Here is a 48,018-nt window from a genome sequence, read left to right on the forward strand (position 1 = left end):
CTGACCGCGGCCAGGCTGCACGTGCTGCCGGCCCTGTACCGGTCGGCCTGGTTGGGGATGCCGGTGCTGGCCGACAAGGGGTACCAGGGGGCGGGGATCGGCGTGCTGACCCCCACGAAGAACCCCTGCCCGACACCGGACGAGGAGACCCGCAACAACCTGCTGTCCGCCATGCGGGCCCCGGCCGAGAGGGCCAATGCCATGTTCAAGCACTTCAGGGCCCTGCAACGAGTCTCCCTCGACCCCGCCACCATCACCACGATCATGGCCGCCGCCCTCGTCATCATCACCCTCTGGCGCGATTCCTGACACGAACCCTGGTGAGAAAGGCTCATTATAAGGATGCGACAGGGAGGCCAGGTCGGCCGCGGACTCTTCGTCGAGTTTTTCGGACGAGGAGTCCTGCGCGGTCAGGCGCCCCAGGATGCGGCGCATGAGAGTTGTGCTGGTATCTCCTTCTCCATCCTCGTTCTCCTTGTCATCGTCCTCCGCCAATTGCGACTGCGCCAGCATCTGCGCCATGAGCAGAGCGTAGTCATTGATATGTGCTGGTCTCTCTGTGAGGCCCGCGAGGCGACGTCCCCAGATTCCCTCGAAGGCGGTGATGAACAGGTGCGGGTTATTGATGTCGCATGCGACCTGGAGTGATCGTCGGTAGATCTGCGCAAAACGGTTGCGATACTCGTACTGAGATCGTGGGCTGGATTGCTCGCAGCGAAGAGACTCCAGGGCGCCGATGGACTCTACGACGTCTGAAGTCGCCTCCTTCTCCCTTTTGAGATCGATGAGGATCTCGGCGCGCTCGATCAGCGAATATGAGAGCTGCGTCTTCAGCATATTGGTTGATTGGAAGAAGTCGATGTTGAGATTGCGCTGATGCAGGGCCTCTTCGAGATCACCATTTTTTCTATGGATCTGCGACAGTGTTGTGCGTGCGTAGATGACACCGAACTGGTAGTCCATGCTCTTAGCGATTTCGACCGCTTCCGTAGCGGCGCCGGCGGCCTCTTCTAATTCGCCGCGCATGATGTGCCAGGCTGCTTTAAGATCAAGTGCATCTGATCTTTCACGAGTCAGCGGCGCCTCCCGTAAGACTCCGAAGAGTCGATCCAGGATCTTGTGGAGAAGCTCCTCATCCTCTCGCATCCGGAACTGATCCGCTAACCGGATGTAGAGGCCCGCGAGGCCGACGATGTTGCCGTCGAACTGCTCCTCCGCGGCGTTCGCCGCCTCCATGGCGCGCTCGAACTCACGTATTCTCGTGAACGCTTCGGCACGAATCATCTCGATGTTGGCGACGTAGGTCTTGTCTCCGAGGCGCTTGGCCTCTGCAAGGATCTCGTTCGTCGAACTCAGAATGTCTAGGGATGCAACGTTTCCTTGCTGAAGGTGGAACAGGGGGACCATGGCCCGAATTCGACCGAAAGGCATATTATATCGGTCGGAAACCCGAACCGCCTCTCTGTAGTGGCTCTCGGCCACGTCCAGTTTCTCTTCGGTGCGAGATACGTCCCCGAGCCCGATCAGTGCGTCGACTAGACGCGCGGGATGGGCGTCCTCCTGCTGGGCGCGCTCGAACAACTCGGCGAATCTCGCTCGTGCGTCGACGAGTTGACCGGCCATAATCGCGGCCTCTCCTTCTTCCACCAGTTCCACCTCTCGGGTCCAGGTGTCGAAGGAGGTCTTGAACCAGCGAGGATCTTGATTGTCGGCCGGATGGCGCAGTATGTGATGGCGTGCACGCAGAACGACAGGAGCCCTGGAGGAGAATGCGGGCTCTTCTGGGGGGACTGGGTGGTTGACATCGAATGATACCCAGGCCTTCCACAACTGACAGGATAATTCATACGATTTTGGTTTCACACGATCAACTATAGTCGCCCGTGACACGCCCGGGCAAGAGGATGTCCGCGGGAGATGGCCCGAGCGCGCGTTCCGGGCGATTCGGACTGCCCGCCGCCCGCCCTCAGTCGGTCTCGGCGGCCAGGCGCTCCAGGACGACGTCGTGCAGGAGCCCGTTCGTGGCCACGGCGTCCCCGCCCCAGGGGCCGGCCTCCCCGGCCAGGGAGGTGAAGCGCCCGCCCGCCTGCGTGACGATCGGCACGAGCGCCGCCATGTCGTAGAGCTCCAGCTCGGGCTCGGCGGCCAGGTCGACGGCGCCCTCGGCCACGAGCATGTAGGACCAGAAGTCCCCGTAGGCGCGGGTGCGCCAGCAGTCCCGCATGAGCGAGAGCATCGCCCCCAGCCGCCTGCGCCGCGCCCAGCCCGACAGCGAGGCGTAGGACAGCGAGGCGTCCTCCAGGCCGCTCACGCCGGACACGCGCAGGCGGCGCGATGCGCTCAGGGAGCGCCCCGTCCAGGCGCCGCCGCCCGCGACCGCCCACCAGCGCCGTTCCAGCGCTGGGGCGGAGACGAGGCCGACGACGACCTCGCCGTCCTCGACCAGGCCGATGAGCGTGGCCCACACGGGCACGCCCCGCACGAAGTTCTTCGTGCCGTCGATCGGGTCGATGACCCACTGGCGGGGGGAGCGGCCGGTCTGCCCGAACTCCTCGCCCAGGACGCAGTCGCGCGCTCGCGCCCGCGAGAGGCTCTCGCGGATCATGCGCTCGGCCTGCCGGTCGGCGTCGGTGACGGGGGTGAGGTCCGGCTTGGTCTGGACCTCGAAGTCCTGGCGCTCGAAGTGCGCCCGGGTGACCGGATCGACCTGGTCGGCGATCGCGTGCGCCAGGTCCAGGTCCTCGCGCCAGCGGCGCTCCGTCGTCGGGGAGGCGGGGGTGGCCGGAGTGCTCATGCCCCGAGGGTAGCGGCGCACCCGCGCCGATGGCGCTACGAGTCCCCTCCGGACTTCGGCCGGCCGGCCCGCGCCCGACGCCGGGAGACCAGGTGCTCCCGGGCGCCGCGGATCTGCTCGGCGCCGTCGGCGCCGATGAGGGCCTCCAGGCCGAGGATCCGGTCCACCTCGTTCCGGACGCGCTCCCGCTGCCCGGCGGTCAGGAGCCGGCGCGCCGCGGGGAGGAAGTCTCTCAGGGCGCGGGCGCGGCGGGCGACGAGGTCGGCGGAGGGCACGGGCAGGCGCGCCGCCTCGCGCGGCTCGAGCTTGAGCAGGCCCCCGCCGTAGGACCGGCCGACGAGCTCGGCGCCCAGGGCGGTGACGGAGTTCGCGGCGGCCAGGGCCAGGACGGGGGCGCCCAGGCGGCGGGCGCCGTCGGCCAGTCGCAGGCCGTGGACGGAGTTGAGGTGGCGCACGCACGCGAGATTGGCGCACAGGCAGACGGACTCGTCGTTCATGTAGGTCACCAGGACGTCCGCCTTCGCGGGCAGCGGCACCCGCCACCAGGGGGTGCGCACCCGGCACTTGTAGGCCCGGTCGACGCCGTCGGCCTCGCCCGCGCGGATGTAGGCGCGCGCCGCCGCCGAGGGCCTGCCGGGCGGGGAGAAGAGCAGGGTCGCGCGGCCCTGGCCGCCCAGGCGCCTCACCGCGGCGTCGTCGAGCACGAGGGAGCGCAGGTGGGCCGAGCCCGGCGGGCTGAGCGGCAGCAGGTCGCCGGGCCCCAGCCCGAGCTCGCGGGCGCGGGCCGGGTGGAGGGCGAAGAATCCGTTGGCGCCCGTCACCCCGCCCAGCGACAGGCGCCCCCAGGAGCCGAGGACGGCGAAGGCGCCGTCGTCGGCCCCCGTCACCGACTCGTAGGCGCGGCAGGCGCGCAGGGCGCCGGTCCACTTGTCCCCGGGGGAGGCGGGCCTCCATCGGTCGAAGCGCGCCGGGGCGGCCGGACCGGCGGCGCCGCGGAACTCATCGAGGTCGCGGAGCCCGGCGGCGCCGATAAGCCCGCCGGGGCCACTGAGTTCGTCGAGGCCGCGGAGCTGGGCGATCTCGACGTGGTCGGCGCCGGGGCCGGTCGCGTGACCGTCGGCCAGCAGGAGGACGACCTCCTCCTGGACGTCGGGGAAGACGCGCTCGTCGAACAGGATCAGCCGCACCCGCTCGAAGCGGCGCAGCAGGAACTCGCGCACCGGTGCGGCGTAGTTGACGCTCAGCAGCTCCGCGGGCAGGACGAGCCCCATCCGCCCGCCGACGGCGAGGAAGGAGGCGGCGTGCACGACGAAGGCCGCCCACGAGGAGGCCAGGGCGGTCAGCCCGACCCCCTGGGCCAGCGCGGCCCGGCGCGCCCCGGCGCGGGCGGCGCCCCGGAAGTCCTGGTAGCGGATGTAGGGCGGGTTGCCGATGACGGCCCGGACCGGGCGGGCGGCGCGATAGTCGAAGAAGTCGGCCACGGCCAGGCGGGCGCTCAGGCCCGCTTCGCCGAGACGACGGCGGGCCCTGTCCACGGAGGCGGCGTGCAGGTCCACGCCGGTGAGCTGACCGGCGGTCGGGGCGGCGCCGAGCTCGCGCAGCCGGGCGGCGGCGGCCCGCAGGAAGACGGCCTCGCCGCAGGAGGGCTCAAGGACCGAGTCGTCGGGGTCGCGCAGCGCCCAGCCGGCGATGAAGGCGGCCAGCGGTTCGGGCGTGAAGAAGGCTCCCCGCTCCTTGCGAAGGTCGCGGGAGTCGACGTACTGCACGGCGTGCCCTTCCCTGAGGTGGTTGCCGGCGCGGGTGGAGTGCCCCGTCGTCTGCTGATGGTCAGCGGCGGTGGTCGGCGGCGGCCCCCGGCGGTCGGCGCCGACGGCGGAGTCGGGCCGCACGCCCGCGCCGCGGCGATCATGCCATGGCGCGGGCCCCATCCGTGGCTGCGAAACGGCCCACGGGGCGGGGATAGGGGCGGGTATGATCCACGGCATGAAACCCCTGTACTGGTTCCTTGCCGCCATCATCCTGTTCGCCGCCGGAGTGGGCCTTTTCTTCGTCCGCCACCTGGGCGATCCGCCGAGCTACACCTGCGTCGAGGAGGGGAACCCGACCTCGGGCTTCGCCATCGAGGTCGACGGCAAGCAGTGCCCGCTCAGCGTCGAGGACTTCCAGGCCTACTGGGACTACGATCACTCGGCGGTGCCCGTCCACCGGGTCGGCTTCGGCCTGTGCGTGGTGAGCATCGGCTTGACGGTGACCGGCACCGTCTCCGCCGTCCGCCGCCGTCGTCGGCGCCGGGCCGCGCCCGCCGCGGCCGCCTGATCCGCAGGATTCCGCGGTCGCCTCAGCGGGCCGCCGCGCCCGGGCGCTGACCGACGGCGGCGGCCGCCCCGGCCCCGGACCGCCGGGTCACCCCGACCCGTAGTTCTTGATGCTCCAGCCGGTGCCTGTCCTCACCAGGACCCACTCCCAGGTGTAGCCGGAGTCGGGGTTGAGCGAGGGGTCCGCCCACGGCCCCGTGGTGAACTTCGAGTCCAGCACCAGGACGTTGTCCGCGCCGTACTCCTCCTCGTACTCGGGATTCCTCCGCTCCGCGTCGAACCACAGGTCGGTCAGCGCGCAGTCCCGGAATCCGCTCGCGAAGCGCTCCTCGACCGCGTCCATCGCGGCCTCGACGTCCTGCTCGCTGCGGTCGCCGAGGTTCACCACACGTCTGTCGACGTGGCTCGTATCCCCGTGCATGCGGGGCAGGACGAGGAACAGGCAGGCGGCCATCAGAGCCGTCGTGCATACCGCGACCGCGGCGACGATCGCCGTCGTCCTCCTGGTTCTCCTCAAAACGACTCCTTTCCCGGCGGCGCCGCCCGCCCGTCCCCCGTGGCCCCCGGCGTCCGGCCGCGCGGCCTCAGACCTCCAGCAGCACCTTGATCTCGCGGCGCTCGTCCATGGCCCTGTAGGCCTCGGCGGCCTCCTCCAGCGGCAGGCGCCGGGTGAAGACGCGCCCGGGATGGATCTGACCGGACTGGATGCGCCGGATCAGGTCCGGCAGGAAGCGGCGCACGGGCGCCGGCCCGCCGAGCAGGTGCACCTCGGAGAAGAACAGGGTCTGCCCGTCGATCTTCTGGTCGTGGGAGACGCCGACGAAGCCGACGTGGCCGCCGGGGCGGCACGAGGCGATGGCCTGGTCCATGGACAGCTGGGTGCCCACGGCCTCGCACACCCCGTGGGCACCCAGCCCATTGGTCAGCTCCTTGACCTTGGCCGCACCGGCCTCGCCGCGCTCGGCGATGACGACGTCGGCCCCGAACTCGCGGGCCAGCGCCGCGCGGTCCTCATGGCGGGAGAAGGCGATGACCCTCTCGGACCCCAGCGCCTTGGCGGCCAGGACGGCGCACAGGCCCACCGCGCCGTCGCCGACGACGGCGATCGTCTTGCCGGGGCCGGCCTCGGCGGCCACGGCCGCGAACCAGCCGGTGCCCAGCACGTCGGAGGCGGCGAGGTAGTCGGCCAGGCGGTCGGGGTCCTCCGGCTTGCCGCCGGGGACGACGACGAGCGTGCCGTCGGCCAGCTCGACGCGGGCGTACTGGGCCTGCATGCCCGTGTACGAGCCCGCGTTGGCGCAGCGCGAGGGGTAACCCGCCCGGCAGATCTCGCAGGTGTTGTCCGAGACCATGAAGGAGCCGATGACGAAGTCGCCGACCTTCAGGGTCTTCACGTCGTCGCCGGCCTCGACGACGGTGCCCACGTACTCGTGGCCCATGCGCCGGTTCTCCACGGGCTGCAGGCCGCGGTAGGGCCACAGGTCGGAGCCGCAGACGCAGGCGGCCTCGATCTTGAGGACGACGTCGGTCGGGTGCACGACGCGGGGCACTTCGACGTCCTCGACGACGACGTCGCCGGGGGCGCGCATGACGACGGCGCGCATGGTGGCGGGCAGGGCGGGTGTGGTACTCATGGAGTCCTCCGTTACTGGCGCCCGGTGGTGCTCGGACGCCGACGCCCCCACCCTACGATTCGCCCGGCCGGCGTCCCAGGTACTCCTAGGACCACCCGGGCGGCGTGTCGTTCCCGGCCGGGACCGGGCGCGCCCCGCAGGTCGGGCAGGCGGGGTTCTTGCGCACCGGCAGCTCGGTGACGGCGCCGCCCCAGGCGTCCAGGACCAGGATCCGCCCGATGAGCGGGCGCGCCCCGCCGATCACGAGCTTGAGGGCCTCGGCGGCCTGCATGGAGCCGATGATCCCCGGCAGGACCCCGAGCACGCCGGCCTCGGCGCCGGAGGGCACCCGGCCGGGCGACGGCGGGTCGGGGTGCAGGCAGCGGTAGCAGGGGCCGCGGGCGGCGTCGAAGACGGCGACCTGCCCGTGCGTGCGCAGGACCGCACCGTGCACCATCGGGACGCCCAGCAGGGCGCAGGCGTCCCCCAGGAGGTAGCGGGCGGGGAAGTTGTCCGTCCCGTCGACCACCACGTCCCAGCCGCGCAGCACCTGCGGGGCGTTGGCGCCGGTCAGGCGCAGCGGGAGGGCGAGGACCTCGACATCGGGGTTGAGCGCGGTGAGGGTCTCGCGGGCCGAGTCGGTCTTGGCGCGCCCGACGTCGGCGGTGCGGTGGAGGATCTGCCGCTGGAGGTTCGAGATCTCGACCGAATCCGGGTCGATGATCCCCAGCCGCCCCACGCCGGCGGCCGCCAGGTGGAGGGCGGCCGACGAGCCGAGCCCCCCGGCGCCGACGACGAGGACGCGGGCCGCCCGGATCCGCTCCTGACCGGCCGCGCCGACCTGCCGGACGAGGATGTTGCGGTGGTAGCGCCGTTGTTCGGCGGGGGTCAGTGGCCGACGGCGCTCGTCGGGGATCACGCCGGCGGCCGGCTCACTCACGGCCGCCCTCCCGGTTCGCGGCGGGACGGGCCAGGATCCGCACCTGGACGGCCTTGATGACGCAGCGCAGCTCCTGGCCCTCACGCACCCCCAGCTCCGCCAGGGCCGCCGTCGTGATCGCCGAGGTGAGGACCTGGCCCCCGCCGACGTCGAGGGCGACCGTGACGAGGGCGCCGGCGCGCTCCACGCCGGTGACGCGGCCGGTGAGCGCGTTGCGCGGGCTGCCCGACGGCGAGTCCCGGTCCACGGGGTAGAGGGCGACGGCGTCGGGCGGCACGAGGGCCGCCCCCGGGCCGCTCAGGGCGGCGGATGGGGCGGATGAGGCCTCGGCCGGACCGGGCGGCGGGGCGGGCGCGGCGGACGGGGCCGCGAGCGCCGCGTCGTCGTCCGCCTCCTGGGGCCGACCGGTGATGAGCCCGCCGGAGGCCAGTCGCAGTCGCGGGGCCCCGCGGTCGCCCTCCAGTGCGCCCAGGAGCACGGCGGTGCCGGTCAGGCGCGCGGCGAAGTCGGAGACGGGGGCGGCCAGCACGCGGGCGGCGGGCCCGGACTCGACGACGCGCCCGTCCTGGAGCACGGCGACGTCGTCGGCCAGGGCGGCCACGTCCAGGACGTCGTGCGTGACCAGCAGGACGGTCAGCCCCTCCTCGGCGGCGCGCCGCCCGACGACGGAGCGCATCTGGGCGCGGGCCGTCACGTCCAGGGCGGCCATGGGCTCGTCGAGGACGAGGGCGCGCGGGCGCGCGGCCAGGGCGCGGGCCAGGGCCACCCGGGCGGCCTGACCCCCCGACAGCTCGCCGCCGGGGCGCGGGGCCAGGTGCGAGGCGCCCACGGCCGCGAGCTCGGCGCGGGCGCGCCTGCGAGCCCGCGCGCGGGAGGCGCCCCGGCAGCGCGGCCCGAAGGCGACATTGTCCAGGACGCTCATGTGCGGGAAGATCCCCGGGGCCTGGGACAGCAGGGCGACGTCGCGCCGCCCGGCCGGCACGAAGGCGCCGGGGCCGTCCAGGACGCGCTCGCCCAGGCTCACCCGGCCGGCTTCGGCGTCGAGCAGTCCGGCGGCCACGGCGCAGGCGGTGGACTTGCCCGAGCCGTTGGGGCCGACGAGCGCCAGGGTGCGGCCGGCCTCGACGGTCAGATCGACGACGACGTCGCGGGCGGTGGAGGCGAAGGCGATGCGCAGGGGGGCGGGCTCGTCGGGCCGCGGCGGGCCGGGCGTCCCGGTCCCGCCGGTCGCGTCGGGCGCTGCGGGGGCCGAGGCGGCCGAGGGGGCGGCCCCGATCGACTCGTCGTCGGGCGCGTCCGGGCGCCGTCGGGCCCTCAGGGCCGTGAGGGCGTCGCCCCACTGGATGCTCGTGGCGCCCACGATGAGGAAGGACAGGGCGATGAGGACGACCGCCAGCGCCAGGGAGGTGGCCGTGTCGCTCTCCCGCTCCAGGTAGATCGCCAGGGGCATGGTGCGGGTGACGCCCTCCTTGGAGCCGGCGAAGGCGATGGTCGCCCCGAACTCGCCCAGGCTGCGGCCCAGCGCCAGCGCCGTCCCGCGCGCGAGCGCCGGGCCGACGAGCGGCAGGGTGATGCGGGTCAGGACGCGCCACTCGCGGGCGCCCAGGGTGCGGGCGATGGTCTCCAGGCGGGTGTCGCGGCTGCGCAGCGCCGCCTCCAGGGTCACCACGAGGTAGGGCATGGACACGAAGACCTGGGCGATGACGACGGCGAGGGTGGAGAAGGAGACCCTGATGCCCGCGGCCTCCAGGGAGGGGCCGAGCACGCCCCGGCGGCCCAGGGTCGACAGCAGGGCGATGCCGGCGACGACGGGCGGCATGGTCATGGGCAGGACGGCCATGACCCGGCCCACCCGCACGCCCGGCCAGTCTCGGGCGAGCAGCAGGGCCAGGGGCACACCCAGGCCCACCGAGATCGCCGTGGCGATCAGGCAGGTGCGCAGGGACAGGTCCAGGGCGGCGCGCGCGGAGGTGGAGGCGAGCAGCGTCGGCAGCTCGTTCCAGGCCACGCGCGTGCCCAGTCCGACGAAGGGCAGGACGATGGCGCAGGCGCCCAGGACGGCGAGGAGGAGCACGGGCGGGGGCAGTGGGTTGCGGGCCGCGCGCGAGCGGCGTCGGGCGGGGCGGCGGGCGCTCGGCGGGGCGGCGGGACTCCCGGCGGGCTGCGGGGCGGACGGTCCGGCGGGCGGGGGGTCTTGGCGGGTCATTGTGGAGGGCCTGTCGCGAGACGTGGGCCGGCGTCCGCGGACGCCGGCCCACGGGAGCCGGATCGGTCAGTTGTTCTGGGTGGCCGGCTCGGTGCCCGTCTCAGCGGCCGTCTGCGCCGGGGCCGGAGTCCCGGTCTCCGCCGGCGTCCCAGTCGCGGCCGGAGTGGCCGCCGGGGTCGCCGTCGTCCCCGAGGCGGCGCCCGGCGCGCCGAAGCCGTAGGTGTCCTGGAGGACCTTCTGACCCTCGGGGGACAGGATGTAGTCGATGAATGCCTGGGCGGCCTGAGAGTTGGCGGCCGACTTGGTCAGCGCGATCGGGTAGTGGTTGATCACGGAGTTGGCCGGAAGGGCGATGGTCTCGACCTTGTCGCCGGCCTGGGCGGCGTCGGTGGTGTAGACGATGCCCGCCTGGGCCTCGCCGGACTCGACCTTGCCGCGCACGTCGGTGACCTTCTGCTCCTCGGAGACGGGGTTGAGGGTCACGCCGAGTTCGGCGGCGAGCTTCTGGGTGGCCTCGCCGCAGGGGACCTCGGGGGCGCAGATGACCAGGTCGGCCTTGTCCAGGGAGCCGTCGTTGATGCCGGTGACGCCCGCCGGGTTGCCGGCCGGCACGATGAGGGTCAGGACATTGGTGGCGAACTCGGTCTGCTCGCCGACCAGGCCCTTGCTCGCGGCGTCGGTCATGGTCGAGTTGTTGGCGGTGGCCAGGATGTCGGCGGACGCGCCCCCGTCCAGGGAGGCGACGAGCTCCTGGGATCCCTGGAAGTCGAAGGCGATGCGGACGCCCGGGTGGGCGTTCTGGAAGGACTCGGCCAGTGTCTTGAAGGCGTCCTTGAGGGAGGCGGCCGCGAAGACGGTGACCTCGCCGGTGATGTCCGCGCCGGCGGAGGCGCCCTGGGCGCCGGCCGCCGGGGCCGCGGAGCTCGCCGAGTCGGAGGCGGTGCCCCCGCACGCGACGAGCGAGACGGCGGAGACGAGTGAGAGTGCAGTGATGGCCAGGCGGCGCGAGAGGCGCATGGGGGTCCTTTCGGTTCAGTGCGATTGCGAGGCCGGGTCCGCGGGCTCCCGCCCCGGTGCCGGGCCCCCCGGGCTCCGTCCTCCCGTCGTGCCGGTGCGCACGGGGCCGGACGGCGCCGCGGCCATCGTAACCGGCGAGTCCGGGAAAAATCGGGTTCTGGGGCGTCATCGCGCCCGGTTCCGCCGGCCTCGGGCCGCTCGGCGGCGAGCCGTGATCTGCCGGCCGTGTGAGTCTCATGCCATCCTGTTGCAGAGATCTATGACGCTGAAGCCCAATGGATAGAAATCCCATGGGTCGAATATTGCTCCGAACGAGTGCTCCAGAACCTCCCTGTCGCATGCCACTACCGGTCTGGTGAGCGAAGGGACGCTCGCGACCACGACCGGATCCGGCCAGTCCCCCTCGGCGAGCTCATTCGTGCAGAACAGCAGTGGAATATCGACGCCGAAGCAGCCGAGCAGATCCTCTCCCCGCTGCAGGCGCATCCATGACTCCCCGACATCGGGCTCCCAGGATATTGTGAAGTTCCGAGTCGTGGACGCCGTCTGCGCAATTCCTGAGGCGATGGCGGGGGACCATGATCGCCTGCCCGCGGACGCTCTCCGGACGAACTCCGTCACATCCGTCACGGCGGCCGCGCTCAGCAGCTCATCGGTGATCCACTCGCCGACCATCCGCGTATCCGGGTCGCAGCACGAGTCGATCACCTCGACGACGTGCCGCAGGGCGTCGTGGTGGCCGAGACGGTGCAGAAGGCGCGCCAGGTTCCACAGGTCCCAGTAGTCGACGCGCAGGATCATTCCCAGAACCTCGGGCACCACCAGTTCGACGGCCTCGTCGAAGGGGATCCTCGCCAAAAGCTCGCCGGCCCTCTCGCCGTACTCCTCGCTGCTGACCAGCGGCACGAGTTCGGGCACGAGTTCGACGATGTCGGCGCCCCGCAGCGTCCCGGTGACAAGCATCGCCTCGGCGACACCACGGCCCTCGCGAAGGCGGGTGCGGACGAAGTCCCGCAGGGCCCTCCGGCTGATACCGGCCGCACGCCGCTGCGCCTCGCGCAGCGACTCGACCAGGCGCGCAACGTCGTCGTCGGTTCCCCGGGCCGGCTCCGGGTCCGGTCCCTCACGCATTGTTCGTTCCTCCTCGGCCGAGAAGTCGACGACGCCCCCGGGCGTCGACTTCATCGTTCCGGGCGCGTCCGGGCCCCTTCGGCTCGCACGGCGGTACTCCTCCGATGGCGCCGAGCGTACCAGGAGCCCGATACCCCGGGACGCGGCGCCCGGGGCCGGGATCAGGGACGGTCGTCATCCCGCCGCCGGCGCGGGTCGTCATCCCGGCCGGCGCGGGTCCTCGGCGTTCTCCAGGCGCTGCTCGAACATCTCGCGCCATTGCGCGGAATCGACTCCGGGCACGACCGACCCGAGGCCGCCGGCGCCCAGGGTCTCGATGAGGTGCAGCAACGACCACGCCAGGCCGTAGCAGGTGCCCCCGTCTCGCGGGAACAGCGCGGCCAGCACCCGCGCCTCCTCCACGGTGACGGGAGGATCGACGGCGGCGAGGAGATGCTCGACGTCGAACAGCTTCCGGTCGATCCCGGGATAGTCGTCGTCATCCGCGGGCAGGGGTCCCAGGCGCTCGAGTTCCTCGATCTCCGGCCGGATCATGGTCATCCCCCTCGTGCAGACGCTCAGATCATATGAAACGGGCCCCTCTCATCGAAGATGACGGGCTCGCGGGTCGGGATCGTCATGATGGCGCGGACGGGCGGGTCCGGGGTGGTGCGCATGGGACTCCTGGGGCGGTCCGGGGCGGGGGCTTGTCCAAATCTGTTGCAAAGGGGCTCCGGGCCGGGATCGGCCGCGAGAAGAAGCGCGGAATATCAACGATTCTCTTTCGGTGTTTCGGCGCGATCCGGGCCTTTGCAACAGATTTGGACAACCCGCGCCGCCGCGGGCTCGGACGGCGACCACGACGAGCGCTCCGACCGGCTGGCCGGGCCCGCCCCGCCCCGGGCGCCGAAACGTGCACTTCGCACTCGAAAGTGCAGTTCCAACCGTCGTTCTCGAGTGCAAAATGCACCACTCGAGAGCGAAATGCACATCTCGACGAGCAGAGGACCGGCGACCGCGTCCCGGGCACCCGTGGCGCCGGCCCCGCCCCGGAGCATCTCCGGTGATCCGACGAGAAGGGGCGCAGCGATCCTTATCTCATCGGAAGCAGTGGCCCGGAGGTCGGGATCCGTGCGAGCCCGCCTCGCACAATGCGATCCCAGGTGACATCACCAAAACAACTCCCCCCGGGGCGGGTGAGGGCCGCGTCTTCCCGGGAGGGCCGGGGCCCTCACGCCCCCTGGGAGGGCGTGAGGTCGTCGGCCCCCTGGTTGCCGGTGCCCTGCGTGCGCACCGGGTCCCAGCCGCGGCGCGGCGCGACGGTGGAGGTCGCCCCGCCGCGGGAGCGGTAGACGATGTAGGGGCGCGTCACATACCCCACGGGCGCGGAGACGGCGTGCACCAGGCGCGTGAAGGGCCAGATGGCGAACAGCAGCAGGCCCGCCACGATGTGCAGCTTGAAGGCCAGGGGCACGTCCGCCATGAGCTCGGCGCGCGGGCGGAGCATGAAGATCGAGCGGAACCAGGGGCTGATCGTCTCGCGGTAGTCGTAGCCGCCGTGCAGGCCCCCCATGAGCTGGGTGGAGATCGTCGCCCAGGCGCCCAGGCAGATGGGCAGGAGAAGGAGGACGTACATGATCTTGTCGTTCCTCACCTTCGACGGGCGGGTGCGCGATCACGACGCCGGACGCGGGGTGGAGGGCATCTCCTACTCCGCCCATCCCAGTGCGGGCGAGGTCGTGGCGCGGATCGCCGCCGAGGTCGCCGCGCGCCCGGGGCTGCGGGCGCTGGCCGTCGTCCACCGCTACGGCGAGCTCGGCGTCGGGCAGACCGCCCTGGCCGTGGCCGTGAGCGCCGACCACCGCGGTCCCGCCTTCGAGGCGGTGCGCGACATCGTCGAGGAGATCAAGCGGCGCCTGCCGGTGTGGAAGCGCCAGTTCTTCGACGACGGCAGCGCCGAGTGGTCGAATATCGCCTGAGCCGGCGGGCCTATGGCGGTGGGGCGACAGCGGTCGGAGGCGATGGGGCGTAGCGGCCTATGGCGGCGGACCGACAGCGGCCTGTACCGGCGGGCGCGACGGCGGTCAACGGCGGTGATGTGGTGGCGGGCGTGCCGTGGCGCGACGGTGTCGGTGCGTCAGCCGCCGGCGAAGGGCGGCAGGACGTCGACCCGGTCGCCGTCGGCCAGGAGCGCCAGCGAGTCCGCGGGGGCGGACACGGCGTTGACCAGGAAGCTGGAGACGCCGATGACCCGCGCCATCTCCAGGGCCCGGCCGGCCAGCAGCTCGCGCAGGCCCGCCAGCGTCGCGCCGTCCGGCAGTTCCAGGCGCTCCTCGGTGCGGCCGGCGGCCTCGGCGGCGGCGGCGAAGTAGTGCAGCTCGACGGCGATGACCGCCGCATCGGGGGGTGCGCTCGTGCTCATGCCCCCATGCTCTCACCGAGACCGGCGGAAAAGTCACGCGAGACCGGCGGAAACCACGCATCCCGTGGATGACCCGGCGCGGTCGGCTGGCCCCCGTCCCGCTGCTCCTTCGCGAGCGCGCAGGTTTCCAGTCGAACGCGCACCTCCCAGCCGCGCGTTCGACTGGAAACCTGCGCGCTCGCGAGAATCGGCCAGGAGGGCCGAGTCCCGGGCGCCCCATGCGTCTCATCAAACTCGTGCGCGGCCCCTGCGGGCCCGTCCGAAGCGGGAATATGGCGCCCCGGGGGGATCGCTCCGCCCCGCAGGGTCTCCCGCCGCCCTCATCCGGGCTCGCCGCCGCAGGGGCGCCCGCACGGTGGTGCGCATGGGACTCCTGAGACGATCCGGGGCGGGCAGTTGTCCAAATCTGTTGCAAAGGCGCCCCGGACCGGGATCGGCCCCGAGAAGAAGCGCGGAATACCAACGATCCTCCTCCGGCACCGCGACTCGATCCGGGCCTTTGCAACAGATTTGGACAACCCGCGCCGCCGAGGGCCGGACGGCGGCCGCAGCGGACGCCCCGATCGGCCGGACGGACCCTGTGAGAGCGTGCGCCGGGGGCGCGCCCCCGGCGCACGCGCCCGACCTTCACCGGCGGGAAGAGCCAGATGTGTCGTTTCCGCCGATTCCGGCGAAGAGGCGGGACGGGCGCCGGCCGTTCAGCCGCCGATGGCGGACATGGTGCGGCCGGGGCGCACGAAGCCGCCGGACGCCGGGCCCGGCGCGTTCGCGCCGTGGGCGAGCGGCTTGTGCCAGGTCGCCCCGGCCCATACGCGGATGAGCTCGTCGTCGCTCGCGCCCGCGCGCATGGGGCCGCGCAGGTCCGTCTCCCGCGCCGAGAACAGGCAGGTCATGAGACGTCCGTCCGCGGTGATGCGCGTGCGGTCGCAGTCGGCGCAGAAGGGCGCCGTCACCGAGGCGATAATGCCGAGGCTGCCGGCGGGGTACTCCCCGACGCCGTCCGCCGCCCCGGCGGCCACGTGCCACAGGCTCGCCGGGCGCCGGTCCGACCGCCCCACCTCCCGCAGGACGAAGCCCGCCTCGCCCAGCTCCGCGAGGATCCGGGCCGCGCCGACCACGTCTTCGGCCCGCCAGGACTCGCGCGGCCCCAGCGGCATGTGCTCGATGAAGCGCAGCTGCCAGCCGCGGCGCAGGCACTCGGCCAGCAGGCGCGGGGCGCGCCGCCCCATTGAGCCGGGCATCGCCACGGCGTTGATCTTGATGGGCCCCAGGCCCGCCTCCTGCGCGCCGACGACCCCGCGCAGGACGCCGTCGAGGCGGTCGCGCCGCGTGATCGCCGCGTACTCGCCCGCGTCCAGGGTGTCGATCGAGACGTTGACCCGATCCAGTCCGGCCGTGCGCAGTCCGGCCGCGCGCCTGTCCAGGCCCAGCCCGTTCGTCGTCAGCCCGATGTCCGGTTTGGCGCCCGTCCGCCGGGTGCGCAGCGAGGCCACCGCCGCCACGATCTCCTCCAGGTCCCGGCGCATGAGCGGTTCGCCGCCGGTCAGGCGGATCCGCTCCACGCCCAGGCGCTCGACGGCGATCCGGGCCAGGCGCGCGATCTCCCGCGCGTCCAGCAGCGACGCCGTTGGCAGCCACCCCGGGCCCGACTCCGGCATGCAGTAGGTGCAGCGCAGGTTGCAGCGGTCCGTCACCGACAGCCGCAGGTCCCGCACGCCGCGGCCGAAGCGGTCCGTCAACTCGGCCGGGACCGCGCCGTCCGCCGTGGTCGGCACCTCCTCGATGCCGTCGGCCGACCAGGACCATTCCGACCCGGGGCGTCCCGGGGCCGGGAGGGCCGGGCGACCCGTCGGACGCGGCGCCGGCGCCGCCAAAGGTACGACGGCGCCGGCGCCGATCGCGTCACCGGGCGAGGGGGTCATGGCCTGAGAATAAGCGGCTCAGCCCACACGCAGGATCTCGACGCGGGCGTAGCCCTCCTCGGCCTCGAGCAGCGTGTGCTTGAAGGTGAAGGGCAGCTGGTCGATCTGGTTGAGCAGCGGCGTGGGCACGTGCGGGGCGACGAGGTCGAAGCCCTCGCCCACGTTCAGGGAGGAGGCCGCTCCGAGGACCGCAGGGTGGCGCAGCCGGTGCGGGATCGCACGGGCGTCCAGCGTGAGGCGCTCATCGTCGTGCGCGCCGCAGCCGCAGGAGTGCTTCTTCTCCTGGATCGGGATGAGGTTGGGGTTCTCGCTCATGTACTGCTCCTCGGAATCGGGTAGTGGGTGATCGGGCGTACTTTGCCTCGCGCGGCGACATGTTATTACGGTTCTGGCTGTGAATAACAAGGCGGCGGCTCACGGCGCGGCGGCTCACAGTGCGGCGGGCCGCGGCGCGGGGAGCCGCGGCGCGGCGGGCCCGTCCCCGCGCGGGAGGCCCGCGTCCGGCGGCGCCCGGCCCCCATCCCGGCGCCCCTCCCGCCGCACCACCCAGGTACGGCGCAACGCCGTCGTCCTGGCCTGGATCGCGACGGCCGGGATCCTCGCCGTCCTCGTCATCGGCGGACCGCTCGCCTCCTGGGGCGCGTGGCTGCCGCTCCACGCCCTCCTGCTCGGCGGGATCGGCTCGGCCATCACCATCTGGTCCGCCCACTTCGCCGACACCCTCCTCCACCGCCCCGCCCTGGGCGGCGCCGTCCTCCTTGACGTCCGCCTGTACGCCCACGGCGTCGGCACCGCCCTCGTCCTGGTCGGGATCACCACCGCCCGCAGCCCGGTGGCGCTGACCGGCGTCGTCATAGTCGCGACGACCGCCCTGGCCGGCGTCCTGGCCATCGGCGTGCAGTACCGACGGGCCGTCGCCCCGCGCCTGGCCCCGCTGGCCATCCACTACATCGTCGCCCTGTCCCTCCTGGCGCTGGGAGCCGCCTTCGGCTACCTCACCTCCTGGACGGATGCGCACGGGCGCGCCGACCTGTCCGACGTCCTCTACATCGCCCACACCACGACCATGCTCCTGGGCTTCGTCGGCATCACCGTGCTGGGCACCCTCACCGTCCTGTGGCCCACCATGCTGCGCACCAAGATGGAGCCCGAAGCGCCCCGCCGTGCCATCCGGGGGCTGCCGCTGCTCGTGGCCGGCACCGCCCTGACCGCCGCCGGCGGGCTGTGGCGGCCGCTCGCCGCCGTCGGGGCCGCGACCTATCTGCTGGGCGCCTGCGGCGTCGTCATCCCGGCCCTCAAGATCGCCCGCCGCGTCCCGCCCACGTCCTTCGCCACCGCCGGCGCCGCCGCGGCGGTGGGATGGTTCCTGGGCTGCGTCGTCCTCGTCGGGGCGGGGATCCTCATGGCCGACGACGTCGCCGGGGCCCGCCGGGTCATCCACACCGTCCGGGTGGCGCTCGGAGCCGGCTTCGCCCTCCAGATCCTGGCCGCGGCCCTGTCCTATCTCACCCCCGTCATGCTCGGCGGGGGACCGGCGACGACCCGGGTCACCAACGCGATCATGGACCGGGCCGCCGACTACCGGGTCGTGGCCGCCAACTCCTGCCTGCTGCCCGCGGTCCTGCCGGTCCTGCCCTGGACCGTCCGGCTCACCTGCGCCCTGGCCGCCGGGGTCGTCGCGGGCTACGTCCCGATCGGGATGGGGCTGAGCTGGGCCGAGGTCAGACGCCGCGACCGCGCCAGGAGAAGCCGCGGCGAATCGAAGCAATCCGAAGGACGGCCCCGATGAGTGATGCCCCCGAGCCCGACGCCGCTGCCGACGCCGTCCCCGAGGCGGGTCCCGGCGGCGCCCCCGGCGGTTCCCGCCCCGAGCCGGACCCGGCGACCCGCGCGGCGATCACCGCCGGGCGGGCCCCCGCCATCGGCCGCGGCGCCAGGGCCGCGCGCTCGACCGACGCCGCGAGCGCCGGCGCGGCGTCGGGCTCCGGCGGCTCCTCCGCAGGCGCGGGCTCCGGCGGCTCCGGCTCCGTCTCCGCGGGCAACGCGGCCTCCCCGGGCGCACGGGGCGCGCGGGACGCGACGCGGGCCGGATTCCCCGCCGACAGGCGCGGGGTGCTGCTCGGCCTGGCCACCGCCGGCGTCGCCGTCGTCACCGGAGTCGCCCTGAACGGCCGGGGCGCCTCCTCGGGCTCGGGCGCCGACGCCGTCGGCGCCACCGGCAACACCGTCGAGGTCACCGTCACCGTCTCGGGTATGCGCTTCGTGCCCGACGCCGTCGACGTCGCCCCCGGCGACCGCCTCGTCATCACCCTCGACAACACCTCCGACCAGGTGCACGACCTCGTCCTGGCCAATGGCGCCGAGTCCGGCCGCGTCGCCGCCGGGCGGAGCGCCACCGTCGACGTCGGCGTCGTCACCGGCCCCGTGGAGGGCTGGTGCTCCATCGCCGGGCACCGCGCCCAGGGCATGGTCTTCCACGTCACCGCCGCCGGGACGGCCGGGGCCGCCGGGCACGGCGCCCACGGGGGCGGCGCCACCGGTTCGGGCGGCTCCGGCGGGTCAGGCGGTTCGGCGGGCTCCGGCGGTGGCGCCGTCCCCGACTACGCCGTCGTCCTGCCCGCCGACGTGAGGGGCTTCGATCCAGCGCTGGCGCCCGCCGGCGCCTCCGTCGCCGTCCACGAGCACACCTTCACCGTCACCGAGCAGGTGATGCACGTGGGGGCCGGCGTCACCCAGATGCGCATGACCTTCAACGCCGGGGTGCCGGGCCCGATCCTGCGCGGCCGGGTCGGCGACGTCTTCCGCATCACCCTGGTCAACAAGGGCAGCATGAGCCACTCCATCGACTTCCACGCCGGGGTCCTCCCGCCCGACGACGTCATGCGCTCCATCAACCCCGGCGAGTCGCTCGTCTACGAGTTCACGGCCCAGCGCGCCGGGATCTGGCTCTACCACTGCTCCACCGCGCCCATGAGCGTCCACCTGGCCTCGGGCATGCACGGGGCCGTCATCATCGACCCGCCGAACCTGACCGCGGTGGACCGCGAGTACGTCGTCGTGCAGTCGGAGATCTACCTCGGTCCCGAGGGCGGGGAGACCGACGCCGTCAAGGTCGCCGCGAAGACCCCGGACCTGTTCGCCTTCAACGGCATCGCCTTCCAGTACCGGGACCGGCCCTTCACGGCCCGGCCCGGGGAGCGGGTGCGGTTCTGGGTGCTGGACGCCGGGCCCTCGGAGCCCATGAGCTTCCACGCCGTCGGGCTGCAGTTCGACCAGGTCTTCTTCGAGGGGGCGTGGACGCTCGGCGGTCCCGATCGGATCGGGGCGGCCTGGTCCGGGGGGAGCCAGGCGCTGGGCCTTCATCCCGCGCAGGGCGGTTTCGTCGAGTGCGTTCCGCCCGCCGCCGGCACCTACACGGTGGTCTCCCACTCCTTCGCGGATATGGAGAAGGGCGCGATGGGCCACCTGGTGGTCGCAGACTGAGCCGGTGCCGAACGGGCCCGGGGCGCCCCGAGCGGGCCCGGGGGCCCGACGTCGTCGCGGATGACCCCGGCGGCTCGGACTCAATCCTCCGGGACGACGTGGCAGCCGTCCTCGCACAGGGGGATGACCGCCAGCGACCGGGGGCCGTCGGGCTCCGGCGTCGTCTGCCGCGTCAGATCCGGGGCGAGGCCGTGGCGCGCGAATACCTCGTTGAGATAGCCCTCGTGCATCATGCACACGAGCGGGTGGGGGACGCGGTCCTCGGTCACCAGCGGGCAGGCGCGCAGGATGATGCCCCTCTCCGTGGCCTCGGGGGCGAACCCCAGGGCGGCCAGTTCGGCCAGGAGCCGAGCGCCGCCGTCGAGGTGCTCGGCGTTTCCGCCATCGCGCGAGCCGACGCGCGAGGCGGTCGAGGCGGCCTCCAGCTGCGCCCACCGGCGGCCGATCGCGCGGGCGATCTCCTGGCCCTTCTCGTCGGTTCCGAGCGTGTCGGCGATGGCGTCGAGCAGGGTGAGGTAGGTGTTGAGGACCTCGGCGGGGTCCGGCGCGGTGGAGGAGTAGAGGAGCGAGGGCCTGCCCCGATGGCCGGTCGGGCGCGTCGAGGTCGCCACGAAGCCCGCCGACACCAGGGCGTCGAGGTGCTCGCGCACCGTGTTGTGGTGCAGGTTGAGGGCTCGGGCCAGCTGCACCGTCGTCTGGGGTTCGGCGGCGGACTCGACGGCCTCCAGGACCCGGCGCTGCGCCGCCGACAGGCCGGCGCGCGTGGACAGGTCGGCCCACGAGGGGCGGGGGAGGCGGTCGGCGGCCATGCTGCGAGACTACCGCGGACTCGCGAGCGGGCTGATGGCGGCCACCGGATCGGCCGGGCCGTCGATCGAGTCGGCTCCCCGGTGCCCACCGGTGCGCGCCGGTCGCGTCATCGCCCAGTAGACGGGCAGGCCGGAGCCCGCGAGTTCGGCCACCTGCCGGAAGCCGAAGCGCTCGTACAGCCTGCGCGAGCCCGGCGTCGTCGACTCCAGGTGCGCGGGAAGGCCCTCGGCGTCGACCCGCTTCAGGCCGTGGCCCAGGAGCCGGCCGCCGATGCCGCGCCCGCGCGCCGCCGGGGCGACGGCGACCATGTACAGGTACCAGTGCGGTTCGGCGGGCCGGTGCGCCTCGCACTGGGCGGCGTCGGCCAGGCACAGCTCCCAGGCCCCGCCGAGCAGGTCCAGGTCCAATCCGGGCGGCGGCTCGTTGCCCGGGCCGAGCGGCCCCACCACGTCCGCCGACGACGGCGCGTCCCACAGGGCCACGCCGAGCGGTGCGCCGCCCGCCGCGTCGACGGCGAGGTCGACCCGCGAGTCGGCGCGGGCAGCCGGGTCCGCGGCCAGGTAGTGGGCGGCCAGCTCGACCCGGTGGAGGTGGCCGAGGGCGGCGCGGGGCTCGGGCGCCGCCGCAGCGATGGCGCTCATGAGCGGGTCGTCCAGGAAGACTCCGGTGAGCAGGTCGACGACGGCGTCCAGGTCGCCGGGGCCGGCGGCGCGGAGTTCCGGCGCGGAGGCGTCCGTCGCGGTGTCCGGCACGGTATGTCCCATGGTGGTGTCTCCTTTCGCGGCCGGTCCGGCCCGGGCCCTCTGGCGCGCCTCGGGCGGCCGCATGAGTGGTTCTCTCCGCAGCGCTCTCGGCCGGCCTGCTCGGTGCGGCGCCCGAGCGGCCGGTCCGGCCGACTCGCCCCGACCGCGGACACTGTTCCACGGATGGCCCGCAGGAGCGAATCGTCCCCGGGGGAGTCGTGCTGCGCCCCACGCGCGAGGAGGGCACCCGCCTGCGCGTCTTCCCGCCCCCCGAGGGAATCGCTGGCGCGGGACTCGCTTGGCCGGACTGCCTGCGCGTCTTCGCCCCGGGGGAGTCGAATTGGTGATGTCACCTCAGCTCGCATCGTGCCAGGTGGGCTAGCGAGAATCGAGCGCAGGTGGATTCCGTCGCGCTGGGCTCGCACGGCGCGAGGCGGGGCGGATTGTGTTGCGCTGAGCTCGCATTACGCAAGCCGGGTCCGGGTCCGTCCCAGCCCGGCTCGCACCGCCCCAGCCCACGTCACCTCGACCCCGGCCCGGTCTGAAAGTCGGTGCGAGTGCTCCGGATCGCGGGTTCGTCGCCGTCCTCACTGCTGACTCCGCCCGCCCGGGGCCTGCCAGTGAGGGCTCCGGTGGGCGCCCGACCCGACCCCTCCTGCGGGCGATATGGCGGATGCCCCGGGCCGGGTCCCGTCGCGCACCTCGTCTGCGCCGCCGCACCGGGGGACGCCGGGGAAGGAGCTCCGCGGGGCCACACCGGGGGCGCCGCCCAGGCCGCGAGCACGTCACATAACCCGCGAGATCGTCGGGTAACCCGCGAGAACGTCTGCTAGAGGTACGTGCTCGCGGGTTAAGTGACGTGCTCGCGGACCCGGCCGGGGCGAGGCCCTCGGGGCATCACGGGTGGTGCGAAATCGAATCGCGATACCGGCGAAGGCCTCGGATGACGGGTGCGGACGCATCCGCCCGCCGTGACCCGGCCGATGCCCGGTGGGCGCTGCTCGAGCCCCTGCTGCCCGCTGCGCGCCATGATCGACGCCGTGCGGCGACGCACCCGGGTCGGGGCGCCCCGGCGGGGGCGCGCCCGGCCCGCTACGGGCCCTGGTGGAGGGCGCGCGCCCTGTACCGCGCCCGGCGGCTGAACGGGGTGCGGGAGCGCATCGAGGCGGCCCCGGTCGCCCGGGCCGACGCCGCCGGGAGGATCGACTGGCGGGTGTCGGTGGACATGCGCCGCCGTGCGCGCCCGCGCCCCGCGCGAGCGGGGGACCCGCGGGGACGGCGTCGAGCGCGGCCTGGGCCGTCTCAAGCACGACCGCGGCCCGACCACCGGGTACGACAGGCTCGCCGTCCGATACCGGACCACCACCCGCATCGCCGCCATCGACCACTGGCTCAAAAACGACTTGCGCAACACACTCTAGTTGTCGGTGGGGGAGGGGCGGCGGGGTCGGGGGACATTACAGGCGCCTCCACCCGCTGCGCTCCAGGGCGTTGACGGCGTTGTTGAAGCGGGCGGAGTCTTCGTCGTCGAGCGGCCACCCCTTCTTCATGAGGCGAACGGCGTCTTCGGCGACGGCGGCGCCGCGCTCGTCGCCGAGGGCGGCGCAGGCCCGGGCGATGAGGCCCCAGACGCGCACGGCCAGGGAGGAACCGGACAGGAAGTGCATATCCGCGTCGGCCACCATGAGGACGAGGGCGTCGAGGGCCTCCCGGGCGCGTCCGAGCTCGATGAGGCAGGCCGGGCGTTCGAGCGCGGACAGATCGGGCGTAAGGCTGGAACAAGGGTGATCGTCATCGGTGGCGGCGCCCCAGCTCCACGCCCTGAGATACTCGTCGACCTCGTCGAAGGTCTTGAGGGCGCTCTCCCGCAGGGCCTCCATATTGATGGGGCCCAGAACCTCGAGGGCCTCGGCCGGGCGGCCCGCCTCGCGCAGCAGGCGGCTCAGGCGGGGCGGATCCGCCCGGCTCAGGGGCGAGCGGGCGTGTTCGCGGAGCAGGATCTCGATCGCGCCGTCGCGATCCCCGAGGGCCTCGAAAAGGCGCCCCTGGACCTGACGCGCCCGTCCGACCAGCCCGTCGCGCCGGGTTCGGCGCTCGGCCCCGGCGTTGTCGGCGTTCCCGATCCGGTTCGTCGCGGCCCCGTCCATAAGCGCCTCGGCGCGGCGGGCGGCCGCCAGTCGCTCATGGAGGCTCACGCCGATGCCGCCGCGTTCGGCCAGGTCGCACAGGCAGTCGGCGAGCAGCTCCTCGCCCCTCTCCCCGACGCCGTCGAGCAGCCCGATGGCCCGGCGGAGGGGCTCGGCGGAGAAGCCTCCCGGACGCGCGCAGTCGGGCGCGCCGATGTAGACGTAGGGCCAGGCGGAGGACCGCAGCCGGTAGATCTCCTGAAGGGTCGCCGCCCGCTCCACCTCGGTGTCGGGCAGGAGCGGGAGGATCTCGACGATCTGGTAGAGCTCGTCGACGACGTCGTGCTCGTGGACGGGGCGGTCGGCCGGGTGGGTGGTGAGTTTGAAGGTGTCGGCCATGAGCCTGAGGGTGTCCACGGTCAGGCGCAGCAGCGCCGGGTCGGCGGAGCCGTCGGCCAGGGCGGTGTCGATGTCGGAGCGCAGATCGAGCAGGATCGCTCTGCACTCGGGAACCTGGCCGCGATGGCAGGAGCGAGCCCGGTCCAGGCGCTCGCGCATCTGCTCCAGGGAGGGCGGGGCGAAGACATCGCTCATGAGGGGATCCTAGGGCGTGTGCAGCGCCCACCGGGCATCGGCCGGGTCACGGCGGGCGGATGCGTCCGCACCCGTCATCCGAGGCCTTCGCCGATATCGCGATTCGATTTCGCACCGCCCGTGATGCCCCGAGGGCCTCACCCCGGCCGGCACGCCACGCCGCCCCCACCCGACTTGCGCAACACGCCCTGATAGACGTGCTCACGGGTCGGCCGGTGCGCCCGGTGCGGTCGGGGAGGGACGGGACGAGGACCGGGACCGCGACGACCCCGAGCCGACTCCCGGACGGGCGCGGGCCGAGCGTTCGTGCCGGGCGGCGGCTGGCCCGTTGCCGGGGCCCTCCCGGACATGCGCCAGCCGGGCCCGGCTTGCGTAATGCGAGCCCGGCGCAACACAATCCACCCCGCCTCGCGCCGTGCGAGCTCAGCGCGACGGAATCCATCTGCGCTCGATTCTCGCGAGCCCGCCTGGCACGATGCGAGCTGAGGTGACATCACCAATTCGACTCCCCCGGGGGCGAAGACGCGCAGGGCGGCCAGGACGACGACGGGAACAGGGGAACCGACTCCCCCGGGCGGGGTACGCCGGCGGACGGCGCGCCGGGTCCCGGGCCGCGTCCTCGCCTCCCGAGGCGGGGCGCGCAGGGAACGGCGGAGGGCCCGGAACGGCCGGGGCCGGCCAGGAGGGGGCCGCCCGCTACCGGCGCTGGTCCCGGCGGCGCCCGGGCGGCGTCAGCAGCCGGCGGAAGGAGTCCACCCGCGCGCGGCGCCGGGCGACCTCGGCGGTATCGGGCCCTGCGACGGTATCGGGCCCCGTCCCCGCGGCGGGGTGCGGCTTCCCGGCTCCGCCGCCGACATCCGACCCGCCGCCCGGCGGCCCGCCGCCCGGTGCGGCGGCCCACTCGTCCAGGGCGCAGTCGAGAGCCCCGGCCTCGTGAGTGCAGCCGCGCGGGCAGTCCCGCGCCACCTCGGCCAGGTCCGCGAATCCGCGCAGGACGTCGGCCGGGCTCACGTGCGCGACCCCGAAGGAGCGCACCCCCGGGGTGTCGATGACCCACCCGCCGTCCGGCAGCTCCAGGGCCTGGAGGCTGGTGGAGGTGTGGCGGCCGCGCCCGGTGACCTCGTTGACCCGCCCGGTCGCCCGGCCCGCCCCGGGCACGAGGGCGTTGATGAGCGTCGACTTGCCGACCCCCGAGTGCCCCACGAACACGCTCGTGCGCCCCGCAATGGCCTGGCGCACGGCCTCGACGCCGTCATCCTGCCCGCCCGACGGGGCGCCGCCGTCCCCCCGCGGGGCGCCGTCGTCCCCCCGCGGGGCGCCGTCGTCCTGCCGCGGCATGGCGCCGTCCTCCCGCGCGGCGTTCAGGCGCGTGGCCAGTGAGGGCACCCCGAGCGGCTCGTAGAGGGCCAGGAGCGGGGCGGCGTCGGCCAGGTCCGACTTGGTCAGGATCAGCAGCGGCTCCATGCCGGCGTCGTAGGCGGCCACGAGGTAGCGGTCGATCATGCGCGGGCGCGGCGTCGGGTCGGCCACCGCGGTGACGATGACGAGCAGGTCGGCGTTGGCGACCACGGGCCTTTCGGCGCCGGCGGCCTCGCCGTCCTCGGCGCTGCGGCGCAGCAGCGTGCGGCGGGGTTCGATGCGCACCATGCGGGCCAGCGTGCCGCTGCGCCCGGAGACGTCCCCGACGACGGCGACCCGGTCCCCGACGACCACCTTGCCGCGCCCCAGCTCGCGGGCCTTCATGGCGGTGATGTCGCCGGTCCCGTCGCGGGTGGGGGCGGGGTCGGCCAGGCGGATGCGGTAGTGGCCGCGGTCGATGCGGGTGACCGTGCCGATGGCGGCGTCGGCGTGGGCGGGGCGCTGCTTGGTGCGCGGGCGCGACCCGCGGCCGGGGCGGATGCGCACGCGGGGGTCGTCGGTGCCGGTGTCGCGCCGCGTCATGAACGGCCCTCCGTCCCGGTGGCGGGACCGGGGCCGACGGCGCCGGCGGGATCGGCTCCGGCCGTCCCCACCGGCCCGCCATTCGCAAGACGGGGGCTCCTCCCGTCCCGCCGGCCGCCCGGGCGCCTCAGAAGGTCGGCCCACAGATCCGGGAAGCCGGGGAGGGTCTTGGAGGTGCACTCCACGTCGTCGAGGCGGATTCCGGGCACGGCGAGCCCGACGACGGCGGCGAAGGTCGCCATGCGGTGGTCGGCGTGGGCTCGCAGCAGCGCCGGGCGCAGCCGCCCGCCCGCGGGCAGGGCGCCGATCTCGATCCCGTCCCGCGTCTGGCGCGCGAGGCCGCCGATCCGGGTGATCTCGGCGACCAGGGCCGCCAGGCGGTCGGTCTCGTGCCCGCGCAGGTGAGCGATGCCGGTCAGCCGGCTGGAGCGGCCGTGCGCCGAGGCGACGACGGCCAGGGCCGCCAGGACGGGGACGAGCTCCCCGACGGCGGACAGGTCCGCGTCGATTCCGCGCAGAGCCCCCGCCCCGGCGGCGCGCACCACGAGCGCGCCGGCGCCGTCGGCCCCGGCGCGCAGCTCGACGTCGGCGCCCAGGCGCGCCAGCAGCCCGCGCCAGGCGTCCCCGCCCTGCGTGGTGGCGAGGGGCCAGCGGGGCACGTGCACCCGGCCGCCCGCGACGAGGGCGGCGGCGAGGAAGGGCCCGGCATTGGACAGGTCCGGCTCGATCGCCGCCTCGCCGCCGGCCGGGCGGCCGGGCCGGACCGTCCAGGTGCGCCGGCCCTCGGGGGCGCCCGGATCGGGCTCGACGACGTCGACGCCGCGCTCGCGCAGGGCGGCCACCGTCATGGCCACGTGCGGCAGGGAGGGGACGCGCCCGGTGGGGGTGACGGCCAGGCCGCCGGGCAGCAGGGGGCCCAGCAGCAGCAGGGCGGACAGGAACTGGGAGGAGCCGGAGGCGTCGACGGACACCCGGTGCGGGGAGAGCCCCCGGGCGGGGCCGTCCGGGCGGGCAGTGGGGCCGCAAGGCCGGGCGGCCGACCCCGCCGGCCGGCGCAGGGCGCCGCCGCCCGGCCCGACCCGCACCGGCAGGCGCCCGGGCTCTCCCAGGTGGACGACCTCCGCGCCCAGCGACGCCAGGGCGTCGAGGAGCGGGCCGAGCGGGCGAGCGCGGCCAGCGGCGGGACGAAGCGCATGACGGTGCCGGCCAGGCCGACGTCCACGCGCCCGGCGCCGTCCGCGCCCGCCTCCACGTGCAGGGGCAGCGGGGCGGGGCGCACGCGCAGGCGGGCGGGATCGGCGCCGAGCTCCTCGAAGCGGGCGCCCAGCGCGGCCAGGGCCGCCAGCATGAGCTCGGTGTCGCGGGCGCGCAGGACGCCGGTCAGCGTCGTCGGATCCTTGGCGACGGCGGCCAGGAACAGGGCCCGGGCGGTCAGGGACTTCGAACCGGGCAGGTCCACGACGGCGTCCAGGGGCCCGTCCGGCACCGGCGCGGACCAGGGGCGGGGCGGGTCGGCCGGGCCCGCGTGCGCACGGCGCCCGGGCGCGGAGCACTCGCTCACGGCCGCCGCCTCAGGCGCGCAGGGCGTCGATGATCTCGTTCAGCCGCGCGCACGGGCGCATGACGGCGTCGGTGCGCGCGGCGTCGGGGACGTAGTAGCCGCCGATGTCCACCGGGTGCCCCTGCACGGCCACCAGCTCGGCCTGGATCGCCTCGTTCGCGGCCCCCAGGGCCTGGGCCACCGGGGCGAAGCGCCCGGCCAGGCCGGCGTCGGCGTCCTGGCCCGCCAGCTCGCGGGCCCAGTACAGGGCCAGCCAGGCGTGCGAGCCGCGATTGTCGATCCCGCCCAGGCGCCGCTCGGGGGAGCGGTTGTTCTCCAGCAGGCTCGTCGTGGCCGCGTCCAGGGCGTCGGCCAGCACCGCGGCGCGCGCATTGCCGCCGACCGCGGCCACGTGCCGCAGCGCCTCCGCCAGGGCCAGGAACTCGCCCAGGGAGTCCCAGCGCAGGTAGTTCTCCTCCAGCAGCTGGCGCACGTGCTTGGGGGCCGAGCCGCCCGCGCCCGTCTCGTACAGGCCGCCGCCGTTCATCAGCGGCACCACCGAGAGCATCTTGGCGCTCGTACCCACCTCCAGGATGGGGAACAGGTCCGTGTTGTAGTCGCGCAGCACGTTGCCGGTCACCGAGATCGTGTCCTGGCCGCGGCGCGCCCGCTCCAGGGACAGGCGCGTGGCCGCCACCGGGTCCAGGATGCGGATGTCCAGGCCCTCGGTGTCCTCCTCGGCGAGGTAGCGGCGGACCAGCTCGGAGATGATGCGGTCGTGGCTGCGGGCGGGATCCAGCCAGAAGACCGCGGGCGCCCCGGTGGCCCGGGCGCGGGCCACGGCCAGGCGCACCCAGTCGCGCACGGGCTCGTCCTGGGTGGTGCAGGCGCGCCAGATGTCGCCGGCCCGTACGTCGTGGGACAGCAGGACCGTGCCCGGCGACGCCCCGGCGCCGTCGGTCACGACGACCTCGACGGTTCCGGGCGCCGGAATGAGGAAGGTCTTGTCGTGGCTGCCGTACTCCTCCGCCCGGCGCGCCATGAGCCCGACGTTGGGCACCGAGCCCATGGTGGCGGGGTCCAGGGCGCCGTGGGCGCGGCAGTCCTCGATGACGGCCTCGTAGACGCCCGCGTAGGAGGAGTCGGGGATGACGGCCAGGGTGTCGGCCTTGTTCCCCGCCGCGTCCCACAGCTTGCCGCCGTTCCTGATCATGGCGGGCATGGAGGCGTCGATGATGACGTCGCTGGGCACGTGCAGGTTCGTGATGCCGTGGTCGGAGTCGACCATGCTCAGGCGCGGCCCGGTCGCCAGCTCGGCCTCGATGGAGGCGCGGATCGCCCCGCCCTCGGGCAGGCGGTCCAGACCGGCCAGGATGGAGGCCAGGCCGTCCTCGGGGCGCAGGCCCGCCGCGGCCAGGGCGGCGCCGTGGGCGGCGAAGGTCCTCGGCAGGGCGGCGCGCACCGCGTGGCCGAAGATGAGTGGGTCGGAGACCTTCATCATGGTGGCCTTGAGGTGGATGGAGAAGAGGATGTCCTCCTCCTTGGCGGCGGCGACCTGGGCGGCCAGGAAGGCGTCGAGGGCGGCGGCGGACATGTAGGTGGCGTCGACGACCTCCCCGGCCGTCACCGGCAGCGACTCGCGCAGGACGACGGGCTCCCCGCCGTCGGCCGGAACGAGGCGGATCTGCACGGTCCCGGCCGCGGGGACGACGACGCTGCGCTCGTTGTGCCGGAAGTCGCCCCCGTCCATGGTGGCCACGCGGGTGCGCGAGTCGGGACTCCACGCCCCCATCGAGTGCGGGTGGGAGCGGGCGTAGGCCTTGACGGCCCGCGGGGCCCGACGGTCCGAATTGCCCTCGCGCAGGACCGGGTTGACGGCGCTGCCCTTGACGGCGTCGTAGCGGGCGCGGACCTCGCGCTCGGCGTCGGAGGACGGGGAGTCGGGGTAGTCGGGCAGCTCGTGCCCGCGGGCCCGCAGCTCGGCGATGGCGGCCTTGAGCTGGGGCAGGGAGGCGGAGATATTGGGCAGTTTGATAATGGTGGCGCGCGGGGAGGACGTCAGCGCCCCCAGGGCCGCCAGGTCGTCCTCCGCCAGGCCGAAGGCGGCCAGTATGCGACCGGCCAGGGAGATGTCCGCGGTGGACAGGCTCACGTCCGCGGCGCGGGTGAAGCCCTCGATGATGGGCAGCAGGGAATGGGTCGCCAGCATGGGCGCCTCGTCCGTCCAGGTGTAGATGACATCGCTTTGACCGCGCACGGGCGTCTCCTCGGGTGACTCGGTGACCTGATGCCGCCACCCTACCGTGTGACCTGAATCCTAGGTGCGCGGCGTCCGCGCCGCCGGGCCTCAGACCCTGCCGCAGGCGATGGGCCCGCCGGACCGGAGCCGCGCCGCCGGTGCCTCAGCCCCTCGCCGCGGCGCTGCTGTAGGCGGCCGCCATCGCCTCGCGCTGACGGCGGCTGTTCCTGATCCGCCAGCCCAGGGAGGGGCGGCCCCCGCGGTCGACGGCGGCCAGGAGGAGGCCAGCGCCCACGGCCCCGCCCCGGACGAGCCCGGAGACGGCCTCCGCGCGGGCGGCGGCGTCCTCGATCGCCCACACGGGGTTGTTGACCAGGGTCAGGGGCAGGTTGAGGGCGGCGAGCACGACGGCGCTCGAGCGCGGAGCGGCGCCGGTGGCCAGGCCGATCCCGGCCGCGACGCTCACGGCCCCCGTGGCGCGGGTGAGCATGACGGCGTCGGAGGTCAGGACCGGGGGCGCGCCCGCCTTCTCCAGCGTTGGCAGGACCCTCTCCAGCTTCTCCACGTGGCGCGAGGGGTGCAGGACGGCGTCGAGGCCGTCGATGATGAAGGGGGCGGCGAGCATGGGGCGGACGACGCGGCGCAGAAGACTCATGGGCCCATCTTCGCCCACCGCGGCGCTCGCGGCCAGCACCATCGGCGCGGCGGGTCAGGGCCGCCCCCGGTTTCCAATTCCCGGCGGCGTTCCCCGAGTCCCGCGAGTCTTGGCCGGAACGGGTCCCGGCTCCCGGCGCCCCCGGCTCCCGGCCGGGACGGATCCCCTCAGTGGTCGATGACGAAATTGCTCGTGCTGAACCCGCTGCCCGTCCACGTCAGGTCCAGGTGGCCGATGCCCGTCGAGCACAGGTGGCAGTTCTGGTCCCCGGGGGCCTCCTGGTTGACCCAGTCGAGGTGGACGCTCTGGCCCGACACTCTCAGCGCGGTGATGATGGCGGCCTCCGCCCCCGAGTTGACCTCGCGCATCTCCTGCGCGCCCGCCAGGGTCAGGCCGCTCGTGTAGGCCGCGATCACCGTGTGGAAGAGGTCCTTGTTCTCGGCGTGGCACTCCAGGGGCACCAGGGTGAGGGGGCCCGACGCCGTGTCCATGACGGATACCGGGTGGCGGATGTAGACGAACGTGTTCGCCCCCGAGGAGCCCAGGGCCGCGGCCCGGCCCTGCGAGAAGGTGGCGGAGCCGTCGCCGGCGATGCAGCCCTTGGGGACGGGGAGGGTCGCGTTCGTCAAGTCGGGGGCGCCGGGGGCGTCGGCCGAGGCCGGGGCCGGGCCCGCCGGGCGCGAGGTCGGCGGGCCCGGGGCCTGCGCGGTGGCGCCGCCGGGGCGCTCCGCGTCGGAATCGGAGGCGTGCGCGGACCGGGTCTCCGTCCGCGGGGCCGCGGAGGAGGCCGCCGCCGGGGCCGCGTCGTCGTTCTCCGAGCCCCCGGTTGTGGAGCAGGAGCTCGCCATCGCCAGGGCGAGCACCGCGATGACGCTCATGATCGTCGTGACCGGGTGAGGGTGTCGAGGCATGACTGGCTCATTCCTGGGGAGTCGGGGAGCGACGGCCGGGGAGCGGGGAGGCTGTTCCCGGGCCTGCGCTCGCGGGCTACTGGAAACTGATCGAATCGATCCGGGCCGGTTCCGCTCCGGGCTCGAACACGAGCACCGCCGTCGGACAGGAACCGCTCTGGCAGGAGAACCTCACCTGGCAGGAGAATCGGCCCTCCTCGTCCCCCGAGCCGGCGGCCGCGGCGTCGGGGGCGCAATTGTCGACGGAGTAGGAGGCCGAGGCGCTGCGGACGATGTACTCGCGCGCGCTCTGGTACCCGGTGACCGGGGCGACGCCCTCCAGCTGCTGGCGCGCCTGCAGGCTCGTCCGGTTCCAGACGTCCACCTCGTCGGCCATGACGAGCGACTGGATGAGGCCGCCGGCCGCCGTCTGCGCCGCCCTGCTCCCCGCCGCCGAGTCGACCGCGCCCCGGGAGGCCCTGTCCCCGGCGGCCTCCTCCCGGGAGGTCTCGTCCCGACCGGCCTGCGCGCCCTCCTCGGCGGACGGATCCGCGTGTCTCCGGGGCGTCTTCGACGTCGTCGAGGTCGCGCCGTCCCGGGTCCCCAGCAGGTGGTAGACGCCCGCGCCCCCGCCGACCACGCCGATCACCAGCGCCAGGACCAGCAGCAGCGCCGCGAGCGCGGGCCGTCGTCCCCGCCCTCGCTCCTGCCGCGGCGGGGCGGGGTCCGCCGGTGGCGGCACGGGGCCCGTGGCGGTCGTGTCCGACGGCGCGGGCGGCTGGACGCTCAGCTGGATGCTCGGCCGGCCGCCCGCCGGTGCGGGGGCGCCCGGCGCGTTCAGCGGGGCGATCACGGTCTGGGCGCCCTCCCGGTCGGGCAGGGGAGAGGCCGCGGGCGGCTCGGTGAGCGTCGGGGCCGCGGGCCGCCCCGCCAGCGCCGTCGTCAGGGGGGCCAGTGTCTGGTAGACCTCGAGGACCGAGGGGCGCTTGGCGGGATCCTTGTCCAGCATTCTGCTGATGAGGTCCCACAGCGGATCCGGGATCCCCGCGGGGCGCCCGGGGGCCATCTGGGAGTGCATCTTGACGAGGTAGGCGGGGCTGCCGACGAAGGGCGGCACCCCGCAGGCGAGCTGATACAGGACGATCCCCAGGGCGTAGACGTCCTTGGCCGGGGACGGGGGGACTCCGGCGCCGGCCTCCGGGGCCATGTACACGAGCGTCCCCATTCCCACCGCCGTGCGGGTCGCCGCCGTCGAGTCGCAGATTCTCGCGATGCCGAAGTCCGCTATCTTCGGCGTCCCCGGGGTTGTGGACGAGTCGATGAGGATGTTGGCGGGCTTGATGTCCCCGTGCACCACGCCCGCGGCGTGCACCGCCCCGACGCCCGCCGCTATATTGGCGCCCAGGTAGGCGATCATCGCCGGTTCGAGGGCGCCGCGGGACCGGATGAGATCGTCGAGGTCCCCGCCGTCGACGTAGTCCATGACGAGTCCGAGCGTGCCGTTCTCGGCGACGATGTCGTGCACCTCGATGACGTTCGGACTCGTGATCCTCCTCAGGGTCTCGCGCTCCCTGAGGAAGGCGTCCACCACGCCGGGCTCGGAGGTGAGGTCGCGGCGCAGGATCTTGAAGGCCAGGGGCTGGTCGGAGTCCTCCTTGCGCCCCTTCCACACCGTGCCCTGGACGCCGGAGCCGATCACCTCGTCGAGGATGTAGGCGCTTCCGAGACGTCGCTGGGGTTCGGGGGAGGCGGGCATGTGAGCTCCTGGGACTCGGGAGACGGGGGGATGCGGGAGGACGACGAGAACCCGCTGGCAGTCTACCAGAGCGCGCCAGCGGGCCCCGGTCGGGGCGGCGCCCGGCGGACGGGCCCCGGCCGGGGCGGGCGAGCGCGGGGCGGGCGGCGGAATCGGGCGGGCGGCGCGCCCGGCCAGCGGGGAACAAGACGCCGCCCGCCGCGGTTACAGGGCCTGATGATGACGTGCATGCAGTCTCCGACGTCGGCCCGTGCGGTTATGACCCCCATGAGCTCCGGCCCGCCCTCCGGGCCGGGCCCGCTCCGTTCCCCGGCCGGGCCCCGGAGAGTCGGGGCGGCCGGGCCGGGGCACCGGCTAGGCTCATGGCCGATGACGTACCCCGACACCCCCACAAGGACCGATCAGCCCCGCAACGCCCGCGGCGAGAGCGATCTCGCCGAGATCATCGACCCCGACGGCGAGGCCGACGAGGCCGGCGCGGAGATCGACCGCAGCCCCGCCGGGGAGACGGAGGGGGAGCGCTCGGCCCGTTTCGAGGCGGACGCCCTGCCCTACCTCGATCAGCTCTACGGCGCCGCCCTGCGCATGACCCGCAACCCGGCGGACGCCGAGGACCTCGTCCAGGACGCCTACGCCAAGGCCTACGCGTCCTTCCACCAGTACCGTCCGGGCACGAACCTCAAGGCCTGGCTGTACCGGATCCTGACGAACACGTTCATCAACTCCTACCGCAAGAAGCAGCGCGAGCCGCTCCAGTCCGACGCCGACGCCGTCGAGGACTGGCAGTTGCACCGCGCCGCCTCCCACGACTCGGTGGGCCTGCCCAGCGCGGAGCACCTCGCCCTGGATCTGCTCCCGGACGAGGAGATCAAGGCGGCCCTCGGAGAGCTGAGCGAGGACCGGCGCCTGGCCGTCTACCTGGCCGACGTCGAGGGCTTCTCCTACAAGGAGATCGCCGAGATCATGGACACCCCCATCGGCACGGTCATGTCGCGGCTGCACCGGGGGCGCCGCCAGTTGCGCGAGCTGCTGGCCGACCACGCCCGCCAGCTGGGCTACGCCACGGACGAGGAGAAGAAGTGATGGGTGCGCCGATGGATGAGGGCTGCTCCTGCTCCGAGGCCCGCGCCCACCTGGAGGCCTTCCTCGATCACGAGTGCGACGGGGACCTGCGCTCGCGCCTGGAGGCCCACGTCGCCTCCTGCGAGCACTGCTCGCGCATCGCCGACGCCGAGACCCACCTGCGCGAGATCCTGCGCTCGCGCTGCGCCGAGCAGGCGCCGCCCGAGTTGCGCGCCCGGGTGCTGGGGCGGCTGTCGGTCATGCGGTCCACGGCCTCGGTGACCACGGCCGGGGGCACGATGACGGTGCGCAGCGGCGTGATCCGCTACACTCGGGGCTGAGGGCGCGGCGGCGAGCGCCGTCGGCGTCGGCCGTGCCGGTAGTCCCGGGTCGCCCGCTCGCCCGCGCGGGGCGTGACCCGCGCAACGGGCGGTCGGCTGGAAGCGGCCTTCGCCCGTGTGCGAGGATGACCCACGTTGCATGCCCCCTCGTGGGGCGGTTCGGACACGAGGAGGCAGTTATGAGCAAGCGCGGTCGTAAGCGTCGTGCACGCGCCAAGAACAAGGCCAACCACGGCAAGCGCCCCAACGCCTGAGACGGGCGGCCGCCCTGTGCGGTGGTCGGCCGTCCGGCGTCGTGCCGGCACGATGAGCGGATCGCTCACCCGGCCCGCAGACTGCGCCGCGAGAACACCAGGAGGGACAGCGCCAGCAGCGCCGCGGCCGCCGCGCACTGCCCGGCGATCACCTGCGGGTCCGGGTCGTCCACGGGCAGGCTGCCCACCATGTGCGCAGGCGAGATGTCACGGGCCCACTCGGGCAGGTGCAGAGCCTCCGCCAGGAAGCCGACGACCGCCGTCCACGCCACCGGCACCCATCCGAGCGCGCACCAGCGGGGGCCGAGGGACGCCAGCAGCGCCTGCAGGGCGCCGATGAGCACCACGGGCGGCAGGTAGGCCCAGCCGACCTCCAGGACCGAGGTGACCGGCACGGACCGGTCGGCCACGCCCCAGATGCTCACCCCCAGTACCGATGCGGACAGGCAGAGGACGCAGGCCGCGGACAGCAGCGTCGCGGCCCACCAGCCCAGCCAGAACCGGGACCGCCCGAGCCGGGTGGACAGCACCAGCCCCAGGCGGCCCGAGGACTCCTCGGCGGCCAGGTGCGCGGCGCCCTGCACCGCCGCACTGGTACTGCCGACGATCATGATGATGGCGGCCAGCTGCACCACCAGGTCAGACGCGCGCTCGAGTCCCATGCCGGCCAGCATCGAGGGGTTGGCGGCGATGATCTCGGTCATCTCCTGACTGAACAGTCCGATGAGCAGCGCCCACAGGCACACGAGCGTGAGACAGGTTCCCGTGACCGTGCGCTCCAGTCGCAGCGCCAGCACCCAGGGGGCGGCCGCGCGCGCCGAGCCGCGCGCCGGTCCGGGCCGCGGGGCGATGACGCCCGCGCCAGCGTCGCGGCGCGCGGCCACCGCCGCGGCCACGGCCAGCAGCGCCGCGGAGGCGAGGCAGTAGGCCACCAGGGGCCACGCCCGCGGCGAGTCGAAGGCGCGCACCTCCGGCAGCCACCCCAGCGGGCTCGCCCACGCGGCGTCCCACCCCATGGCGTCGATGACGAAGCGGGTGAGGTAGACCACGCTGACCGCGCCCAGGCCGAGTTGCTGGGCGGTGCGCGCCTGCTGGCACAGCTCGCCCAGGAGCAGGCCGACGGCGGCGAAGAACAGGACGCACGCGCCCACGCCGACCGCGTACCAGGCCGAGCCGACCACGGGCAGGCCGGTCGCCGCCATGGAGGCCGTCAGCCCCGCCGCCGTGACGGCGCAGGTCAGGACCAGCAGCAGGGCGGCGGCGGCCAGCGGGGCCGGCCGTCCCACGCGCGATGCGGTGAGCAGCTCGGTGCGTCCGGCCTCCTCCTGACGCCTGGTCAGTCCGATGGCCGTCACCACGCCCAGGATCGGGAAGAGGATCTGCCCCATGAATCCGACCTCGACGCCGGTGATCCCCCCGAGGGTGTCCAGCGCGTAACCGCGGCCGTTGAAGGCGTTGGAGATGCCCGAGGCGCCCGCGGTCGCGGCGTACTCGACGCGCTGGGCTCGGGTGGGGTAGAGCCCCTCGACGCCGACGGCGATGGCCACCACCAGGGCGATGCAGATGACCGCGACCAGCGCCGGGCCGCGCCATGAGGTGCGCAGCCCCAGGACCGTCATCCTCCCCAGGCCCGCCAGCGGGCGGCTGCGACGGTGCGCGGACCGCGTCATCGCGGCTCACCGCCGTCGTCGGCCTCCTGCCCGGTGTACTGGTCCAGGAAGAGCTGCTCGAGGCTCGGGGGGCGCACGGCGACCTGCAGCGGTCGGGCCGCTGCGATCGCGCTGAGGACCGCGGGCAGCGCGGCGGCCTCGGCCAGCAGCGTGGTGCGGCGGCCCCGCGGTTCGGCCCGGCAGTGCAGGCGGCTGACGCCGTCCATGCGCTCCAGCCCGGGCACGGCGGCGGGGGTGACGACGTCGACGGCGGTGGCGGCGCTGGAGCGCAGCTGCGCCAACGACCCGGTGAAGACGGCCCGCCCGGCGCGCACCACCGTGAGCCGGTCGCACAGGGTTTCGACCTCGGCCAGGATGTGGCTGGAGAGCAGGACGGAGGTTCCGGCGGCTGCGCGCTCGGTGACGACGGCCTGGAAGACCGCCTCCATGAGGGGGTCGAGCCCGGAGGTGGGCTCGTCCAGGACGAGCAGCTCGACGTCGCAGGCCAGGGCCGCCACGAGTGCGACCTTCTGGCGGTTGCCCTTGGAGTAGGTGCGGAAGCGCCGGGTGGGGTCGAGCTCGAAGCGCTCGACGAGCTCGTCGCGGCGGGCCCGGTTCATAGTGCCGTGGAAGCCGCCGAGCAGGTCGACGCACTGGCCGCCGGTGAGATTGGGCCACAGCATGGTGTCTCCGGGCACGTAGGCCAGGCGGGCATGGATGTCGATGGCGCGGCGCCAGGCGTCCTGCCCGAAGACCGCGACCGTGCCCGAGTTGAGCCGGAGCTGGCCGAGCAGTGCGCGGATCGTGGTCGACTTGCCGGCGCCGTTGGGGCCCAGGAAGCCGTGGATCTCACCGGTGCGGACGGACAGGTCCAGTCCGTCCAGGGCGGTGACGGCGCCGAAGCGCTTGACGAGTGACCGCGCCTCGACGACACAATTTGATAGTGACTTGCTCATGAGAGTGACTCTACTTGTTAGGGTGGGGCTGTCAAGAGCCGACGACGCCCCAGGAGAGCCCCGTGTCCGTCCCCTCCAGGCGCTCCGGTGCCGACGCCCCGGAGCATGACGCCGCCGACAGCGCCGCGAACGCCGCCCGCGCGCCGCGGCCGGGCCTGCGCGAGCGCAAGAAGGCGGCGACGATGCACCGCATCCAGGCCGCCGCCCTCGACCTGTTCGAGCGGCACGGCTTCGACGCGGTGAGCATCGAGCAGGTCGCCGACGCCGCCGAGGTCTCACCGTCCACGGTCTACCGCTACTTCGGGACCAAGGAGGGACTGGTCGTCCACGACGAGTACGACGACCGCGTCCTTGAACTGCTCGTCTACTACCTCCAGCGCGACGGCGACCTGGCGCACGTGCTGACCCGGGTGCTGGACGAGCTGTGGCCGGACCACTTCGTCAAGGATGCCGGACCCTCCTGGGTGCGCACCCGCTGGTGCTTCGAGCACCCCTCGATCCAGGGTGCCATGTGGGTCCTGGTCAACGAACAGGTGGAGGTCATCGCTTGGGCCGTGAGCGACTCGCGACGGATGCCGCTGCTGCGGGCCAGGATCCTGGCCTCGGCGACCGTGTGGGGGATCGTGGCGGTCCTGCGCACCTGGTACGAGCAGGACGGGGCGAGCGACCTGCGCGCGGACATCGGCCAGATCATCGACATGCTGGCGCGCCTGGAGCAGACGTCGCCCGGGTCCTGAGACGCGGGGCCGACGGGGGCGCCGGGCCGGCAGGGGCCGGCCACCGTGCTACCCCGGCACCGCGACGAGCAGCCCGGGGACGCCGGGCCGGCAGGGGCCGGCCGAGTGAGGCGAACGGGGGCGATGCCTCCGATGAATCGGTTCGTAGACTGCGCGTGTGAACGATCGACTCAGCCCCGAGGGCCTGCGCTACGCCCAGGCGGTCGCCCGTACCGGCTCCTTCAGCGCGGCCGCCCGGGAGTACGACGTCACCCAGCCGGCGCTGTCCAACGCCATCCGCCGCCTGGAGAAGATCCTCGGAGCCCGGCTGTTCGAGCGCAATACGCGCGGCGCCCGCCCCACCGTCTTCGGCGCGACCATCCTGCCCCGGATCGACGCCGCCCTGGCCGCGCTCGACGCCATCACCGCGGAGGCCCCGCACTGGCGGGCGGGCGAACCGCGGCTCGTGCGCATCGGCGTCTCCCCGCTCATCAGCGCCGACGTCGTCGCCCGCGCCCACAGTGCCGTCGCGGGTCTCCCCGGTCGCGGGCGGGGCTCCCTCGTCCTGCGCGAGGCCGATCTGTCCGAGTTGTGCACGGCTCTCGACGACGACGAGCTCGACCTCATCGTCGTCCCCGCGGTTCTTCCGCTCACCCGTTATCGTCATCGCGTCATCGGCAGCGAGCCGGTCGTGCTCGTCGAGCCGGGGGCGGGCGATGCGGCGGGCCCCGCGAACTTTGCGAGCCCGACGAACTCGGCGGATCCGACGAGCCCTGCGGACCCTGCGGACCCTGCGAACTCGGCGGACCCGATGTGTACGGCAGCCCCGGCAACCTCGATGCGCACGGCGAACCCGGCGAGCCCTGCGGACCCGGCAGGCCCGGCGAGCCCTGCGGCCCCGGCGGGCTCGGCGGATCCAATGCGCACGGCAGCCCCGGCGAGCCCGGCCGAGGCTCGCGCGGCCGCCGCCCGCATTGACGATGTCGCGTGCCGCACCCTTCTCCTGGTCCCCGATACCTGCGGGCTGACGCGGCGGGAGGTGACCCTCGAGGTCACCCTCCCGGCTGGTCCCCGATACCTGCGGGCTGACGACCTTCACCCGCGACCTGCTCGCCGATCGCGGACTGCCGCTTCGGGCCTACTCGGGGGAGGCCGCCAGCTACCGGGTGCTCGAGGACTGGGCGGGGATGGGGCTGGGCAGTGCGCTCCTGCCCCGCTCGAAGGTGACCCGTGTCGATTCGAGTGTGCGGCCCGTGGTCGACGCCCGCGGCGCGGCCATCACGATCGCCTACGAGGCGGCCTGGGACGGCGCGTCGCCGATCGCGGGTGAACTCGAAGTCCTGGTGGAACTCCTCGCCTCCTGAGTTCCGCCTCGTCCTTCGTCGCCACGATTCCATTTTCCACTACCCACCACCGCGCCCCTCCGCCTCCGCTACGCTCCTTTTCCACGACTACGCTCCTTCTCCCTTTGCTACGCTCCTTTTTCTCGTACAGTGAAGGGTGAAGGGGCGTAGCAGAGGGAAAGGGGCGTAGTAGACGTCGCCACGCCGCGAGGTTGACTTCAACGACGACTGGGATCAAGTGGGCTGTCAGTGAGATCGGCTCGAATAACCGCCGGAACCGGCCCGACGACCACCGGAACCGACTGAGCCGGTGTTTTGCCGGAAGCGGTTGAGCCTTTCTTACCGGGAAGGTTATTCAGCGGGTTCATGGCGGCGTTCTACTTGGACCATTCATGTGCGGTTGGACCACGGTGGTCCAACCGTCGTTCTCGAGGGTGAAACGCGCATCTCGACGCCCGGGGCGCGGCGGCGTCGGGCGCCGCGGTCCGCGAGATCGTCGGGTAACCGCCGAGCACGTCACTTAACCCGCGAGCACGTCACTCTGGCAGACGTGCTCGCGGGTTAAGTGACGTGCTCGCGGGTCAAGGTACGATCTCGCGGGTTAAGTGACGTGCTCGCGAGCCGGCCGCGTCACGACATGCGAGACGCCGTCCCACCATGCAAGACGACCAGCAGGGGCGGAGCGGGGTTGGGCGGGGAACCGTCCCGACGACCGGACCGTCACCACGACCTTCACGCTCCACGTCTTCAAAACCACCCCTGAATAACCTTCCGGGAGTGACGGGTTCGTGGGCCCGAATCGGTGCGGTGATGGGGCTGGCCGCGCCCGACGAGGGGCGGTTCCGGCGCTCCACTTCATTCCGCTTGCCGATCGTCCCGCATGGTGGGACGGTATCTCGTATGTCGTGGCGCGGCTGCTCTGCTTGAATCACTTAAATGCGGTTGGGCCACTTATGTTCCGTTGGACCACCGTATTTCGTGAACCAGGTGGTCCAACGGAACATAAGTGGTCCAAGCAGAAGAGCGCCGCCATGAGCCCGCTGGCGACCCCGCGACCTGCACCCGCATCACCGTCCTATGAATATTGATGATCACTCGGAGCGGCTCGCCGGCCAAAATATAACTTTGAGTGATGCAGACATTAGGGAGAACCCTCTACCGAATCAGCCCCGTCGACCCTACGGTGTGGCCAGTGGCGCACCGTCGCAGGGCGCCACCCGACAGTTAAGGAGCCATCATGACCGCATACCTTCAGGTCACCATGACCATCGACCCGGCCGACCGCGCCGCCGGCGCCAAGGTCTACTCCGACTACCTGCAGGAGTTCCTCGACACGGTTCCCGGTGCGAAGACCAAGGAGCTGCTCGTCCGCGACGAGGGCGTCCAGGTCCTCCACGGCTTCGAGACCGCTGAGCAGGCCAGCGCGTACCTGAGCAGCGAGCTCTTCACCACCAAGGTCGTCCCCGGCCTGACCCCGCTGTTCAAGGCCGACCCGGACATCCGCGTCTACACCGTCGCCTGATCGGCGCGACCGGCGCGGTCCGCCCGACCGGGCACAGCAACTGTTGCCGGTTTTGGTGCTCTGGGAGGATCGTTCGGGCCGGCACCCCGGATGTGCTCGGCGGTTTCCGCGTAATTCCGCGGTTCTGGCGGCGGTGCGGTGGGGTGCGGGGCGGAACGATCCTCCCAGAGCGCCATGTCCCGCCCCGGACGGGTTCCGCGGGGGAGGGTTCCTGTCCCGGGAGAGGCCTGGGCGGGGTCAGCCCCCGGACGGGTCCCACGGGGAGGGCTCTGGCGGGTCGGTGGGTCCGTGTAGGTGTTGCCCGCCCCGGACGGGTTCCGCGGGGCGAGGACCCGGGTTCTACTGAGGCGCGCGGAACGCGCGGGGCCTGCGGGATTGGGGCGGAGCGTCCGGGCGGTGCCGGGGCCGGCGCGGCTGGGACCGGGTGTGCGGAGCGGGGACTGGTTGAAGCGGAGTTGCACATTCGACCGGGACCTGTCATCGGAAGATCTGCGGAATCATGCGGAAACATCCCAGCGTTCAACGCCGGTGAAATCCTCCCATGTGCAGGGCGACCCTCTTTGCACATGGGAGAGCATCACCAGGAAGCCGACGATTCGCAAGACCCCCGGAATCGCAAGGAAAACCCGGAATTGGCCCGCGAGGGCGCCCCCGCCCAATGTGCAACTTCACCCGAACGGCCCGAGGAGACCCGCACAACCGGAGAACGATCCGCACCAGGGGACCCGTCCCAGCACGGACAGCCCGGCCCTGCGGCTGCGGGAGCGGCCCGCACCGCCTGGGAGCCCGGGACGGCCGGAGAGCGGGCTGCCTGCCCGCACCGCCCGACCCCGGCCACTATCAGTCCGGTTGCTCGACGCCCAGCCACTCGTACCAGCCGCGGTGCAGCACCAGCCAGGCCAGCAGCCCGTAGCCGGCCTGCCCCGGATGGTCCCGCCCCGCGGCGGTGACGTCGTTCATCCACTGCTCGTGATTGCGCAGCGGTTCGAAGGTGTCCACGAAGGGGATGCCGCGCCGCGCGCACACCTCGCCCACCGCGCGCGATAGCGCCGCCGTCGCGTCCGGGTTCACGCTCGGCAGCGGGGGAGGGCCCACCACGAAGCAGGAGCGGTGCTCGTCGGCGGCCTTGTCGAGGATGTTCGCCACCGACAGGCGACTGCGCGCCGGCGAGATCCTGGCGGCGACGTCGGCCGTCCCGATCCCGACGACGAGACGGTTGATGCCGCCGGGAAGCGAGCGCCGTGCCACCTCGGACTGCCAGCGCTCGGCCAGTTGCGCCGTCGTCTCCCGCGGGACGGTGAGCATGAAGGTGATGGCGTCCACGCCCCGGGTGCGGGCCATGACCCGGCCCGTCCAGCCCAGGGCGCGACCATCGCCGTAGCCGGCGATCAGCTCGTCACCGATGAAGTGGATCCGCGTGTCCTCCACGTCGCCCTCCTGCGCCCGGAACCTGTGCGGGCACGACGCTACCGCGTCCGGCCGTCCGCGGAGTGACGAAGCCCCGGACCCGCGCCCCGCCCGCGGGGAGGTGCGGCGGTGCGCCCCGCCCGGGGCGACGGGGATGGTGGCCGGGCCAGCCCGCGTCCCGCCCGCGGGGCGCGTCCATACTGTCCCCATGCGGGTTGCGGAGATCGCCGAACTGACCGGGACCACGGTTCGCACCGTGCGCTACTACCACTCCCTGGGCCTGCTGCCCGTGCCGGCCGAACGCGGGGGATGGCGCGACTACGAGCTCGCCCACGTGGCCAGGCTGTCGCGGATCCGCTGGCTGGTGCGGGCGGGCCTCTCCCTGGAGGCGGTCGGGCGCATTCTGGGCGAGTCCGACGGCGCCGCCAGCCTCGACCCGGAGGGCGGGCGGGGCGGAGGCGGCGCGCTCGCCGCGCAATCCCCGCAGGCCTCGCAGCCGCGGACCGGGGAGGCCCCGGTGACCGGGGAGGGCGCGACGAGGGCGAATCCGGTCGTGGAGGACCTGGCCGGCGCGTTGGAGGCCGTCGAAGAGCACCTGGACGAGGTGACCCGCCAGCGGGATATGCTCGCCGGCCTGCTGGAGCGGGCCCGCGGCGGGGCGACGGTATCGCCGATGACCCCTCGCATGGCGGCATTCTTCGATCGCATGGAAAGGGCCGCCCCCGACGGGGCCACCCGGGCCACCGTGCGCAATGATCGCGACCTGGTCGACCTGGCCTGCTATCGGGGCCAGATGCCGCCGGAGGCCGAGATCCTCTTCAACGACCCCGACCCGCGGTTCGACGCCGAGTCGCTGGCCCTCTACGCTCAGGATCCCGCCGAATTGTCCGACGAGGAGGTGGAGCGGCGCGCGCGGACCACGGTCGGGAACCTGGAGGCCCAGCTGGATCCCGAGCGCCTCAGGGACTTGGCGCGCAGCGTCGACGTCGGCGCCGTGCGGTCCATATTCCGGTTGACGGCCGCCCTGGAGTACTTCGACATCCGACTCGCCCGGGCCCTGGAGCGGGAGTTCCTGGCCACGATCGAGCGGTGGCGCGAGGGCTGAGCCCGCCGCGCTACCGCCCCCGGGAGAAGATCCACGGCCCGGCGCCCCAGGGCCGGGCCGCGACTCACTCCGGGGCGAAGGCCCGGGCGATGAGCCGGGCCTGGTCGGCCCGGTGCATTCCGATGCTGCCGACGGCGGGGGCGGCGGCCTCCGGCCGGGAGACCAGGCGCACCGGGCCCGACGCCGTCATCGACTCCGGCAGGTGCAGGCCGAGGTAGGGCCACACTCCCTGGTTCGCCGCCTCGTCCTGCACCCAGCGCACCTCGGTCCCGGCGAAGGGGGCCAGGGCCCCGGCCAGCTCGTCGAGGGGCAGCGGGTAGAGCTGCTCCAGGCGCACGATGGCCGTCGCGAAGTCCTTCCGCGCCGTCTGCTCGGCCAGCAGGTCGTAGTAGACGCGCCCGGAGCACACCAGCACCCGGCTCACGCCCGCGCCGGAGGCGACGGCCGAGTCCGTCTCGCCGATGACCGGCCGGAAGACCCCGGAGGTGAAGTCCTCCACCGCGCTCGTGGCGGCCCTGAGGCGCAGCAGCTGCTTGGGCGTGAAGACGACGAGCGGGCGGCGCGGACGCGAGTAGGCCTGCTCGCGCAGCAGGTGGAAGTGGTTGGCGGGCGTGGAGGGCTGGGCCACCCGCATATTGTCCTGCGCGCACATGAGCAGGTAGCGCTCGATGCGCGCCGAGGAGTGGTCGGGTCCCTGGCCCTCCTGGCCGTGGGGCAGGAGCATGACCAGCCCGGAGCGCTGCCCCCACTTCTGGGTGGCGGAGGTGACGTACTCGTCGATGACGCACTGGGCGCCGTTGGCGAAGTCGCCGAACTGGGCCTCCCACATGGTCAGTCCCTCGGGGCGCTCGACGGCGTAGCCGTACTCGAAGGCCAGGGCCGCGTACTCGCTGAGCAGGGAGTCGTAGACGCTCAGCGGCGCCTGGTCCGGGGTGAGGAAGTCCAGCGGTGTCCACTCGGCGCCCGAGTCGTGGTCGTGCAGGACGGCGTGGCGCTGGGCGAAGGTGGCGCGGCGGGCGTCCTCGCCGACCAGGCGCACCGGCACCCCCTCCATGAGCAGGGAGCCGATGGCGATGAGCTCGCCCAGACCCCAGTCGATGCCGCCCTCCCGGGTGGCGCGCCGGCGCCCGGCGAGCATGGCCTCCAGCTTGGGGTGGACGGTGAAGCCCTGCGGGTGGGCGACCTGCGCGTCCCCGATGCGCTCGACGACGCGGCGCGAGACCGCGCTGGTCCAGCCGATCATCATGCCCTGGCCGGCGCGCTGGGAGGCGGGCACCTCCAGTCCGGTGGTCTGCAGGCCGACCTTGGTGGGGTCGGTGGCGTCGATCGTGTCGTTGGAGGGCGGCGGGTCGGCGTGGGCGCGGGCGGCCCGCGCATGGGCGGCCCGGGTCTCGGCGAAGATCCGCTCCAACTCGTCGCGGGAGTCGCGCTCGATCCGCCGGGCGTCCTCGGCGGTGATGTCCCCGCGCCCCACCAGGTCGGCGGTGTAGACCGCGCGGGTCGAGGGCAGGGAGTCGATGAGGCGGTACATGACCGGCTGGGTCATCGACGGGTCGTCGCCCTCGTTGTGACCGCGGCGCCGGTAGCAGATGAGGTCGATGATGACGTCCTTGTGGAAGGCCGCCCGGTACTCGTAGGCGAGGCGGGCGGTGCGGGCCACCGTCTCGGGGTCGTCGGCGTTGACGTGGAAGATGGGCACCTGCAGCCCCTTGGCCAGGTCGGTGGCGTAGGTGGTCGAGCGCGCGGAGGCCGACCCGGTGGTGAAGCCGATCTGGTTGTTGACGATGATGTGCACGGTGCCGCCGGTGCGGTAGGCGGGCAGCTGGCTCATATTGAGGGTCTCGTAGACCACGCCCTGCCCGGCGAAGGCGGCGTCGCCGTGCACGAGCACCGGCATGACCGTGTAGCCCCTCTCACCCAGGCCGATGCGGTCCTGCTTGGCGCGCACGATCCCCTCGACGACGCCGTCGACCGTCTCCAGGTGGGAGGGGTTGGCGGCCAGGGACACGCGGGTGGACACGCCGTCGGTGCCGGTGAAGACGCCGTCGGTGCCCAGGTGGTACTTGACGTCGCCGGTGCTGGCGCCTTCGATGACGCCGGCGCCGTCGAACTCGTCGAAGACCTGCCCGTAGGACTTGCCGGCGATATTGGTCAGCACGTTGAGGCGGCCGCGGTGGGTCATGCCGATGACGACCTCGTCCAGGCCGTCGTGGGCCGCGGCGTCCAGCAGCCGGTCCAGGGCCACGATGAGGGACTCCCCGCCCTCCAGGCTGAAGCGCTTCTGGCCCACGTACTTGGTCTGCAGGAAGGCCTCGAAGGCCTCGGCCTGCTCCAGCTTGGTGAGGATCCGACGGCGCTCGGCGGGGGTGATCGCCGGCCGCTCGCCCTCGAGGTGCTCCTGCCACCAGGCGCGCTGGGCGGGGTCCTGGATGTGCATGTACTCGATGCCGGCGGTGCGGCAGTAGGCGTCGCGCAGGCGGTTGAGGATCTCGCGCAGGGTGGCGCGCTCGGTGCCGCCCAGGCCGCCGGTGGGGAATGCGCGGTCCAGGTCCCACAGGCTCAGCCCGTAGGAGGTGATGTCCAGGTCCGGGTGGCGGCGCAGGCGGTAGGTGAGCGGGTCGGTGTCGGCGGCCAGGTGCCCGCGCTGGCGGAAGGCGTGGATGAGTTCGGCCACGCGCGCGGGCTTGCCGGTCTCCAGGTCGGCGTCGTAGACGGCGTCGCGGGCCCAGACGACCGGCTCGTGCGGGATGCGCAGGGACTCGAAGGCCCGCTCCCAGAACCCGTCGAGCCCCAGCAGCTTGCGCTCCACCAGCCGCAGGAACTCGCCGGAGGCAGCCCCCTGGATGACGCGGTGGTCGTAGGTGGAGGTCAGGGTGAGGGTCTTGCCGATGCCGTGGCGGGCGAGGGTCTTCTCGCCGGCGCCGGCGAAGGCGGCCGGGTAGTCCATGGCCCCCACGCCGACGATGAGGCCCTGGCCGGGCATGAGGCGGGGCACCGAGTGGAGGGTGCCGAACATGCCGGGGTTGGTCAGGGTCACGGTGGTGCCGCGGAAGTCGTCGACGCCGAGCCCGCCCTCGCGCGCCCGGCGCACAAGGGTCTCGCAGGCGGCCACGAAGCCCGCCAGGTCCATGAGGTCGGCCCTCTTGACGGAGGGCACGAGCAGACGGCGCTCGCCGTCGGGGCCGGGGACGTCGACGGCCAGGCCGAAGGCGATGTGCGCGGGCTCGCGGAGCACGGGCCCGCCGGCGTCGTCGACGGCGTAGGAGACGTTCATGGAGGGCATCTCCGACAGGGACTCCACCACCGCCCAGCCGATGAGGTGGGTGAAGGAGACCCTGCCGCCGCGGGTGTGGGCCAGGTGGCCGTTGATAATGGCGCGGTTCTCGATGAGGACCTTGGCGGGGACGGCGCGGGCGGACGTCGCCGTGGGGACGGACAGCGAGGCCTCCATGTTCTTGGCGGTGCGCGCGGCGGCGCCCCTGAGGCGGACGGAGGCGTCCTCGCCGGCGCCGCCGTTGCGGCGGTGCTGGCGGGCCAGTCGCTGGGCGTAGGGGGAGGTGGGCGGGGCGGTGCCCGACGGCGGGGCCGGCGGCAGGTCCGAGCGGGTGACGTCCTGGATGGAGAGGACCTGGCGGTGGAGCGCCGCGCCCGGGCCCGCCGGGTCCTGCGCCGGCCGGGGTCGGGGCGCGGTGTCAGACGGCGGCTGCGCGTCGGCCGGCGGGGGTGGGGTGTCCGACGGCGGGGCGGGGTCCGGGTCCTCGGGGTCCGGGCTTTCGGCGGGCCCGGCGGCCGCGATCACGGCCGGGGCCGCCGCTTCGGCTTCGAAGAGGCTGCGCCACCGGGGGCTGACCGAAGCGGGGTCGGAGCGCCAGGCGTCGCGCATCTCCTCCACCATCCACTCGTTGGCCCCGAAGCCCGCGACACCGCTGTCCCTCGACACTGCCGGTCCCCTCTCGTGGTGCTGCGTCGGCGTGCGGACGAACGTCCCGTGGGGGCGTCCGGTTGGCGCGCCGTGTTCCGCGCCATCCTACGGGCACGGGCCCCCGCCGGGCGCCGAAACGCGGGACCAAAGACTCACTTGCTTCGAGCGCGTGACGACGGCGTGTGGAGAGGCTGCGCGGCCGAGGTGTTCTGTGGATATGGTCGGGGTCGTGCTTCGGGGCCTGTCCGGAGTTCAGAGGGCGTACCACTCGCCCCGGGCCTCGAGTGTGCGAGTGTCACCCGAACGGAGAGCGTCGGCCACGTCTCGCACCAGGTCGTAGCGCGGGTCCTTCTCCCGGCGGAGGCGCTCCAGGTTGGGTTCGAAGGACCAGGATCCGGTCGTCACCCCCGCGGCCAGCAGGTCTCGGAGATTCTCACCAGACTCGCGCCGGTGCTCGGGCGAGTGCGCGAAAAGGTAGAAGCGGCACTCCGCGACGAGAGGCTTCTCGTCGGTACCGGCGAGGGGCAGTGCCCTCGTGACGAGGGCGATCGCGGTTTTATCCCGGCCGGTTGCGAAAAGGAGTTGGGAATAGTTGCCGAGGTTGTTGGCGTGGTTGGGGTCGGCG

The 48,018-nt window shown here is 73.5% G+C and carries 39 protein-coding genes and 4 pseudogenes; 14 read left to right on the forward strand and 29 right to left on the reverse strand.

The window, feature by feature from the left end:
- A partial coding sequence (locus G446_RS21005) for a transposase family protein (protein WP_026409877.1) occupies positions 1-309 on the forward strand: 309 nt, incomplete at its 5' end.
- Between the two features lie 657 nt (positions 310-966).
- Here the strand turns inward: G446_RS21005 and G446_RS21010 are convergent.
- The 3 genes and pseudogenes from G446_RS21010 to G446_RS0108850 all read right to left on the reverse strand — a co-directional run.
- Positions 967-1,890: pseudogene (locus G446_RS21010) on the reverse strand (hypothetical protein); the annotation flags it as partial.
- 76 nt (positions 1,891-1,966) lie between these two features.
- Entirely contained in the window at positions 1,967-2,794 is an 828-nt protein-coding gene (gene hisN, locus G446_RS0108845) for a histidinol-phosphatase (RefSeq protein WP_026409880.1), read from the reverse strand.
- A 35-nt stretch (positions 2,795-2,829) separates the two neighbouring features.
- A complete protein-coding gene (locus tag G446_RS0108850) occupies positions 2,830-4,683 on the reverse strand; it encodes an N-6 DNA methylase (protein WP_211228279.1) in 1,854 nt (617 codons plus the stop codon).
- 94 nt (positions 4,684-4,777) lie between these two features.
- Here G446_RS0108850 and G446_RS0108855 point away from each other — a divergent pair, with 94 nt between their 5' ends.
- Entirely contained in the window at positions 4,778-5,110 is a 333-nt protein-coding gene (locus tag G446_RS0108855) for a hypothetical protein (RefSeq protein WP_026409882.1), read from the forward strand.
- A gap of 87 nt (positions 5,111-5,197) precedes the next feature.
- Here the strand turns inward: G446_RS0108855 and G446_RS0108860 are convergent, their stop codons facing one another.
- From G446_RS0108860 to G446_RS17000, 8 genes and pseudogenes are all read right to left on the reverse strand, one after another.
- Positions 5,198-5,626, reverse strand: coding sequence for a hypothetical protein (locus G446_RS0108860; protein WP_156916596.1), 429 nt, complete (start codon positions 5,624-5,626; stop codon positions 5,198-5,200).
- A gap of 67 nt (positions 5,627-5,693) precedes the next feature.
- On the reverse strand, positions 5,694-6,743 hold the full coding sequence (locus G446_RS0108865; RefSeq protein ID WP_026409884.1) for a zinc-binding dehydrogenase: 1,050 nt from the start codon (positions 6,741-6,743) through the stop codon (positions 5,694-5,696).
- Positions 6,744-6,828: 85 nt separating this feature from the next.
- Entirely contained in the window at positions 6,829-7,662 is an 834-nt protein-coding gene (locus G446_RS16990) for a HesA/MoeB/ThiF family protein (RefSeq protein WP_425393881.1), read from the reverse strand.
- Positions 7,655-9,868: an ATP-binding cassette domain-containing protein gene (locus tag G446_RS0108875; protein WP_084779116.1), complete on the reverse strand. Its 2,214-nt coding sequence runs from the start codon at positions 9,866-9,868 to the stop codon at positions 7,655-7,657. The genes G446_RS16990 and G446_RS0108875 overlap by 8 nt, the downstream gene beginning before the upstream one ends.
- Before the next feature lie 66 nt (positions 9,869-9,934).
- Entirely contained in the window at positions 9,935-10,885 is a 951-nt protein-coding gene (modA, locus tag G446_RS0108880; RefSeq protein WP_026409886.1) for a molybdate ABC transporter substrate-binding protein, read from the reverse strand.
- A gap of 234 nt (positions 10,886-11,119) precedes the next feature.
- Complete coding sequence (locus G446_RS19975) at positions 11,120-12,070, reverse strand: hypothetical protein (protein WP_156916597.1); 951 nt, start codon at positions 12,068-12,070, stop codon at positions 11,120-11,122.
- 144 nt (positions 12,071-12,214) lie between these two features.
- Positions 12,215-12,550 carry a hypothetical protein gene (locus G446_RS16995; protein WP_084779123.1) on the reverse strand — a complete coding sequence of 112 codons (336 nt, stop codon included), beginning with the start codon at positions 12,548-12,550 and terminating at the stop codon, positions 12,215-12,217.
- Between the two features lie 676 nt (positions 12,551-13,226).
- Positions 13,227-13,661 (reverse strand): annotated as a pseudogene (locus G446_RS17000) (respiratory nitrate reductase subunit gamma); the annotation flags it as partial.
- Between G446_RS17000 and G446_RS17005 the strand changes: the two are divergent.
- Positions 13,645-13,974 (forward strand): annotated as a pseudogene (locus G446_RS17005) (molybdenum cofactor biosynthesis protein MoaE); the annotation flags it as partial. The pseudogenes G446_RS17000 and G446_RS17005 sit on opposite strands and share 17 nt — an antisense overlap.
- A 158-nt stretch (positions 13,975-14,132) precedes the next feature.
- Here G446_RS17005 and G446_RS0108910 read toward each other — a convergent pair.
- The 3 genes from G446_RS0108910 to G446_RS0108920 form a co-directional block, all read right to left on the reverse strand.
- Positions 14,133-14,417, reverse strand: a complete 285-nt coding sequence (locus G446_RS0108910) for a MoaD/ThiS family protein (RefSeq protein WP_026409888.1) — start codon at positions 14,415-14,417, stop codon at positions 14,133-14,135.
- A gap of 698 nt (positions 14,418-15,115) precedes the next feature.
- The gene (moaA, locus tag G446_RS0108915) at positions 15,116-16,339 is read right to left on the reverse strand and encodes a GTP 3',8-cyclase MoaA (RefSeq protein WP_026409889.1); all 1,224 of its coding nucleotides are present in this window, start codon (positions 16,337-16,339) and stop codon (positions 15,116-15,118) included.
- 18 nt (positions 16,340-16,357) lie between these two features.
- A complete protein-coding gene (locus G446_RS0108920) occupies positions 16,358-16,654 on the reverse strand; it encodes a DUF2249 domain-containing protein (protein WP_026409890.1) in 297 nt (98 codons plus the stop codon).
- A 79-nt stretch (positions 16,655-16,733) separates the two neighbouring features.
- Here G446_RS0108920 and G446_RS17010 point away from each other — a divergent pair, with 79 nt between their 5' ends.
- Complete coding sequence (locus G446_RS17010) at positions 16,734-18,128, forward strand: hypothetical protein (RefSeq protein WP_245574654.1); 1,395 nt, start codon at positions 16,734-16,736, stop codon at positions 18,126-18,128.
- Positions 18,125-19,822 carry a multicopper oxidase domain-containing protein gene (locus tag G446_RS17020; RefSeq protein ID WP_084779119.1) on the forward strand — a complete coding sequence of 566 codons (1,698 nt, stop codon included), beginning with the start codon at positions 18,125-18,127 and terminating at the stop codon, positions 19,820-19,822. Before G446_RS17010 ends, G446_RS17020 begins: the two co-directional genes overlap by 4 nt.
- 80 nt (positions 19,823-19,902) lie before the next feature.
- Here the strand turns inward: G446_RS17020 and G446_RS0108935 are convergent, their stop codons facing one another.
- Both G446_RS0108935 and G446_RS17025 read right to left on the reverse strand, forming a co-directional pair.
- Complete coding sequence (locus G446_RS0108935; protein WP_026409891.1) at positions 19,903-20,631, reverse strand: helix-turn-helix transcriptional regulator; 729 nt, start codon at positions 20,629-20,631, stop codon at positions 19,903-19,905.
- 9 nt (positions 20,632-20,640) lie between these two features.
- A complete protein-coding gene (locus G446_RS17025; RefSeq protein WP_084779120.1) occupies positions 20,641-21,396 on the reverse strand; it encodes a GNAT family N-acetyltransferase in 756 nt (251 codons plus the stop codon).
- Between the two features lie 197 nt (positions 21,397-21,593).
- Here G446_RS17025 and G446_RS21335 point away from each other — a divergent pair, with 197 nt between their 5' ends.
- On the forward strand, positions 21,594-21,722 hold the full coding sequence (locus tag G446_RS21335) for a hypothetical protein (protein ID WP_281170219.1): 129 nt from the start codon (positions 21,594-21,596) through the stop codon (positions 21,720-21,722).
- Positions 21,723-22,610: 888 nt separating this feature from the next.
- Positions 22,611-22,796 carry a hypothetical protein gene (locus tag G446_RS17030; protein WP_051285856.1) on the forward strand — a complete coding sequence of 62 codons (186 nt, stop codon included), beginning with the start codon at positions 22,611-22,613 and terminating at the stop codon, positions 22,794-22,796.
- 36 nt (positions 22,797-22,832) lie between these two features.
- Here G446_RS17030 and G446_RS0108955 read toward each other — a convergent pair whose 3' ends face one another.
- The 7 genes and pseudogenes from G446_RS0108955 to G446_RS18795 form a co-directional block, all read right to left on the reverse strand.
- Positions 22,833-24,095, reverse strand: a complete 1,263-nt coding sequence (locus tag G446_RS0108955; RefSeq protein ID WP_026409892.1) for a hypothetical protein — start codon at positions 24,093-24,095, stop codon at positions 22,833-22,835.
- Between the two features lie 696 nt (positions 24,096-24,791).
- Positions 24,792-26,036 (reverse strand): ribosome small subunit-dependent GTPase A, encoded by a 1,245-nt coding sequence (rsgA, locus tag G446_RS0108960; RefSeq protein WP_026409893.1) that lies wholly within the window; start codon positions 26,034-26,036, stop codon positions 24,792-24,794.
- Positions 26,033-27,522: pseudogene (locus G446_RS17035) on the reverse strand (3-phosphoshikimate 1-carboxyvinyltransferase). The gene rsgA and the pseudogene G446_RS17035 overlap by 4 nt, the downstream one beginning before the upstream one ends.
- 85 nt (positions 27,523-27,607) lie before the next feature.
- Positions 27,608-29,833 (reverse strand): NADP-dependent isocitrate dehydrogenase, encoded by a 2,226-nt coding sequence (locus G446_RS0108970; RefSeq protein WP_026409894.1) that lies wholly within the window; start codon positions 29,831-29,833, stop codon positions 27,608-27,610.
- A gap of 145 nt (positions 29,834-29,978) precedes the next feature.
- Positions 29,979-30,470: a DoxX family protein gene (locus tag G446_RS0108975; protein ID WP_026409895.1), complete on the reverse strand. Its 492-nt coding sequence runs from the start codon at positions 30,468-30,470 to the stop codon at positions 29,979-29,981.
- Between the two features lie 167 nt (positions 30,471-30,637).
- Positions 30,638-31,381, reverse strand: coding sequence for a hypothetical protein (locus tag G446_RS0108980; RefSeq protein ID WP_156916598.1), 744 nt, complete (start codon positions 31,379-31,381; stop codon positions 30,638-30,640).
- Between the two features lie 76 nt (positions 31,382-31,457).
- Positions 31,458-33,116, reverse strand: a complete 1,659-nt coding sequence (locus G446_RS18795; RefSeq protein WP_051285858.1) for a serine/threonine-protein kinase — start codon at positions 33,114-33,116, stop codon at positions 31,458-31,460.
- Positions 33,117-33,485: 369 nt separating this feature from the next.
- Between G446_RS18795 and G446_RS0108990 the strand changes: the two genes are divergently transcribed.
- From G446_RS0108990 to G446_RS21535, 3 genes are all read left to right on the forward strand, one after another.
- Complete coding sequence (locus tag G446_RS0108990) at positions 33,486-34,199, forward strand: sigma-70 family RNA polymerase sigma factor (RefSeq protein ID WP_034469893.1); 714 nt, start codon at positions 33,486-33,488, stop codon at positions 34,197-34,199.
- Entirely contained in the window at positions 34,199-34,519 is a 321-nt protein-coding gene (rsrA, locus tag G446_RS0108995) for a mycothiol system anti-sigma-R factor (RefSeq protein ID WP_026409898.1), read from the forward strand. The genes G446_RS0108990 and rsrA overlap by 1 nt, the downstream gene beginning before the upstream one ends.
- A 179-nt stretch (positions 34,520-34,698) precedes the next feature.
- Entirely contained in the window at positions 34,699-34,773 is a 75-nt protein-coding gene (locus G446_RS21535) for a 50S ribosomal protein bL37 (RefSeq protein ID WP_390884266.1), read from the forward strand.
- 65 nt (positions 34,774-34,838) lie between these two features.
- On the opposite strand, the gene G446_RS0109000 is transcribed toward G446_RS21535, so the two are convergent.
- Positions 34,839-36,443: an ABC transporter permease gene (locus G446_RS0109000; protein WP_026409899.1), complete on the reverse strand. Its 1,605-nt coding sequence runs from the start codon at positions 36,441-36,443 to the stop codon at positions 34,839-34,841.
- Positions 36,440-37,378 (reverse strand): ABC transporter ATP-binding protein, encoded by a 939-nt coding sequence (locus G446_RS0109005; protein ID WP_026409900.1) that lies wholly within the window; start codon positions 37,376-37,378, stop codon positions 36,440-36,442. The genes G446_RS0109000 and G446_RS0109005 overlap by 4 nt, the downstream gene beginning before the upstream one ends.
- A gap of 62 nt (positions 37,379-37,440) precedes the next feature.
- On the opposite strand from G446_RS0109005, the gene G446_RS0109010 reads away from it, so the two are divergent.
- Both G446_RS0109010 and G446_RS19320 read left to right on the forward strand, forming a co-directional pair.
- The gene (locus tag G446_RS0109010) at positions 37,441-38,115 is read left to right on the forward strand and encodes a TetR/AcrR family transcriptional regulator (RefSeq protein ID WP_026409901.1); all 675 of its coding nucleotides are present in this window, start codon (positions 37,441-37,443) and stop codon (positions 38,113-38,115) included.
- Positions 38,116-38,272: 157 nt separating this feature from the next.
- Entirely contained in the window at positions 38,273-39,424 is a 1,152-nt protein-coding gene (locus G446_RS19320; RefSeq protein WP_084779121.1) for a LysR family transcriptional regulator, read from the forward strand.
- Positions 39,425-39,655: 231 nt separating this feature from the next.
- Here G446_RS19320 and G446_RS19980 read toward each other — a convergent pair whose 3' ends face one another.
- Entirely contained in the window at positions 39,656-39,805 is a 150-nt protein-coding gene (locus tag G446_RS19980; RefSeq protein ID WP_156916599.1) for a hypothetical protein, read from the reverse strand.
- 869 nt (positions 39,806-40,674) lie between these two features.
- On the opposite strand from G446_RS19980, the gene G446_RS0109030 reads away from it, so the two are divergent.
- Positions 40,675-40,959, forward strand: coding sequence for a hypothetical protein (locus G446_RS0109030; protein WP_026409904.1), 285 nt, complete (start codon positions 40,675-40,677; stop codon positions 40,957-40,959).
- A gap of 840 nt (positions 40,960-41,799) precedes the next feature.
- Here G446_RS0109030 and G446_RS0109035 read toward each other — a convergent pair.
- Positions 41,800-42,387: a GDSL-type esterase/lipase family protein gene (locus G446_RS0109035; RefSeq protein WP_026409905.1), complete on the reverse strand. Its 588-nt coding sequence runs from the start codon at positions 42,385-42,387 to the stop codon at positions 41,800-41,802.
- A 187-nt stretch (positions 42,388-42,574) separates the two neighbouring features.
- Between G446_RS0109035 and G446_RS0109040 the strand changes: the two genes are divergently transcribed.
- Positions 42,575-43,471 carry a MerR family transcriptional regulator gene (locus G446_RS0109040; protein WP_026409906.1) on the forward strand — a complete coding sequence of 299 codons (897 nt, stop codon included), beginning with the start codon at positions 42,575-42,577 and terminating at the stop codon, positions 43,469-43,471.
- Between the two features lie 64 nt (positions 43,472-43,535).
- Here the strand turns inward: G446_RS0109040 and G446_RS0109045 are convergent, their stop codons facing one another.
- Complete coding sequence (locus G446_RS0109045; RefSeq protein ID WP_051285872.1) at positions 43,536-47,366, reverse strand: multifunctional oxoglutarate decarboxylase/oxoglutarate dehydrogenase thiamine pyrophosphate-binding subunit/dihydrolipoyllysine-residue succinyltransferase subunit; 3,831 nt, start codon at positions 47,364-47,366, stop codon at positions 43,536-43,538.
- A 279-nt stretch (positions 47,367-47,645) separates the two neighbouring features.
- A partial coding sequence (locus G446_RS20335) for a hypothetical protein (protein WP_026409908.1) occupies positions 47,646-48,018 on the reverse strand: 373 nt, incomplete at its 5' end.

The sequence above is a fragment of the Actinomyces dentalis DSM 19115 genome (assembly GCF_000429225.1).
Lineage (GTDB): Bacteria > Actinomycetota > Actinomycetes > Actinomycetales > Actinomycetaceae > Actinomyces > Actinomyces dentalis.

Bases quoted from the DNA above. Each gene is read 5' to 3' on its own strand.
- hisN (WP_026409880.1), bottom strand. From the start codon at position 2,794: ATGAGCACTCCGGCCACCCCCGCCTCCCCGACGACGGAGCGCCGCTGG.
- G446_RS0108855 (WP_026409882.1), top strand. From the start codon at position 4,778: ATGAAACCCCTGTACTGGTTCCTTGCCGCCATCATCCTGTTCGCCGCC.
- G446_RS0108865 (WP_026409884.1), bottom strand. From the start codon at position 6,743: ATGAGTACCACACCCGCCCTGCCCGCCACCATGCGCGCCGTCGTCATG.
- G446_RS0108875 (WP_084779116.1), bottom strand. From the start codon at position 9,868: ATGACCCGCCAAGACCCCCCGCCCGCCGGACCGTCCGCCCCGCAGCCC.
- modA (WP_026409886.1), bottom strand. From the start codon at position 10,885: ATGCGCCTCTCGCGCCGCCTGGCCATCACTGCACTCTCACTCGTCTCC.
- G446_RS19975 (WP_156916597.1), bottom strand. From the start codon at position 12,070: ATGAAGTCGACGCCCGGGGGCGTCGTCGACTTCTCGGCCGAGGAGGAA.
- G446_RS16995 (WP_084779123.1), bottom strand. From the start codon at position 12,550: ATGATCCGGCCGGAGATCGAGGAACTCGAGCGCCTGGGACCCCTGCCC.
- G446_RS0108910 (WP_026409888.1), bottom strand. From the start codon at position 14,417: ATGAGCACGAGCGCACCCCCCGATGCGGCGGTCATCGCCGTCGAGCTG.
- moaA (WP_026409889.1), bottom strand. From the start codon at position 16,339: ATGACCCCCTCGCCCGGTGACGCGATCGGCGCCGGCGCCGTCGTACCT.
- G446_RS0108920 (WP_026409890.1), bottom strand. From the start codon at position 16,654: ATGAGCGAGAACCCCAACCTCATCCCGATCCAGGAGAAGAAGCACTCC.
- G446_RS17020 (WP_084779119.1), top strand. From the start codon at position 18,125: ATGAGTGATGCCCCCGAGCCCGACGCCGCTGCCGACGCCGTCCCCGAG.
- G446_RS0108935 (WP_026409891.1), bottom strand. From the start codon at position 20,631: ATGGCCGCCGACCGCCTCCCCCGCCCCTCGTGGGCCGACCTGTCCACG.
- G446_RS17025 (WP_084779120.1), bottom strand. From the start codon at position 21,396: ATGGGACATACCGTGCCGGACACCGCGACGGACGCCTCCGCGCCGGAA.
- G446_RS0108955 (WP_026409892.1), bottom strand. From the start codon at position 24,095: ATGAGCGATGTCTTCGCCCCGCCCTCCCTGGAGCAGATGCGCGAGCGC.
- rsgA (WP_026409893.1), bottom strand. From the start codon at position 26,036: ATGACGCGGCGCGACACCGGCACCGACGACCCCCGCGTGCGCATCCGC.
- G446_RS0108975 (WP_026409895.1), bottom strand. From the start codon at position 30,470: ATGAGTCTTCTGCGCCGCGTCGTCCGCCCCATGCTCGCCGCCCCCTTC.
- G446_RS0108980 (WP_156916598.1), bottom strand. From the start codon at position 31,381: ATGCCTCGACACCCTCACCCGGTCACGACGATCATGAGCGTCATCGCG.
- G446_RS18795 (WP_051285858.1), bottom strand. From the start codon at position 33,116: ATGCCCGCCTCCCCCGAACCCCAGCGACGTCTCGGAAGCGCCTACATC.
- G446_RS0108990 (WP_034469893.1), top strand. From the start codon at position 33,486: ATGACGTACCCCGACACCCCCACAAGGACCGATCAGCCCCGCAACGCC.
- rsrA (WP_026409898.1), top strand. From the start codon at position 34,199: ATGGGTGCGCCGATGGATGAGGGCTGCTCCTGCTCCGAGGCCCGCGCC.
- G446_RS0109000 (WP_026409899.1), bottom strand. From the start codon at position 36,443: ATGACGCGGTCCGCGCACCGTCGCAGCCGCCCGCTGGCGGGCCTGGGG.
- G446_RS0109005 (WP_026409900.1), bottom strand. From the start codon at position 37,378: ATGAGCAAGTCACTATCAAATTGTGTCGTCGAGGCGCGGTCACTCGTC.
- G446_RS19980 (WP_156916599.1), bottom strand. From the start codon at position 39,805: ATGAACCCGCTGAATAACCTTCCCGGTAAGAAAGGCTCAACCGCTTCC.
- G446_RS0109030 (WP_026409904.1), top strand. From the start codon at position 40,675: ATGACCGCATACCTTCAGGTCACCATGACCATCGACCCGGCCGACCGC.
- G446_RS0109040 (WP_026409906.1), top strand. From the start codon at position 42,575: ATGCGGGTTGCGGAGATCGCCGAACTGACCGGGACCACGGTTCGCACC.
- G446_RS0109045 (WP_051285872.1), bottom strand. From the start codon at position 47,366: ATGGTGGAGGAGATGCGCGACGCCTGGCGCTCCGACCCCGCTTCGGTC.